The organism is Clostridium sp. D53t1_180928_C8 (assembly GCF_015667795.1).
Taxonomy (GTDB): Bacteria; Bacillota; Clostridia; order Clostridiales; family Clostridiaceae; genus Clostridium.
Window position 1 is genome coordinate 131,916 of sequence record NZ_JADPEL010000001.1, and the last position, 57,671, is coordinate 189,586.

Genomic DNA, 57,671 nt, shown 5'->3' on the forward strand with positions numbered 1-57,671 from the left:
ACCTCCTAGTGTTTTAGAAATTAATCCAGTTAATCCGGCAGCAACTACTACATAGACAGGAGATAAACCTAAGAATGCAGATATAATAAAAGTGATAATAGCAATTATTATTCCTAAGTAATCTTTAATAGATGATTTTAGAAGTTTAATTACCGTAGTAATTATTAAAGCAACTACAGCTACTCTTATTCCAGCAAAAGCACTTTGCACTATAGCCATATTAGCAAAATTTTGTAGAAAAGAAGCAATGATTAATATTATAATTAATGATGGAAAAACTACACCCAGAGTTGCAATTATTCCACCTATAATTCCTCTTATTTTAAAGCCAATAAAGGTTGCTGTATTAACTGCAATTACGCCAGGAGTACATTGGCCAACGGCATAATAATCTAAAATTTCCTTTTCTGTTGACCATTTTTTATTTTCAACTACTTCCCTTTGAATTATAGGAAGCATTGCATAACCACCACCAAATGTAAGAGCACCAATCTTACAAAAAGTCCAAAATAAATCAAATAATTCTTTCATTTATAAATAATCTCCTTTATTAAAAATAAGTTCCATGTGATATTATATACTGATTTGATAATAATATATAGTTAAAAATATACTAGGAAGAAAATACAAGAGTTAATGCTTTTAATTGTATAAAGTAAATATTAAATTAAAATAAAATGTTAAAAAAATATTAAAATAAGTACATTTTAAGTAAAAATAGGTACATTTAAGCTATTTTCAAAATTTTACATATAGATAAATGCATATATTAGTTGCAATTTCTCAGCATTTTAGTCATTACAAAAATAGATTTATTAGTGTATCATATAAGTATCTAGTTTTAAAAAAGATAAAAAATAAGAATAGAGGTGAGAATAATGAAACTAGAGAATAAAATATTAAAACTATCTGTAGTAGGTGCGTTATTCTTTGCACTATTTGGTATTGCATGGGGTTGAGCGATAGAGTCTGATATGATTATATTCGATGGATTATATTCATTTATCAGTGTAATATTATCAATGTTATCCCTTTATATTAATAAATATATGGCTAAGAGAGATTTTGAAAAATTTCCTTTTGGTAAACATATTTTAGAACCAATAGTTATTTCAATAAAATCATTAATGATAGCTATTATGTGTTTATATTCATTAATAGGAGCTGTAAAGACAATAGCAAGTGGTGGAAATAATTTAGAGTTTGGAATGGCATTAATTTATTCAGTTGTATCAGTTCTTGGATGTGGAGCTATAACATTTTATATGAAGGTTAAGGAAAAAGCTTTATCATCAGAACTTATTAAAGCAGAATACTCACAATGGTTTATGGATACAGCATTAAGTACAGCTGTATTGCTTGCTTTTATAGTAGCAATTATTTTATCAAAAACAAAATTAAATTTCTTAAATCCATATATAGATCCAGCTATGACAGTTATAGTGGCATTATTATGTATTAGAATACCTATAAAAAGCTTTATAAATAGCTTTAAGGAAGTAATTTGTGTAAAAGCAGATGATGAAATTAATGATGATATATATGTATTAGTTAAAGAAATTGAAGAAGAGTATAATTTTGAAGATTCGATAACAAGAGTATCTAAGGTTGGACGTGAGCTTAGAATTGAAATTGATTTTGTTTATAACAAAGATAGTAAGCTAAAAACATTAGATCAAATGGATAATGTAAGAGAAGAAATAAATGATGCAATTAAGCATATTGATTATAAAAAGTGGTTGAATGTATCTTTTACAGGAAACAAAAAATGGGCAATATAAAAGTCAGCGAAAGCTGACTCTTTTTTTATGGTTAAATTTTCTATATAATTTGATATAATACATATTAATTAATTTATATTAAAGTGTTAAGGAGAGAGGAAAATGAAAAGTCTATTAATATTTTTAAAAGGGTTAGTTATAGGTATATCTATGCTAGTACCAGGGGTAAGTGGTGGAACAATGGCTATAATTTTTGGAATATATGACGATTTAATACATGCAGTGAGTAGATTTTTTGATGATTGGAAAAGAAACTTTAAACTTTTATTTTATTTAGCATTAGGGGGTATATTTGGAGTTTTATTATTTAGTAAAATAATAGAGAGTCTTTTAAATAGGTCACCTATTATAATGGGATTCCTTTTTATTGGAATAGTTTGTGGTGGTTTACCAACGTTATATATAAAGGCTAAAGAAAAAAATAGTAAGAAGTCAGATATTATTTATTTAATTATAGGGCTTATCATTGCAATAGCTTTATCAAGAGATCCAGAAGCACTTTCTGTAATGGCTTCGGCTGGAGATGTTAAGGGGATTTTTCTTTTATTTATAGCGGGTATTGTAATATCAATTGCTTTAATATTACCAGGAATTAGTACATCTTTTATGTTACTTATGTTGGGATTATACAGTATAACCTTAAATGCTATAAATACTTTTAATATTAAGTTCTTAACGCCTATATTAATAGGAGTATTTGTTGGAACTGTAGCAACTAGTAAGGTATTAGAATATTTGCTTAATAAATATCCTAGTAGAACATATATGCTTATTCTGGGATTTGTTATAGGATCAATAATTCCAATATATCCTGGATTACCAAATGGAATTAATATTTTATATGCAATAATAGCATTTATTTGTGGATTTGCTATTATTTATTGTATAGGAAAGTCAAATAAAATTACTAATTAAATAATATATATTAAAGAGAAGCAAGTAATACAGGCTTCTTTTTCTATTTTGTAAGATAAATTTAATAATATATTAATAGTAAATTAAGGATTGAAATGTAAAATTTATATATACAATGTTTTAGTGACATGGAACTTTTTAAAAGAATAATATGTCTAATAATTTATATGATAATAATACTTACATTTTATTATTAATTAATTTATAGGTGAAAAGGATTTAATAAAAATAATAAGAGTTATGTGGAAAAAAATACTAATAAATGGTATTATGAAATAAAATGTAAATAAATTATAAATAATAAATATTATGGAGGTAAATATGGGGAGAAATTTTAAAAAAATGCTTTCAATACTTTTATCATTAACATTAATGTTAAGTATAGCTGGATGTTCAAAGGGGGAAGGAAAGTCTTCAATGGGAAGATATGTTGAGGAGAGATATGATGTTCCTGAAGGTGTTAATGTTCAAAGTGTATCATTATTAGAAAATGATAAAATAGGGATGATTGCATATTCAAACGAAAACTGGAAACCAGTTGCATTTATTTCTGAAGATGGTGGTAAAACATGGGCAGAGAATTCTATAGAATTACCTAAAGAAGAGGGAAAAGAAACATATACAAATAATATAGGTTATTTAAGTAATGGAAAAATACTATTATCTTACTATTTTCAAGAACCTATGCCAGATAATCCTCCAGTAGGTGAGGGGGAAAATGGAGCAATAGCTGAAGAGGGAGTAGTAAACGAAGAAGTTTATAAAGAACCAGAATTTAAGTATGCTGTTGTAGACACCGATGGAACTTTAACTGATATAGAGTTAGATCTTTCAGTGTATAATGATGATGATGAATCAATGGGGGCTGGATATAATAACTTTAAGTGTAGTACTAATGGAGATGTATTTTTCACAGTTGGTAGCAATTCAGAAAAAGTAGTTCAATTTGATGGAGAAACATTTAAAGAAAAAAATATTTATGAATCTAATGAATGGATAAATGACTTTTTCTTAGTTGGAGAATCTTTAATTATATATGAATTTGATTCAATAACAGAATATGATACAACTAATGGAAAAGAAAAAGGAAATTTAGAAGCTTTAGAAAAAGAAACTATAGCAGAAAATTCTAATTATTATCCAACTTTCCTTAACGCAGGAAGCAAAGATAAATTATATTATTATACTACTTTAGGATTATATGAGTATAATATGAAAACTGAAAAGGTAAAACAATTAGTAGATTCTGCAATTTCATCTTTTGGTGATAATGAGATGTCTATAACATCATTTGTTGAAAAGAGCAATGGAGAATTTTTAACTACATTTACTGATTGGTCTAATCCTGAAGCAGGAACTTCAATTATTAATTATGCTTATGATGAAAATATACCATCAGTTCCTGAAAATCAATTAGTTGTTTATTCTTTATTAGAGAATCATTCAATCAGACAAGCTATTTCTAGTTATGCAAAGGAACATCCAGATACTTATGTTAAGTATGAAATTGGATTAACTTATGGTGATGGAGTAACTCAATCAGATGCACTTAAAACTTTAAATACTGAAATAATGGCAGGAAATGGACCAGATGTAATAATATTAGACGGTTTATCTGCTGAATCATATATTGAAAAAGGATTATTAGAAGATATAAGCGATGTTATAAATCCATTAGTTGAAGATGGAAGTGTATTTAAAAATATAGCAGAAGCATACACTGTTGATGGAAAGATATATCAATTCCCAACAAGCTTTAAATTCCCAATGCTATTTGGTAATAAAGATGATATTAGCAATATAAAAGGTTTAGATTCTTTAGTTGAATTAACAAAAAAATTATCAACTCAAACTCAAAAAAGAGTATTTTCAAATTACTTTGATGCTAAAAGCTTAGTGTATTCATTATATTATTTATATGGAAACGACTGGCTTAATGATGATGATACTATAAATGAAGAAGCTTTAACTAACTTCTTTAATAGGGCGAAGGAAATGTATGCTGCACTTCAAGAAAATGAAGCGAGTTATGCAAAATTTATGGAAGATAAATATGCAAATTCAGAAAATATAGATAATAATTTTGGAGTAGATTCAGACGTAACTATAGATCAAGATGTTGAAGATAGTAGTGATGAAGAGTTTACTCAAGAAGATTATGAAGAAATGTATGGAATTTATGACTTACAATATTATTTAAATCCTTCTATTTATGCGGATATGTTCTTATTTGAAGATGCTTCAAGTTTAGCATATGGTGGAATAGATGGTGCTGATGGATATAGCTCACTAATTACAGCAATGATTAATAGAAGTGAAATGGACTATAAAATTTTAACTAGAGATGATAAATCTATATTTACAGGATCTAATATAATAGGTATTAATGCAAAAGGAAAAAATAAAGAAGAAGCAAAAGAAGTAGTGAAACAATTACTTTCTGATAAGATTCAAAAACAATTATACGGAAATGGATTACCTGTAAATAAGGAAACCTTAGTAAGTCAATTCTCTATGGAAAAACATGAAGGTTATGAACCAGAATTTGATGAAGCAACTAATCACTATGTAAGCTATACTTCAATGTGGGCAGATGAACTTGGAAATGAAAAAGAAATTAAAGTTTTACTTGCAAATGAAGAGGATGTTAATAAATTAATTGCTCAAATTGAGGGCTTAAATACAGCGACTACACTAAATACTGTATTATTAACAGAAGTTGCAAAACAATTTGCAGCATTTGCACAAGGCGAGATTTCATTAGATGATGCTATAAGTAAAGTTGTAGATAATTTAGATCTATACTTATCGGAGTAATATGGAAGAAGTAAAAGTAAAAAAAATAAAACAATTTAAGATAAAAAAATCTGAAAAGGTTGAAATAAAGAAAAAGACAAAAAAGACAGGATTATATTTTGTCTTACCAAGTTTATTAGGGGTAGCAGTATTTACACTGCTTCCCTTCTTAGATGTATTTATAAGATCTTTTCAAAGTGCAATTTCAAGAGAATTCATAGGTTTCCAAAATTATACTGAGGTTTTCAATAATTCTGCTTTTAAATTAGCAGCTAGTAATACAGGAAAGTTTGTTCTTGTATGTATACCGTTATTATTATCCTTATCATTAATAATTGCTGTATGGTTAAATAAATTTGTAGAATCATCAAAGGTGTTAAGAACAGCATTTTTAATACCTATGGCGGTACCTATTGCATCAGTAGTATTAATATGGAATATTGTGTTTCACGAACAAGGTACTTTAAGTGCTATATTAGATAAGTTTAATATAGCAGGGCAAGATTGGATGAGTACAGGATGGGCTTTTTGGATATTAGTGTTCAGTTACATATGGAAAAATTTAGGGTATAATATTATTTTATGGTTAGCTGGATTAAATTCTATATCTAAAGAGATATATGAATCTGCTAAGGTGGATGGAGCAAGTAATTTTCAATGTTTTACTAAGATAACAGTACCTTGTTTAAAGCCAACCTTATATACAGTTGCTGTTTTATCACTTCTTAATTCCTTTAAGGTATTTAGAGAAGCATATTTAGTCGCTGGAGATTATCCAGATAAAAGCATGTATTTACTTCAACATTTATTTAATAATTGGTTTAGAGAGTTAGATTTTAGTAAAATGGCAGCTGCATCTGTACTTATGGCAATAATAATATTTATATTAATTATGCTGTTACAAAGAGCGTGGGAAAAGCAAGATTAAGGTGAGGTGATTTATAGAATGAAGAAAAAAATAGTATTTATTATATTAGTTGCAGTATCTATATTTATGTGTTTCCCAGTTATATTTTTATTAGCTGGTTCATTTATGAGTGTTGATGAATTAACTACTTATCTTGGACCAGTATTATCAGAGAAGACTAAGGGGTATGTAACTTGGGGCCTATTACCAAGCTATCCAACTATAAGGGCTTATGTAGAATTATTATTTGATACACCAGAATTTTTTGTAATGTTTTGGAATTCTGTAAAAATAGTATTTTTTTCAGTAGCAGGGCAACTTGTATTTGGTATTCCAGCAGCATGGGGATTTGCAAGATACAACTTTAAGTTTAAAAAGTTTTTATTTACTATTTATATAGTATTAATGTTGATGCCATTTCAAGTTACAATGTTATCTAGTTATTTAGTATTAGATAAGCTTCATCTTCTTAATACACATGGAAGCTTAATACTACCAGCTATATTTTCAACATTTTCTGTATTTATAATGTATAGATTCTTTTGTAATATACCAGAATCTATAATTGAATCAGCAAGAATAGATGGTGCAAGTGAAATAAAAATTTTTATGAAAATAGGAATTCCACTAGGTATGCCAGGAATAATGTCAGCTGTAGTATTACAATTCTTAGAGTATTGGAATTTAATAGAGCAACCGTTAACTTTCTTAAAAGATAAGGCGTTATGGCCATTGTCTATTTATTTACCGAATATTACTTTAGAAAATGCAGATATAGCATTTACAGCATCAGCGGTTACATTAATAGCAGCTATAATAGTATTTTTTGCAGGTCAAAGTTATTTAGAGCAAGGTATTGCAGCATCAGCAGTAAAGGAATGATGATTTATGAATATAAAAGATAAGATAAAAAAGATTATAAATTATAAGTATGTTAAAAAAGGAAAAGATACACTACAAAAGAAAGCGGTAAAATGTTTATTTGCATTTTTATTTCTTATGGTAATGTGTACTATGTTATCAAGAGCAGCAGATTCTATGACTATTCCAAGAATTAAAGTTGATAAGCCAAAAACAAAAACTATTGTAGATGAAGTAAAGGCACAAGGAAGAGTTGTAAAAAATAGAGAAGAAAAAATATCTACTATCGAAGGGTTAAAGGTAGATTATGTTAATGTAAGCATAGGATCTAATATTAAGGTTGGAGATACATTAGTAGAACTTGATATTAATGATTTAGAAACAAAAGTAAATGAAATAAAAGAAAATATAGCTAAGGAGCAAAAGACTTTATCAAGAGCAACAGAAGATTATAATAGAGCAATAGCTACTAAGAATCAAAGTGCTCAAGCAGCATTAAATGAAATGAATACAGCAAAAAAAGCTTTAGATAACTATTTAAATTTAAGTCAAGAAGAAAAGGATCCATCAATGGAAGAAAGCTTATATGCTGATTATCAATCAAAGAAATCAATGTATGAGCAAGCTCTTAAGGAATCAAAGGATACTGTTGATTTAGATAGAGCGCTTCAAGATACTAAAGATTCACTTCAAATAGATAAATATAATAAAGAGTTAGCAAAGTTACAACCGTTGTTAGATGCAAGTGGAAAAATTATTTCTGATAAAGAGGGAATAGTTACTAGTGTATTTGTTGAAAATGGTGGAACTACAACAGAAGCTATAATGTCAATAGCAGATAAAAATTCAGGGTATAAGTTTGTTGGACAAGTTGAGAAAAATAGTAGAGCTTTAGTTAAGCAAGGACAAAGTGTTTCTTTAAAATTAGGAAGTACAGGAAACGTTGAAAATTTAACTGTTGAAGCAGTATCTAAAAATCAAGAAAGTGCGGATTACTTAGATGTTACAGTTTTACTACCAGTTGGAGTAGGAGAAATTGATGATTCAGGAGAAATAATAATTTCAAGTAAGGCAAAGAAATATGGGACATGTGTTCCGATAGCGGCACTAAGACAAGGCGATAATAACAACTACTATATTTTAGTTGTAAGTGAAAAGGAAACTGTATTAGGTGAAGAATTAATAGCTAAAAAAATTGATGTTAAAGTTGAGAAAAAAGACGGTGAGTTTGCAGCTATAAATGATGGAGCAATAGGAAGAAGTGAAAAAGTAATAGTAGATAGTAATAAAACAGTAGAAGATGGCGATAGAGTTCGCTTGGAGAATGAATGATAAGGCAATTAAAGCACATAATTAGAATTATTCTTATTTTTGCTTTAATTATGTGCTGGGGAATATCATTAGGTTATGCTAATAATATAGAGAGTAAAGATAAAATTATTAATTTCTATTTTGAAAATGATAACTATACTGTAGGGTTACTTAAAAATATTAGGGAAAGTAAAAATGAACTTTCATTTGTAGGATGGAGAGAAGAGTCGCTTCAAAGTGTTACTAATCCAGATTTAAATAGAACAGCTAATGAGTTAGATATATTATTAATTAATGGATCATCAAATTTATTAGTAAAGGGGTCTATGCTATTTAAGGATGATAAAGAAGGTTGCTTAATAGATGAGGAGACATCATTCAAATTATTTGGAAGTAGAAACTGTATAGGAAGAACTATAGTATATAATGATAAAAGTTTAATAGTAAGAGGAATTTTAAAGGGGACAAAAGCAAATATGATGCTTCAGTTACCAGAGGATTCAAATTTAGCATTAAAGGGATTAACTATTGATGGAACAGACTTTACTGTAAATAAGATAGAGGAGTTTAAATCAAAATTTGGTATTCAAGAAATGGCTATCAATGGTGGAATATATTTTATTATGGCAAAGACTATAGCAATGATTTTTCCAATTTTAGCTTTAGTATTAATATTAATAAAAATAATAGTTAATTCTGTAAAATCAAGAAATAAACCTGTATTAGTAATCTTATATTTAATTATGTTTATGGCTTCAGTATTTATTGTATTTAAGGTTACTAAAATTAATATATCTATTCCTTTAGATATGATTCCTAACAAATGGTCAGATTTTGATTTCTGGAGTAAAATGTGGAAAGAGTATTCCGAAAAGATTCAATATGTTATGTATATGAAAAAATTTGGTATTGATATTTATAATATAGAAAATTTATTGAAGTCGGTTTTATTCTCAATATTTACAATTGCATTATTTATAATTAATTTAAATGTAATTAATATTAAGGATATTAAGGGACTTATAATTAATAATGCTATTTCAATAATATGTACTTTTGTTGCAGTTTTGATTATATGGACAAAGTTTAATTTTGATGTAAACATAATGATGTTATGGTTAATTTATCCTTTGTATTTATGTGCAGATTATTTTATGAAATCACATTATAAACATTTAATTTATGATGAAGACCTAGAGAATAATAGTAAAATTGTTAATGAGATATGTTTATAAATGTATGTCCCCTAAAAAGAATTTATAAAATCCTTTTTAGGGGATAAATTATTTTATTTACATTGAATTTTATTAGAGTCTACATTAAAATATATAAATACTTATTAGTTTACGGAGGAAGATATTATGAGGGATATAACAAGTTCAAAAGGAAAGATATTTAGACATTTTAAGGGTGATTTATACTTAGTTGAAGATTTTGTAAAACATTCAGAAACTCAAGAAACTATGGTTTTATATAGAGCTTTATATGGCGATTGCGGGCTTTTTGTAAGACCTTATGATATGTTTGTTGAAGAGGTACCAGAAGGAAAAGTTAATCCAACAGGACAGAAGTTTAGATTTCAAGAGTTTGAAGTAAATAGTGTTAAATAGTTAAATTGCGAAGTAAATAAAAGTTAAGGGCATAATATCTCTTAACTTTTATTTTAATTCGCATATTTTTACTTAACTAGTATATTTTCTTTGGCTTGATAATTTTACAAAAATAAGGGTTGCTATTAATAATAAAATTGATAATCCTGTTAATAGTAATGTGCTAAAATTACTTGAGTTTGAATTTATAGGACTCATTGCAAAATTATTACTAATAAATTCCTTATTTGTATTAACTTTACCTCCAGGCATTGAGGTTTGTATAGATTCAAGTTTAGTAATATCATTATCGCTTAAACCTAAAGCTAATAGCTGTTCTTTAATTGAATCAGTTATATTTCCAGCTTCTGAAGTTTGAATAATTTGCATTGCTTGCATCATTAAATCTTTAGGGATAGAAGAATTACTACTGTTTTCAGGTGTATTATTATTTGGTGGAATCATAGTATTGTTAGTTAAATTGTTGGGATTTTCAGCATTATCTTTATTAAATGCCATATTCACACCACCTTTATCATTTCCACCACCTTGTTGCCCCATTGCAGTTAAGTTTACAGTAGTTTCAATAGTACCTGTGATTGTTGAAGGTTGAGAACCATCAAGTTGAGAAGCAATACTAGTTGATCTATCAAGACCAAAGTTTAATAAATTACTAACTGCTTCTTTATATTCATCAAAAGTATAAAATGCTGTAGCATCATTTTTAACATAAGGACTGATTAAAGCATCAGTTTTAGTTACTAACATTTCGTAAGTTCCATTGTTTACAAAATTATTTACTATTTCATTTAAATATTGATGATATAATTCTTTGTATTCATCTACATCTAAAAGATTAGCGATTAATGGACTATCTTCTAAAGTACCTGAAACAGGAGAATCAATAGGGAAGTTTATTGCACTTGAAGATGAGCCAGCTTGGAAGCCTCCAAATGATAAATTATAATCCCAAGGTAAAATACTAACTACACCATCATCCTCGTATAAATAGTAATTATGGTTCATGTTAGAAGCATAACTATCAAGATTAACTAAGAATGTGTTAACAGCAAAATATCTTAAAACTTCATCTACATTTAAATAAGACTCAATATCTTCCATAGTATCAAGATGTTTAATCATATCTAATATTTTAGTATAATCATCGCTATCTGTAGTTTTAAAGATAGCATTATCAAAAATAGCAGAGTAGTTAGAAATATCATCACCATTCCAAACTAAATCCGCACCATTAGAGTTTCCACCTATTCCTCCACCCATCATGCTACCACCTATATCAGAAGGTATTTGTTGATTAGAATTATCTTCGGAGTTCATATCAGGAGGAGCCATTATTTGGGGACTACTATTTTCAGTAGTTGTGTTATTTGAACCTTGAGTGATTTGTGTTGGATTAAAATGAGGCTTAATACTTGTAGAGTCTTTATCTTTATTTTCCTCAACAGCAACACTATCACTTTCAGGCTTATATAAATTACCATCAGTAGAGCCATAATTTCTTTCAATAAATTCTTCTTCAACTGGTTCAACAGCAAGATATAATCCCCATTCTTCCCCATTAACAGTAATATTGGCATAAGAACATGATGGAGTTGGAACGCCAAGGGAGTTAAGTAATTTGTATGAAAGATATTCTTTCATATAAGTAGCATCAGACATATTATTATTCAATACTAATTTACTAAGTCCATCCAGAGTTTGTCCATCAACATATTCATCGAACTTTACTTTAAAGCTATATCTTTCAGTGGTATCATCCATAACAAGTTGAGATAAACTAGAATTTCCTTTAGGTCTAATAGCAACATTGTTGTAAGTAACTCCATTAACGGTAATATTAGCAGCAGTATATTCTTCGGCTGAAGCATTATCAAGCATTTCTTGCCAAGCAGTTTCATCCATTTCTATATTTATATCCATAACCTTGTCATCATCAAAAATTGTTATTACGTAATCAGGTTGTTCAATATAAGTTGTAGTAGGTGAGCTTTTAGGTAATACTATAATTATCAATGAAAAGCTTACAGCTATGACCATTAATATAGCAACAAGCTTATTGAAGTGCTTATTTGAAATCATTTTTTCACCACCTATTTATTAACTCATATATTCGCCATTATAACTAACTAAAACAACGTTATTTACTCCTGATATATGACTAAGTTCATTTACAAATTTAGTTGACATTTCTTTTAATCTTATTTCTACAGTTAATTCAATTCCAGAACTAGCTGATACAGTTTTTGATTTAATAACATGTTTTTTTACTGAATTAGAAATAAATTTAATAGCAGAATTTTCACTGTTATCATTAGAACAATTTATAACTAGTATATAGGGATTGTCAGTACTCTTCTTATTAACAAAAATAAGCATTACAATTCCTATAAATACAGAACCTAAAATCCCTAAAGGAATAAGACCAGCTCCTAAAACTATACCAGCAGATATTGACCAGAATAAAAATGCAATATCAAGTGGTTCTTTAATAGCAGATCTAAATCTTACAATAGATAATGCACCAACCATACCAAGTGAAAGAATTACATTAGAAGTTATTGCTAAAATAATTAAAGTAGTTATTAATGTCATTGAAATTAAAGATATACCACAGCTTTCAGAATACATAACACCTTTAAAAGTTTTTTTATATATTAAAAAAATAAATAATCCTATAGCTAAAGCTAAACTTAAAGCTATCAAAGTATCTGTAACTGAAAAGCTAGTAGTTTTTTCTAAAAAACTCGATTTAAAAATATCTGAAAAATTAACTTGTGAATTCATTATATATTACCTCCCCAAAAATAAGTTTTTAATATTTATCCAAACATTCTACTATTAGCATACTTGGAAATTGAAGTTGCTTTTCTTGTATTAGTTTGTATTACATCTTTTATTATGTCAGGTAAAAATTCATCGAATTTCACCTCTAAAATTATGGTATCGTTAGCAGGAATCTTCATTGTGGGAAGATTTGTATTAAACATATCTCTTGAATAGATACCACTTCTAATATTGCTATCAATAGTGATTCTTACATTTCCAGGTTTATAAATATACGCCTCACGTGTATAATCAACTAATGTTTTGGGCTTTAACATTTGAGATTTCATTTTAAAATATAATTCTTGAATTAATGATTTATTAGAGTTAAGCATCCATTCAATATCATTATTTAATATTTTTTCACATTGCTCTTTGGTTAATGGGGCTGAAAACTTAGCACATAAACCATTGATTTTAATTTTCTTTTCTAACCTAATAAAATTAAAATTATCGTTATAATATCTAATTCTAAATTTTTCACGTTTACTATAACCATTAACTTTTTCAAGTAAGGCTTTATCATTAAAATTATCAAAATATAAACTGCGGATATGATAAGTTCCAGAATCTCCTGAATTTAAATCTAATGAAGCTATATGTTTAATTCTATTTTTTATTGCAAAATAATCAGCAACATTAATAAAGAATTTTAATTCATGTCTTGGTTTAGTTATAAAAATCACCTCCGATTTGACTAATGTTAAACTTAAGTTAACTTATAAGTTAAATGGTAATACTCCAACCTTAAAATAATCTTAAAAATGAACTAAATAATTTGTTTGTATGTTAGACTTTTAGTAAAGAATTAGTTATATAGAATGTTAGGAGAGTGAGGTTAATGAGATTATTACTTGTAGAAGATGAGATACAACTTTCTGAAGCTCTTAATCAAATATTAAGTAAAAATAAATATGGAGTTGATGCTGTATATAATGGTGAAGATGGATTGGATTATGGGTTAACAGATATATATGATGTAATAATATTAGATATTATGCTTCCTAAGCTTAATGGATTAGAAGTGCTTAGGAGATTAAGAAAGGATGGCATAAAAACACCTGTTATCTTACTAACAGCTAAGGGGGAAATTGAAGATAAGGTCAAAGGGTTAGATTGTGGAGCTGATGACTACTTACCTAAGCCTTTTGCAATAGAAGAGTTGTTAGCAAGGTTAAGGGCATTAACAAGAAGGCAAGGAGAAATTATTAATGATAATATTTTAGAGTTTGGGGATATTAAATTAAATATTTCTAGTTATGAATTAGAGGGAGCTTGTAACAGTATTAAGCTTTCATTAAAAGAATTTGAGATTATAAGATGTTTTATACAAAGACCAAAGACAATAGTTACTAAAGATGAGTTAATAAGTAAAATATGGGGATATGACTCCGATGCGGAGTATAATAATATAGAAGTTTATATTTCATTTTTAAGAAAGAAGCTAGGATATATTGATTCAGCTACTAGTATAACAACTGTAAGAGGTGTTGGTTATAAGCTGGAGGAAAATTAAATGTTTAGTAAGTTAAAAAGAAAGTTTGTATTAATTAATATGATGCTTTTAACAACTGTGTTTATAGGTATATTTGGAACTATATATTTAACTACTGCCTATAGTATGGAAAAGGATATGAAAATGCAGTTGTGGAGAAATATGATTGTTGTACCGCAACAAAAACCAATGCCAAAAGATGAAAGAATGGATATGACAATAAAAATAGACTTGGATAATACTAATGAGGTAGTTGGTGTTTCTTCTAGATTAAATACAGAGGGGCTAGATATAAATAGTATTGTTTCAAAGGTTATTAATAGTGATAAGTCAATGAGTAAAATAAATATTAATGGAGAAAGCTTTGCATATTTAAAACAAGATATTGGTACAGGAAAAAGGATAGTATTAATGAGTAGGACATTTCAACAAGATATGCTATGGAGTTTATTAAAAATATTTATTGGAGTAGGTTCAGTAAGTTTAATTTTATTGTTTTTTATAAGTATATATTTTACTAATAAAGCCATAAATCCATTGGAGGAAACATTTAAAAAGCAAAAGCAATTTATTGCGGATGCATCCCATGAACTTAGAACTCCACTAACTATTATTAAAACTAATATTTCATTATTACAGGAAAATGAAATGGAAACTATAAAGAGTCAAAAAAAGTGGATTAATTATATAGATTCTCAGACAGGAAGAATGTCAACTTTAATTAATGAAATGTTATCATTAGCTAATTTAGATGCTAATAAGAAAAAGGGAGATATTATTAATTTTAATTTAAGTAAAATTATAAGTGATTCATTATTAGTATTTGAGGTAGTAATATTTGAAAAAGGTCTTACATTAGAGGAGAATATATCAGATAGGCTTTTTATAAATGGAGAAAAGGATCAAATTAAAAAGCTTATAAGTATATTAATGGATAATGCCATTAAGTATACAAATAAAAATGGAAAAATAGCTATATCACTTAATACTGAGAAAAATAAAGCAAAATTAATAATTAAAAATACTGGTGAAGGAATAAAGGAAGAGCATTTAGAAAAAATATTTGAGAGATTTTATAGAGTTGATGATTCAAGGGATAGAGGTACAGGAGGTTATGGACTTGGACTTTCTATAGCAAAAGCTATAGTAGAGGAGCATAAAGGGAAAATATATGCAGAAAGTATAGTAAAAAAAGAAACATCATTTATTATAGAGCTTCCAATGAGTTAGTAAAAAAAGTTGAAATAATTATTTTTTTAGATTGTTGCAAAAGAATTTGTAATGGTCTTTTATCTTTTAGAATTAAATCTTAAGAATTTCTTTAGATTTAACATAAACTCTTCTTTATTTTTTTAATATAATATAAAATTATACTTAGGAATAAAAGGATAAATTTGGAGGAACAAATATGGATGCTAATAGTATTTTAAATTATCTGTCACAGTATGGTGTGATATTTATATTTATAATTGTATTTTTGGAATATTTAAACTTACCAGGACTTCCAGCAGGTATAATAATGCCACTGGCAGGATTATGGGTATCAAGAGGTGAAATGAACTTTCCATTTGTTTTAATGTTATCGGTAATAGCAGGAGTTATAGGAAGCTGGTGTTTATATTTTTTAGGATTCTATGGAGGCGGTTTTTTATTAGAAAAATATACGAAAAAATTTCCTAAACAAAAGGCTTATATAGATGATAAACTTGAATACTTAAGAAGTAAAGGTCATATAGGAGTATTTGTAAGTAGACTTATTCCTGTTGCAAGAACAATAATTGCAATACCAGCAGGAGTTTTAAAAATGAATTTTTTAAAATATACAATATATTCAGCTTGTGGAATATTTATATGGAATGGTGTCTTTATTTCAGCAGGTTATATTTTAGGTGAGGGAATTTTTAAATATATTGGATAATTTAAATTATTTAGTTAGAGGTTATATAGTATAACCTCTATTATTTTTGAGGAAACTACAACTCCATTTAGTCGTAGTAGTAAGTTCAGCTAACCAAATCTAAGATTTGGAGCTTCACTTAAGAAAATCTTTAGAATTATATAAAGTTGTTGTTTAGTTTTGGGTATTATTATTGATAATATAGTAAGTGAACATGTTCGTAAAATTAGAAAAGAGGGGTAAATAGAAATGAATAATATGAGCTCATATAATGTTTTAGTAGTAGAAGATGAAAATGATATAGCAATTGCAATAGAAGCATATTTAAATAATCAAGGATATAATGTTTTTATAGCTAATAATGGAATAGAAGGTTTAGAGGTGTTAAAGAAGGAAACTATTCATTTAGCGATAGTTGATGTAATGATGCCAAAGATGGACGGCATAACTTTTGTTATGAGACTTAGAGAAAATCATGATTTTCCTGTAATAATGCTATCTGCAAAATCAGAAGAGGTAGATAAAATAATGGGACTTAATATTGGGGCAGATGATTATGTAACGAAACCATTTAGACCACTTGAATTATTAGCTAGAGTCAATTCACAGCTTAGAAGATATTCCAAGTTTATGAATATGGTTAAGGAACCAGATGTTAAAGAAAATATTTATAGTGTAGGTGGATTAGAATTAAATTTTGACACTAAGGAAGTAACTGTAGATGAAAAAAATGTTAAGTTAACACCTATTGAATTTAAGATATTGGCATTACTTATGAAACATCCTGGTAGGGTATTTGCCGCTGACGAAATATATGAAAGAGTATGGAATGAGCAGGCGATAAATACTGATACAATAATGGTACATGTAAGAAAGATAAGAGAAAAAATTGAAATAAATCCGAAGAATCCAAAATATTTAAAGGTGGTGTGGGGAGTTGGATATAAAATTGAAAAGCAATAAGGAAAACCATAAAAGCAATGATAGCATTAATGATTTAAAAAAAGATAATTATAAAAGCAAAGGGATTATAACTACGTTAGTAATTATAACTATAATAATTTTAGCAGCTTTAGGAATGTGTAACTCTTATGGATTTGTAAATGAAGCAGCGAAAAGTAAAAATTCAAATTATTTTGATGAGTATGGATTTAGTCGGCTTATAGCAGAATCAAGTTATGCATTATATTATGACTCTATTAAAGATAATAATCCTCAGAAGTCAAGTGATATTTTATTAAGTATAGATAAAAATATATTAGGTAATGAAGAAGAGTATAATTATATTAGAGATGAATTTGATAGTAATATAAATGAGTTTAATAGTGAATTTTCTGGATGGAGAAATGGTGTTAGTTCAGGAAATTTAAAGTATTACTATCATAATAATTCTAATAATAAGGTTAGTAATACATTAGATGGAAGTATAAATTTTGAAAATAATAATGTAAACATGTCAGAATTAAATAAAGAAAATTATCAGTTTTATACTGTAATTACCTTTGATAATGAAGGGAATTTGACTATTGGAGATACTTTTGGAGCAGATAAAGAAGTTTTAAAATCAAATATTCAAAATCAATTAATGAATATAAGAAGTAATTATAATATTTCAAATGTTATAGATGGAGAAGGGTATTATAATCTAACTATGAATCCAATTAAGGATATGACAACTGTATATGCAGTTCCAAAAGTATTAAATAATTATGATAACATTAGATGGGGAATAGAAAATGCTGATATTAGTAGATATGAAGGTATAGGTTCAGGAATTGCGCTTATAATAGCTGGTATTATAGCATTAGTAGCCTTAATATTCCCGATAAGAAAAGCTAGAAATACAATATTATTTAATAAAATAGTTGAAATCCCATTTGAACTTTGGATAATTATTATTGGATTTGCAATAGCTGCTTTAGGTCCATTAGCAGGACAGCTTATAAGAGCTACTTTAAATGGAGATTTAAAAGCAATATTTACAGAAATGATACCAAATTTAATCATTCCAGAAAGAGTAATATGGATATTTAATTTTATAATATGGTTATTAAGCTATGCGGCAGTATTCTTCTTTATATTAGTTATTAAATATATATTTAATTTTGGAATTGTAGATTATATAAAGAGAAGAACTATATTTGGAATGGTAATAATGTTCTTCATTAGAATAATTAAAAGAACGTTAGATGAGGTAACTAAAATAGATTTAAGAGAAAAAAATAATAAGCTAATAATGAAATTATTAGTAATAAATGCAGTAATTTTATTACTAATAACTTCTATATGGTTCTTTGGAATTCCTGTAGTTATACTTTATTCAATAGTTTTATTCTTTATTATAAGAAAATATGTTGATAAGATAAGTGAAAAATATAGTAAGCTTAGGGAAGCAACAAGTAAAATTGCAAAGGGAAAATTAGATGTTAATATAGAAGAAGATTTAGGGCTTTTTGAACCATTTAAAGAAGATTTACAACAAATTCAAAAAGGATTTAAAAGTGCCGTTGATGAAGAAGTTAAGAGTCAAAAAATGAAAACAGATTTAATATCAAATGTTTCTCATGATTTAAAAACTCCTTTAACAGCAATAATTACTTATGCTGATCTTTTAAAAGATGAAAATTTATCAGAAGAAAAGCGTAAGCAATATATTGAAACTTTAGATAGAAAAGCTCAAAGATTACAAGTTTTAATCGAAGATTTATTTGAAATGAGTAAAGCAACAAGCGGAAATATAAACTTAAATATTGAAAATATTGATGTTGTATCGTTAATGAAGCAAACTTTACTTGAGCTTGAAGATAAGCTTGAAGAAGCAAATTTAGCAGTAAGAAAGAATTTGCCAGAAGGAAAAGTAGTAGTACCTTTAGATAGCCAACGTACTTTTAGAGTTTTTGAGAATTTAGTAATTAATATGACAAAATATGCTATGCCTAATACTAGAGTATATGTTGATATTGTTGAGAGTGAAGAAAAAGTTAAAATAACAATGAAAAATATGGCTGCTGAAGAAATAACATTTAATGTAGATACGATAGCAGAAAGATTTGTTCGTGGTGATGAATCAAGAAATACTGAGGGCTCAGGTTTAGGCCTTGCAATAGCAAAGAGCTTTGTTGAACTACAAGGTGGTAAGTTTAATATTAGTGTGGATGGGGATTTATTTAAAGTAACTATAGTTTTTTATAAAATAAAGTAAGCCTATAAAATTAAAATATATATTATGACGTAAAGATGGAGTATAGTTAAAATTTTTTAATTATACTTCATCTTTTATTTAATAAGAAAAGTAGATGATTAGTCTATATTGAACTAGAGTTATAAATTATAAAATTAATAAATATATATAAATATGAATATAACATAATACATTCAAATAAATAAATATGCTAAAAGGGGGACTATATTATGTCATATAAATATTTATTAGATATTGCATTAATATTGTTAAGTACAAAGCTTTTAGGATTAATAACAAGAAAGTTTAATCTACCTCAGGTAGTAGGAGCGTTGCTTGCAGGGGTAATATTGGGACCATCAGTTTTTAATATATTGCATGAAACAGACTTTATAAGTATGATGGCAGAACTTGGTGTAATAGTAATTATGTTTACAGCTGGATTGGAAAGTGATATAACACAGTTGAAAAATACAGGTAAAGATTCACTAATAATAGCGAGCTTTGGTGTTTTGATTCCATTAGTAGGAGGAACTATTGTTGCATATATATTTAATGATGGTAGCTTAACAACAGTAAGTAGTATATTACAAAATGTATTTATTGGGGCTATATTAACAGCTACATCAGTTAGTATAACTGTTGAAGCATTAAGAGAGATTGGAAAATTATCAGAAAAAACAGCGACGGCTATATTAGGAGCAGCTATTATAGATGATATATTAGGAATACTAGTATTAACTGTAATAACTAGTATAGCAGATAAATCCGTGAATGTTGGAATTGTATTCTTGAAAATTTTTAGTTTTTTTATATTTGCACTTATAGTAGGTTATTTAGTTTATATTCTTTTTGATAAATGGATAAGTAAGTATGATATTGATAAAAGACGATTTGTTATTGGAGCATTTGTAATTTGTTTAGTACTATCATTTTCGGCAGAGGAGTTCTTTGGAGTTGCAGATATAACAGGTTCATTTATTGCAGGTCTTGTTTTATCTAGAAATAGAGAAACTAAATATATAGCAAAGCGGTTTGATATAATTTCATATATGTTATTATCACCTATATTCTTTGCAAGTATAGGAATAAATATGGAATTACCTAAGATGAGCTTATCTATCATAGTTATGACTATTGTTTTAGTAGTAGTTGCTATGATAACTAAGGTTTTAGGGTGTGGATTAGGAGCGAAGTTATGTGGGTATTCAAAAAAGGAAGTTATTCAGATAGGAGTAGGCATGATGGCAAGGGGAGAGGTTGCACTTGTTATAGCTAATAAAGGAATAAAAATGGGGATTATGAATAGCTATTTTTTACCTTCAGTTATTATAATGATTATTATATGTGCAATTGGGACTCCTATATTACTTAAAAAATCATATTCATGCTAATTTGTATCAAATGTTACACCTTAAAAAATTTATATGGTGTATAATCAAAGCATAAATTATTAAAATAAAAATACGTGTGATAAATAAAGGAGAGAAATATATGATAAATAAAGATAATACAATAGGTGAAATATTAGAAATGAATCCAAAGGCTGCAGATATTTTAAGTGAATTTGGCATGGGATGTCTAGGGTGTCCTTCAGCAACAATGGAAACATTAGAGCAAGCGTGTTACATTCATGGTTTAGAGTTAGAAGAAGTAATGAATAAATTAAATGAAAAATAAATAGAATAAGCAAAAAGCACTATATCTAGTAAAAAGAAGATATAGTGCTTTTATTTTAATATTTTTATTATTTAGTGGAAATATATTAAAGTGTTAATAATTATTAGGAGGAATAATTATGGAAAATAATATGGCTATGGAATACCCTATGTTTTGTTACCAATGTGAACAAACAGCAGGAGGAAAAGGTTGTACTAAAATGGGTATATGTGGGAAAACACCTGAAATTGCTGCACTTCAAGACTTATTAATATATCAAATAAAGGGTATTAGCTGTTATGCAAAAGAAATAATTGAAAAAGGTGATAATGTAGATAAAAGCATTGTAAGTTTTGTAGAAAATTCATTATTTACTACTTTAACAAATGTAAATTTTGATGCAGATGTTCATATAGAAATGTTGAAGAAGTCTCAAAGAATAAAAGAAAAACTAAGAAAACAAGTAGGAAAAATTAAAAATGATACGGATCATACAATTTATAATCTAAGTGAAACTAAATCAGAAATGTTAGAAGATGCAAAAAGGGCAGGAATAATGTATGATAAGGACCTTGATGCAGATGTTCGTTCGTTAAGACAAACAATAGTATATGGATTAAAAGGAATAAGTGCTTATGGTCATCAAGCAAGAGAACTTGGATATTATGATGATCAGGTTGATAACTTTTATATAAGAGCATTAGAGGCTACAACTGATGATACATTATCAGTTGATGAATTAATAAGATGGACTATGAGAACCGGTGATATGAGTGTAGCTGTAATGAAAAAATTAGATGAAGCTAATACAACTGTATATGAAAACCCATCACCTCATAAGGTAAATGTACATATTAAAAAAGGCCCATTTATTATTGTATCAGGACATGATTTAAAAGATCTTGAGATGCTATTAGAACAAACGAAAGGCAAAGGAATAAATATTTATATTCATGGTGAAATGATACCAAGCCATGGTTATCCAGGATTAAAAAAATATCCTCACTTGGTTGGAAATTTCGGTGGAGCTTGGCAAGATCAACAAAAAGAATTTGATAATATACCTGGTTGTATATTAATGACTACCAATTGTCTTATGACACCAAGGGAAACGTATAAAGATAGAATATTTACAACTAGTGTTGTTGGATGGGATGGAGTTAAGCACATAGCTAAAGGTAAAGATGGTAAAAAGGATTTTAGTGAAATAATAAATAAAGCCTTAGAGTTAGGTGGATATGAAGAGGATCAAGAACCACATGAAATATTAGTTGGATTTGGACATCATGCAACGTTAAGTAATGCAGAAACTATAGTTAACGCAGTTAAGAATGGAAAGATACGACATTTCTTTTTAATTGGAGGCTGTGATGGAGCTAGACCAGGTAGGAATTATTATACACAGTTTGCAAAAATGGTTCCTAATGATTGTATAATTCTTACTTTAGCTTGTGGTAAATATAGATTTAATAAGTTGGAGTTTGGTGAAGTTGCAGGATTACCAAGACTTTTAGATGTTGGTCAATGTAATGATGCTTATTCAGCAGTAAGAATTGCAACAGCTCTTGCAGATGCATTCGGAACTGATGTTAATGGATTACCATTATCATTAATTATATCTTGGTATGAGCAAAAAGCTGTAGCAGATCTTTTAGCATTATTATCACTTGGAATAAAGGGAATTTTCTTAGGACCAACACTTCCAGCATTTTTAAGTCCAAATGTACTTCAATATTTAGTTGATACATTTAATTTAAGAACTATAAGTACGGCAGAGGATGATTTAAAAACGTGCTTACAACAAGGTATTTAAATTAATATATAAATTAGGTAATTTCATTATTTTAATTACTGTATTTAAGGTGCTTAAGTGAATTTCGCTTAAGCACCTTTTTATAAATAAAATTATATTTAATTAAAATGTAACATATGTTACTTAATATAGTAAGAATTTAATGTATAGTAAAAATATAATTTAAATAAAAAATATATTAAGGGATGGAGGAGAATAAATATGAGTTTATTTTTAGGAAAGATACATTATTGGTTATTTAATAAAGTATTATGGTTTGAAGGTTTAGAAGATGAAATAATACAATTTGCTAATGATAAGGGAATAGATATAGAGAAATTAAAAGATGAAATAAATTTTAAATATGGACAAAAGTTACCGGGAAAAAATCTTGAAGAAATGATAGATACAAGTAATATTCATGGATGGTTACAAGATAAAATTAATAGTGCTGAGGGAAGAATGGCTGCATGGATAAATATTATATTAAATAATAATAATGATTATATTTTTGAGCTTAAAAAAATATATGAAAATCAAGGAGTTAATGCAGCAAATGAAGCAAAAGGGAAGATAGATATTGTAACTGCAGAATCTATATTTAATAGTATGAATGATTATATTTTAGATGGAATGCCATGTGATAGAGTAAATGAAATAATTACATCAAGTGAACAAAGTATAATGTGGAGAAAAAGAATATGTGTACATAAGGATATTTGGGAAGTTGAAGGTATATCAGTAGATATATTTTATGAACTGAGGGAACAATGGATAAATGTTTTTGTAAATGAAATTGATAATAGTTATGAGTATATTAAATCAGAAGAAAATATAAAAGCTATAAGAAAAAGGATATAGAGGGGTATGAATAATGAAAGCTATTGAAATAATGAATGAAGAACATAAATATATTCTTAGAATGTTAACTGTAGTTAGAAAGGCATGCTTAAGTATTTTAGATGGAAAAGAAATAATTTATGAAGATTTCAACAATATAATTGAGTTTATACAACTTTATGCTGATAGACATCATCATAAGAAAGAAGAAAAAATACTTTTTATAAAGATGGTAGAAAATATTGGAGAGACAGCAGAAAAAGTAGTTAATCAAGGTATGCTTGTAGAACATGATTTAGGAAGATTATATGTCAGAAATCTAATTGAAGCATTAGATAAGGTAAAGAAGGGAGACTTAGAATCTAAATTAGATATTATATCTAATGCTATTTCATATACACATCTATTAGCTAGACATATAGATAAAGAGGATAGGGTTATATATAAATTTGCCGAACGTGAGTTAGATGAAGAAGTGTTAGGGTTTATTAATATAGAATGTGAGAATTTTGAAAATAATAATAAAGATATAAAGGATAAGTATTTATATATTTTAGGAGAGTTAGAAAAGAAGTATAAAGTAAGCGAATAATATTAAAAGTGTAAATAAGAAAAATAATAAAATCACTCTGATAACATTTTATTAGAGTGATTTTATTGTTTAAAAATATTATTTTCTAGATTCGTATATTTCTTTTTCAACATCTATGAAAATTTTAGCAATAACACCATAAGCGTTCCCCCAAGCTTCAATAACTTCATCAGTTGCAGCATCACCTAAAACTTCTTTAATAGAAGCTAAAAGATTTGAACCAACGATTGGATAATGATCTGCAGTTATTTGACGGTCACAGTGTATTTCACCAATTCTTTTTACTACTGGTAAAATTGCTGGAAGGTTGTCTATGTTTTGAGCGGCAGCTAAAATAGTCATAGCTAATGCTTTAGGTTGTTCTCCAGAATTTTGTTTATCCATATTGAATAATGGTTGAACTTCAGGGTTATTAGCAAACATATTTTTATAGAAAGTTGTTGTTATTTCTAATCCATGTTCCTTTAAAACTGGAACTGTACTTTTTATTATATCTATTGTTTTTTGATCTAACATATTAATTCTCCTTTGTTTAATTACTATTAAATGATAATTATTATTTGTAACTTATGAAATTAATATAACATATAAAAATAAAATGTGCAAGTAAAATACACATTTTATTTTTATGATATAATTGCTTTACGTTATATGAAAGGAAGAGGTATTTATGCAATTATCAAAGTTTACCGATTACGCATTTAGATCGTTAATATATTTAGCAAAAAATTCTAAAGAAAATGCAACTGTAGATATATTAGCTGAAGAGTTAAAAATATCAACACATCATTTAAAGAAAGTAGTAAATAAACTTGCAAAAACAGAATATATAATTTCTATAAAGGGAAGAAATGGTGGATTAAGACTAGGAGTGGTTCCAGAAGAAATTAATTTAGGTAAGGTTTTGTTATTAACAGAGGAAAACTTAAATATAGTTGAATGTATGAATGAATTAGGAACTTGCCCATTAATAAATGATAGATGTAAACTTAAGGGGATAATTTCAAATTCTTTAAGTGCATTCGTAGATGAGATGTCTAAATATACATTAAAGGATATAATTTAAATAGATCATAAACTGAAAATTAGAGTAACTTATCTAAGTATAAAATAACTCGATATTATTGTACGTATAATAATATTGAGTTATTTTTTGTAAAGCAGAAATAAAAATGAGTGGACAATAATGAATAGGAAATATGTTTGACAATATATTTTATAATTATTTTAACTATAATATATAAATGTAAATTCAATTATATCTATAAAAAATACAGTTGAAACAATTAAAAGAAAAAAATATAAAAATTTACAAAAATAACTTGTACATACATAGTGAATATAATATAATAAAAATGTACTTACAATATGAAAAGGTTTAAATAGTAAGGAGGTATATGTATGAATGAAAAGTATATTACAATAAGTAATAAAATTTTATATTATTTAGTTGCGCCAAGTTTATTATTATATTTCATATTAATAGATATGGGAATTATTCAATGTACAATTACAGGATTAGCAATGTTTTCAATAGCAATAATATGTGGGGTAGCTGTTAATGTGCTATATAAAAAGAAAAATGAAGCTTATAGATTTGAAGTAAATGCATCTTATGGGAAGGTTATGATGATATTAGTATTTTTTGAGTTAGCATTTAACATGGTGAAGTTCTAAATAGGAAGTGGATATATAACTACATCTTTTTGAAAACGTTTAAAATGGTGGTTATAATATAAATTTTTAAACTATGGTATTTATTGGGAGGAGATTTTATGAAGAAAAAATTTATGGCAATGTTATTATCTATGAGTTTATTAGGAACATTAGGAGGTTGTGGTATTACAACTGATATCAATGAAGCAACTGGTGGTGGAAAATCAGAAAGTGTTGAAACTGGGACAGAGGTTACAGGCAATATAGTTGATGGAAAAACAATAGGTATATTAATGCCTACAAAATCATCAGAACGTTGGATTAATGATGGCAACGATATGGTAGAAGAACTTAAAAAATTAGGATATAAAACAGATTTACAATATGCTGAAGACGTAGTAGAAACTCAAGTTTCACAAGCGGAAAATTTAATAACAAAGGGTGTTGATTGTTTAGTAATAGCTAATATAGATGGAGAAGCTTTAACTGATGTTTGTCAAAAGGCTCATGATGCAGGAATTCCTGTTGTTGCATATGACAGATTAATTAAGAATACAGAATATGTTGATTATTATATATCTTTTGATAATACATTAGTTGGTGTCCAAATAGGAGAATATATTGAGGAAGCTTTAGACCTAAAAAATGCTAATGGAAAATCATATAATATAGAATTATTTGCAGGATCTCCTGATGATAATAATGCACATATGTTATACGATGGTGCAATGAGTGTATTACAACAATATATTGATAATGGAAGTTTAGTTGTAGTTTCAGGACAAACCACTTTTGATACAGTATGTACATTAAGATGGGATGGTGCCTTAGCTCAATCAAGAATGGAAAATATATTAACTGCAAATTATTCAGCGGGTAAAAAGGTAGATGCAGTATTTTCATCATATGATGGGTTAAGTCGTGGAATAGTAGAAGCTTTAAGAAGTGTTGGGTATGGCACAGCAGATCTTCCATGGCCAGTAATAACTGGGCAAGATGCTGAAACAGCAACTATTAAATCCATTATTTTAGGAGAACAAACTCAAACAATATTTAAAGATACTAGGGAGTTAGCAAGTAGAGCAGTGAAAACAGTTGATGCAATTCTTAAGGGTGAAGAAGTAGAGGTAAATGATACAGAAACTTATGATAATGGCATAAAGGTTGTCCCTTCATATCTTTGTACTCCAATTTCTGTAGATATAAATAATTATAAAAAAGTTTTAATTGATTCAGGATATATAGAAGAATCAGAACTTAGGTAGTATTGAGAAAGGTAATTATCAGGAGAATTTTAAAATTCTCCAGACAATTAAAAAGGGAGGTTGAAATCACATGGTCAGTGGTAAAAATGATATTATACTTGAAATGAAAAATATAACTAAAACTTTCCCAGGAGTTAAAGCATTAGATAATGTAAATTTAAAGGTTAAAAAAGGTGAAATTCATTCTCTTTGTGGTGAAAATGGTGCAGGAAAATCCACACTAATGAAAGTTTTAAGTGGTATTTATCCATATGGAGATTATGAAGGTGAAATACTTTATAATGATAAAACTTGCAAATACAAAGGGGTAAAAGATAGTGAACATGATGGAATAGTTATAATCCATCAAGAATTAGCATTAAGCCCTTATTTAAGTATAGGGGAAAATATTTTCATTGGAAATGAACTTGCAAAGTATGGTGTAATAGATTGGCATGAAGTTAGAACTAAAACAAAAGAATTGCTTGCAAAGGTAGGATTAGATGAGGATCCTGACACGATTGTTAATACACTTGGAGTTGGAAAACAACAATTAATTGAAATAGCAAAAGCATTATCAAAGGATGTAAAATTATTGATTTTAGATGAACCGACAGCTTCATTAAATGAAGATGATAGTGAAAATTTATTAAATTTAATGTTAGAACTAAAATCACATGGTATAACATCAATTTTGATATCACATAAGTTAAATGAAGTATCAAAGGTATGTGACTCTATTACTGTTTTACGTGATGGATCTACAATTGAAACTTTAGATGCAACTGGTGGAAAGATATCAGAGGATAGAATAGTAAAGGGAATGGTTGGACGAGAAATTACTGAACGTTACCCAAAGAGAGTATCTAAAATCGGAGATGTATTATTTGAGGTTAATAATTGGAATGTTTATCATCCGGATTACTCTGATAGAAAGATGGTGAATAATGTAAACATTAAAGTGAGAAAAGGTGAAGTTTTAGGAATTGCAGGGCTTATGGGTGCAGGAAGAACTGAACTTGCAATGAGTATATTTGGAAGAAGTTATGGACAAAAAATATCAGGTTCTATTAAAAAGCAAGGGAAAGAAATTCATATAAAAAGTGTCCAAGATGCAATTGATAATGGAATAGCATATGTTACTGAAGATAGAAAAGAAGCTGGATTAAATCTTATTGATGATATAAGGCATAATATTTCTATTTCATCATTAGATAAAATATCTAAATATGGAGTAATTAACGATCAAGTAGAAATATTAGCAGCTGAAGATTTTAGAAAGTCTATGAAAATTAAAACACCAAGTATAACTCAACTAACAGGAAATCTAAGTGGAGGTAATCAGCAAAAGGTAGTACTTTCTAGGTGGGTTTATGCAGAACCAGATTTATTAATATTGGATGAACCAACAAGAGGTATAGACGTTGGCGCAAAGTATGAGATTTATACTATAATTAATGATCTTGTTAATCAAGGTAAATCTGTTATTGTAATTTCATCAGAATTACCGGAAGTACTAGGATTAAGTGATAGAATTTATGTAATGAATGAAGGAAAAATTATAGGGGAGTTAGATGCAAAGGAAGCAAATCAAGAAGTAATAATGAGTATGATTGTAGCATCTAAATAGGAGGGAAATATAATGAGTGAAGTAAAATTACCAGTTAATAAAAACTTGAATAATGGAAAAAATGGAAGTGGAATTTCAATAAGTAAAGTAATAAAAGAAAATGGTATGTTAATAGCATTAGTAGCAGTTGTAGTTATATTTCAAATTTTAACTAAAGGGATAATGTTAAAACCTCTTAATATAACAAATCTTATACAACAAAATGGATATATTCTTATTCTTGCTGTAGGTATGTTATTGGTAGTTATAATAGGAACAGTAGACCTTGCAGTAGGTTCTGTAAGTGCATTTATTGGAGCTGTTGCAGGGGTAGCTATGGTTAATAAGGGGTTACACCCAGTACTTGCTATTATTATTGCTTTAGCAATTGGTATGCTTGTTGGAGCTATACAAGGATATTGGATAGCATATAAGGAAATCCCAGGCTTTGTTGTTACATTAGCAGGTCAATTAGTTTTTAGAGGATTAACAATGATACTTTTAAATGGTACAACAATTGCACCATTCCCAACATCATTTGCAAATTTAGGATCAGGATTTATTCCTCCACTTTTCTATTTCATGGTTGGTGATGGATATTTAGTAGGTTCATCAGTATTAGTAGGAATCGCATTATCATTAGCTTTCATTTGGGCAGATATTAATAAGAGAAAGAAACTTAAAAAATATAATTTTAATGTTGAGTCAAAAAATATGCTTTTAATGAAAGTAATAGTTAAAGTTGTTGTTATAAATGTTGCAACTCTTGTTTTAGCATCATATAAAGGAATTCCTAATATATTAGTAATTTCAGGAGTGATAATAGCTATATATACATTTATAACTAATAAAACTGTATTTGGTAGACAAGTATATGCTGTTGGAGGAAATAAAAAGGCTGCTGCATTATCAGGTGTAAAGGTTGCCAAAGTTCAATTCTTAGTATTCTTAAATATGGGATTAATGGCAGCTGTAGCTGGTTTAGCTTATGCAGCTCGTGTTAATTCAGCACAACCAAAGGCAGGTGTTAACTTTGAACTTGATGCCTTAGCAGCTTGCTATATAGGTGGAGCATCAACAAGTGGTGGTGTAGGTAGAGTTATGGGAGCTGTTGTAGGTGGACTTGTAATGGGAGTACTTAATAATGGTATGTCGTTACTAGGTGTTGATAGTAACTGGCAATATGTAATTAAAGGTTTAGTATTATTATTTGCAGTTGTATTTGACTTATATTCTAAGAAGAAAAAGGCATAATAATTTGAAAGAGTTGTATCAAAATGTCAATGATACAACTCTTTTTTATAGTTAATTTATTATATTATGCAACTTGAGCTTGATGAAGTTTATTTAATGATTTAAATTCCCTAAATATTAGAACTAATGTTATAACAACTGATAAGAAATCAGCACAAGCACCTGCAGCCCAAACACCATCTAATCCAATAAATAACGGTAATATTAAAGTAAATGGAATTAATAAGATAACTTGTCTAAGTAAACTAACAAACATAGACATTTTAGCCTTACCAACAGATTGGAAGTAACTAGTTGCAACAATATTAACTCCAACTATAGGCATCATTAATAAATAAATTCTAACTCCTTTTACAGCAACAGCAGTAAGTTCAGGGTCATTATTAAATAAGCTAATTGCAAATTGAGGAAAGGCTTGTATTAAAATTCCACCCAATATACAAATAACAGTTGCTGCAATAGTTGCAATTATAAATGTTCTTTTTGATCTATCATATTTTTTTGCTCCATAATTAAATCCTATGATTGGTTGACATCCTTGATTAATGCCAAAGATAGGCATCATAAATACCATGTTAATTGATCCAATTATAGTCATTGCACCGATAGATAAATCATTACCATAAGCTTTTAAAGAATTATTAGCAACAACTTGTACTAAACTATTAGCAATTTGAGTTGCAAAAGGTGCTATACCAATTGCAAAAGTCATTAATACTAAATTCTTTTTTAGCTTCATATTTTCGATTTTTAATTTTAAGTTAGATTTTCCCTTAGTATAGTAATAAAGAATTATAAAGAATGTAAGTGCTTGAGAAATAACAGTAGCAAAAGCAGCACCTTTAATTCCCATATTTAATATAAAAACAAATACATAGTCTAATACAACATTAGTTAAACAACCAACAATCATAGTAAATGAAGCCATTTTAGGACTTCCATCAGCTCTCACGGTGCTGTTTAGAGCAAATGAAAGAATATTAAATGTACATCCAAATAATATTATAGTAATATATTGCTTTGCATAAATTAAGGTATTAGAGCTTGCACCAAATAAATTAAGAATTGGATTTATGAAAATAAGTCCAATAACAGTGAGTGATATACCTACGATTAAGCTTAAAGTAATAGCACTACCTATTAATCTTTCAGCATCATCTCTTTTACCTCTGCCAAGATTTAAAGATATATTAGCTGTTGAACCAATCCCTATAAGCATACCAAATGCTAGTAAAATAGACATAATTGGCATAGTAATTCCAACGCCTGTTAAAGCTAAAGATCCAACTTCTGGGATACGCCCTATAAACATTCTATCTACAATATTATATAAAGCATTAACCAGCATTCCTATTATTGCAGGAATAGAGTATTTTAATAATAATTTTCCAATAGATTCTTCACCTAAGTGATTTTGATGTCCCATATTTTATCCTCCAAATTATTTAATTACGTTATTAGAAAGTTTATTAAGTATTTCTAAACCAGATTTGATTTCATCTTCAGTCAAATTATTAGTAAGAGATTTTTCCCAATTAGTTAAAACTGAAAAGAAATCATCCTTTATGTTTAAGGCCTTTTCGGTTAAGAAAATTCTATTAACTCTTTTATCATTAGTGTCCTTGATTCTAATTATAAAATTTAATTCCTCTAATTTTTTTATAGCTTTAGCTGTGGTACCTTTATCAATATTGACTAACTCAGAAAGTTTTTCTTGACTAATGCCATCATTTTTATATAAATGAATTAAGAACATATACTGTCCACAGCCAAAACCATATTTATTAAATTCTTTGCTAAAAAAAACATTAGCTTGTCTGTGAATAAGAGAAATATACCTACCGAAATATTCATTATTACAATTCATATTAATAAATCCTTTCCTAAATATAAGTAGTATTAATTTTTAAGTAGTTCATAGATATAATCTAAATTGACTAATATATTATAATGCTAAAATGGTTGCAAATGCAACTAAAAAGTTGGCGATGCAACTATTTTTTATAATAAATAAACTAATTATGATTAATATATATAATATAGAATGATGGAGGTTTATGAATGGTAATGAATGAAAATGAAAGTTTATGAATGAAAATGATTGACTTCTTATAAAAATAAGAGTATTATGAAATCAAGGAAGTGGTGTAAATGTTATCAGAAGAGAGACATAAACTGATTCTAGAAAAATTAGAAAAGGAATCAGTAGTTTATTTAAATGATTTAGTTAAATATTTAAATACTTCAGAATCAACTATTAGAAGAGATTTAACTGCACTAGATAAAGCAGGTTTATTAAATAAGGTTCATGGAGGAGCTACGTCATTAAATAGTGTAAATATAAATACAACTGATGATATTGTTGAGAATAGACAAACTTTGAATATAGATGAAAAATCTAAAATTGCAGAATATGCAGCAGCTTTAATAGAGGATAATGATTTTGTTTATATAGATGCAGGTACTACTACAGAGCTTATGATTAATTTTATTAATAATACAAAAGCAATTTTTGTGACTAATGGAATTGTTCATGCAAGAAAACTAATTAAAAAGAAATGTACGACTTATATTTTAGGTGGGGAATTAAAGCTTGCAACCGAAGCAATAGTAGGTGCTGAAACTGTAAATAGTTTAAGAAAATACAATTTTACAAAAGGATTTTTTGGAGCAAATGGAGTAGATGTTGAGAGAGGTTTTACTACACCTGATGTTAAAGAAGCTATGGTAAAGGAAGAAGCATTACAGAGGTGTAGAAAAAGATTTGTTTTATGCGATAAATCAAAATTTGGTGAAATTAGTTCAATAACTTTTGCAAATATTGAAGAAGCTAAAATAATAACAACCAATTTAGAGAATAATAAATATAGGCATGAAACAGAAATTTTGGAGGTAGAAGTTTAATGATATATACAATTACATTTAATCCAGCTTTAGATTATATTGTTAAGATGGACGAATTTAATTTAGGGCATGTAAATAGAAGTAATAATGAATTTGTTTATGCTGGCGGAAAAGGAATTAATGTATCAATCGTATTAAATAATCTAGAAGTAAAAAGTAAAGCGTTAGGATTTATAGCTGGTTTTACGGGAGATGAAATAGAAAGAAGAGTTAGAGAATTTGGATGCGATACAGACTTTATAAAGCTAAGTAGTGGAATGTCTAGAATAAATGTAAAAATAAAGGCTGATGTAGAAAGCGAAATAAATGGTGGTGGACCTGATATTTCATCAGAAGCATTAAATAATCTTTATAATCAGTTAGATAAATTAACTGAAGGAGATATATTAGTTTTAGCTGGAAGTGTTCCAAAAACAATGCCAACAGATGTTTATGAAAGAATAATGGAAAGACTTCAAGAAAAAAATGTTAAGTTTATAGTTGATACAACTGGTGAATCATTGCTTAAGGTATTAAAATATAATCCATTTTTAATAAAGCCAAATCATCATGAACTTGGAGAGCTATTTGGAGTAAAACTTAATAACAAGGAAGAAGTTATAGATTATGCTAAAAAGCTTAAAGAAATGGGAGCTCAAAATGTAATTATATCTATGGCCGGAGATGGAGCAGTATTAATAGACTCTAATGGAGATGTTATAACAAGTAATGTGCCTAAGGGGATAGTGAAAAATTCTGTTGGAGCAGGTGATTCAATGGTTGCTGGATTTATAGCAGGATATTTAAATTCAGAAAATGTTGAAGAGGGATTTAAGTTAGGAGTAGCAACAGGAAGTGCATCTGCATTTTCAGAGGGATTAGCTACAAAAGATTATGTTTATAAATTATTAGAACAAGTAAAATAGAAGGTTTTTAAGGAGGAAATAAAAGTGAAAATTACTGATTTATTAAAAAAGAATGGTATAGCACTTAATCCTACGGTAAATTCAAAGGAAGAAGCAATAAATAAATTAGTTGACTTAATGGATGCTACAGGAAGATTAAGAGATAAAGAGGCTTATAAGAAAGCAGTTTTAGATAGAGAAAGTTTAAGTACAACAGGGATTGGTGATAATATAGCAATTCCTCATGCTAAGACAAGTGCAGTAAAAGAAGCTGGACTTAGTGCAATGATACTTACAAATGGAATTGATTATGATTCACTTGATGGGCAACCAGCAAAGCTTTTCTTTATGATAGCAGCTCCAGAGGGAGAAAATAATCTTCATTTAGACGTATTAGCAAGATTATCAATGATGTTAATGGATCCTGATTTTAAGGAGCAATTAATAAATGCTAAAAGTGTTGATGAGTTCTTATCACTTATTGATTCTAAAGAAAATGATAAGTTAAAGGCTGAAAGTGATAAAGAGGAGGCACAAAAAGCACAAGCTAATGTATATAGAGTATTAGCTGTTACAGCATGCCCAACAGGTATAGCTCATACATTTATGGCAGCTGAAGCTTTAGAAAATAAAGCTAATGATATGGGAATTTCAATAAAGGTTGAAACAAATGGTTCTGGTGGAGCAAAAAATGTTTTAACTGATGAAGAAATAGCTAATGCTGAATGTATAATAGTTGCAGCGGATAAAAAAGTTGAAATGGCTAGATTTGAAGGAAAGAAAGTTATTCAAACTAAAGTTGCAAACGGAATTCATAAAACAGAAGAATTATTAAATAGAGCAACAAGTGGAAATGCTTCAGTTTATCATCATGCAGGTGGAAGTGATGGCGAAGGTATATCATCAGATGAAAAAGAGAGCATTGGAAGACAAATATATAAACATTTAATGAATGGTGTTTCTCATATGTTACCATTTGTTATAGGTGGAGGTATATTAATAGCTTTAGCATTCTTATTTGATAACTATAGTATTAATCCAGCTAACTTTGGTAAAAATACACCTTTTGCAGCATTTTTAAAGACTATAGGTGAAACTGCATTTGGATTTATGTTACCTGTACTTGCAGGATATATTTCAATGAGTATTGCAGATAGACCAGGTCTTGCAGTTGGTTTCGTTGGTGGTATGTTAGCTAACTTAGGTACAACATATGCAAGTGCATTTGATTCTTCAGTTTCAGTTGTAAGTGGAGGATTCTTAGGGGCATTATTTGCTGGTTTCTTAGGTGGTTACTTAGTATTAGGATTAAAGAAGATATTTGATAAATTACCACAATCTTTAGAAGGTTTAAAACCAACATTACTTTACCCTGTTATCGGTATTGGATTAATAGGTGCCATAATGATATTTGTAAATCCATTCTTTGGAGGAATAAATGAAATAATAACTAATTTCCTTAACTCAATGGGTAGTACAAGTAGAATATTATTAGGTATAGTTGTTGCAGGTATGATGGCTATTGATATGGGTGGTCCTTTCAACAAAGCAGCATATGTATTTGGTACAGCATCACTTGCATCAGGTAATTTTGAAGTAATGGCAGCCGTAATGGCTGGTGGTATGGTTCCACCACTTGCAATTGCTTTAGCATCAACATTCTTTAAGAGTAAGTTTACTAAGAGAGAAAGACAATCAGCTCTTACAAATTACATTATGGGATTATCATTTATAACAGAAGGAGCAATTCCTTTTGCAGCAGCAGATCCATTAAGAGTTATACCTTCATGTGTGGTAGGTTCTGCAACTGCTGGAGCACTTACAATGTTATTCAAATGTCAATTAAGAGCTCCTCATGGTGGAATATTCGTATCACCTGTAATAGGAAACCCATTTGGATTCTTAGGTGCAGTTGTTGTAGGTTCTTTAGTAGGAATGGTAATGTTAGCATTATTAAAGAAAAAAGTAGTAGAATAAAATAAAAAAATAAAAGTCTAAGACATACTAACTAGGTTAGATAATGTCTTAGACCTTTTTTTATTTATACTATAAATTAATAAAGTAATATATTCATCTTAGGCTTGATATTGTATAAAGGATAAAAAGAATAGAACTGTACAAAATATAAGCGTAAAGAAAAATAAGTATGCAGTAGGAGAATTATTATGGGAAAGAATAAAGAAAATAAAAAAAGTATAGTAAATTCAGAAGCCTTTCCAGGAATATTATTATTAGCAACTACAATATTAGCTTTAATTTTAGCGAATACGCAATTGGATAAATTTTATAATTATATTTTATATGATTTAAAATTGGGCGAAGAATTTAATTTGCATCTTATTATTAATGATTTTTTTATGGCAATATTTTTTTTAGTAGTAGGATGTGAAATTAAAAGAGAGCTTGTATATGGTAAATTATCAAGTGTAAAGCAAGCTTCATTTCCTGTAATAGCTGCAGTTGGAGGAATGATTGTTCCAGCATTAATATTTACAATTTTTAATTATAGTAGTGGATTTGAAATTGGTGCAGGAATTCCACTATCTACTGATATAGCCTTTGCAATAGGCATTTTTTCAATATTAGAAAGTAGACTTAACTTTTCATTAAAATTATTTTTACTTACTTTAGCTGTTGTAGATGATTTATTATCTATAATAATAATAGGTGTTTTTTATTCATCGCATATAAGAATTTCAGGAATAATTGCTTCTTTGATTATAATAGCAGTTTTATTTTCTGTTAAGTTCTTCAATAAAAGAAATAAGTTGTATCCATATTTAATATTAGGATTTGCATTATGGGTAACAGTATTTTATAGTGGAATTCACTCTACATTAAGTGGAGTAATTTTAGCTTTTAGTATACCAGTGTTACATGAGAAAGATAAAGAGAAGGATTTAAGTTATAAGGTTCAACATAAATTAGAGCCATTTTCTAATTATGTAATATTACCTTTATTTGCATTTGCAAATACAGGAATAAATTTAGGTGGAAACTTGAACTTAGCAAAGGATTATCCCTTAATGATAGGTATAATACTAGGTTTAGTTATTGGAAAGCCATTAGGAATAATGTTGTTTGGATATATAGGAAGCTTAATTGGAGTAACTAAAAAACCACAAGATACATCATGGTATGATGTATTAGAAGTATCTATTTTAGCTGGTATAGGATTTACCATGTCTTTATTTGTATCGGAAATTGCATTTGCAGGTGAAGAAGTTGAACTTAGTGTATCGAAAATATCAGTATTAATTGCAGCAGTTATTTCAATTATAATAGCAAGTGTATTAACTTCCATAGGAGAAAAGGTACAACATAAAAATAAATAAGTAATATGTGTGTATTTCTAATTTAATCTAATCAAGAAATACACACATATTTTTTTATAACATATAATATTTGTGACAAAAATATATAGGAAGTGCCTTAAAACGAGCATAATAAGTAAAGCGGTATATGGTAGTATGATTATAGCAGGAGGAGTGCTAGAAAAATATTTTAATCAATATACTTTAAATTCAAAAAAAATAAATGAAAGAGTTCTATTTAAAATATTAAATAAAAGTAAAGACTGTAAATATGGTAAAGAATATAATTTTAAATCTATAAAATCAATAGAAGAGTATAAAGAAAAAGTTCCAATTACTAATTATTCATCTTATGAAAAATATATAGATGAGATGCTTAGGGGAGAAAAAAATATTTTAGTTGGAGAAGATGTTGAGTATTTTGGACATACTTCAGGAACTACAGGTAAACAAAAACTAATACCAGTAACTAAAAAGTCTAGAGAAGTTGGTAGTAAGTATATGGCATTGTTACTTGAACGGTTTGCTTATAACAACTTTAAAGATAAGTGGTGTTATGAAAGAGGGCTAATGATAGCTGATACTGTTACCACAAATTGTTCAGAGGGGGGGGTGCCTATATGTTCTGCAACATCAGGTGGAATGGAGGCTATAAAAAATATACTTCCTAAGATGTATACTTCACCTTATGAGGTAATGAAAATAAAGGATAAAAATTCAGCTTTATATTTACATCTATTGTTTGGTCTTGAAGACAAAAATTTATTTTATATAAGTGGTGTATTTATATCAAATGTTTTAGATTTGCTAAGGGTTCTAGAGGAAGAAAGCAATATGCTTGTAAGAGATATTAGAAGAGGAAGCATTAATAGAAGCTTAAATATAGATGAAGCTAAAAGAAAAATTTTAAGCAAATATTTGAAGCCTAATGCAAGTAGGGCAGATGAGTTAGAGAAAGAATTTGCTAAAGGATTTGAAGGGATTTGCCAAAGAATATGGCCTAAATTAACGTATATTGCATCAGTAACTGGAGCTAATTTTTCAATATATGATGATAAAGTAAATTATTATACAGGTTCATTACCTATTTATTCACCAGCATATGCGGCAACTGAAGCTATGATAGGAATTAATCCATATGCTAGTAAAATAAGATATGTAGTAATTCCTGATACTGTATTTTATGAATTTATTCCAATAGAAGAAAGTGATAAAAATAATCCTAAAACTTATTGTATAGATGAGTTAAATATAGGTGAAAAATATGAAATTATAGTTACAAATTACGCAGGTTTTTATAGGTATAGGTTAGGAGATGTAATTAAGGTAGTAGATTATTGTAATAATTCTCCAGAGATAGAATTTTTATATAGAAAAAATCAGGTTTTAAATATGGTTTCTGAAAAAACAACAGAAGATCATTTGAAATCAGCTATAAATACAACTATTAATAAGTTCAATTTGTCATTAGTTGATTATACAACTTTAGAGGACAATACAATAACACCAGGAAGATATATTTTTTATTTTGAATTTAATGAAGAGCTACCTAAGAATAAGAAAAAAATGTTAGAGAAAACCTTAGATATAGAGTTACAAAAAGCTAATTTAGCTTATGGAAGATTTAGAAAAAATAATAGGTTGGCATGTACAAAAATTATTATTGTTAGAAAAAATACTTTTGATAATATAAAGAAATTTTTAATAGCAAAAGGTGTTTCAAAGAGCCAAATAAAAATTCCACGAGTAATAACAAATAAAAGAGATATTTTAAATATATTAAATGATAATAATTTTAAGTAATTATAAGAAGTGTATAGGGATTAACGCTCTATGACACTTCTTTTTATATTAAATAAATTATTTATAAAATGTTATAATATAACTATATAGTAAAATTAGGGAGAAAATATATGTTTATATGGATAGTTTATGCGTTAGGATCTGCATTTTTTTCAGGAGTTACATCAATTTTAGCAAAGATAGGAATTAAAGATGTTGACTCCCATGTGGCTACAGCCATAAGAACTATTGTAGTTTTAATTTTTTCTTGGTTAATGGTATTTATAGTAGGTTCACAAAGTACAATAGCAACTATTGATGGAAAAACTTTTTTATTCTTAATTTTATCAGGGTTAGCAACAGGGGCATCTTGGTTATGTTATTTTAAGGCATTACAATTAGGCGATGTTAATAAGGTAGTACCTATTGATAAAAGTAGTACAATTTTAACTATGATTTTGGCTTTTATTTTCTTAGGTGAGAATATAACTATAAATATGATAATTGGAATGATAGGAATTGCTATAGGTACTTATTTAATGATTCAGAAAAAAGAAATGGTAGAAAAACAAACTAAAGGTAGGGCATGGTTGATATATGCGTTATTATCGGCTTTATTTGCTTCATTAACATCTATATTAGGAAAAGTAGGTATAGAAAATGTTGAATCAAATTTAGGAACTGCAATAAGAACAATAGTAGTGCTTATTATGGCATGGGGGATTGTTTTTGTTACTAAAAAGCAAGAACATATTAAGAAGATAGATAAAAAAAGTTTAATATTTATAGTTTTATCAGGAATAGCAACAGGTGCTTCATGGATTTGCTATTATAGAGCATTACAAGATGGAGTAGCTTCTATAGTAGCTCCGATAGACAAGCTTAGTATTTTACTTACTATTATATTTGCTTATGTATTTTTAAAAGAAAAATTATCGAAAAAATCACTTATAGGTTTAGGGTTAATAGTTATTGGAACCCTATTATTGTTAATAAGGGTTTAATATATAAATAAAAATTACTTCGGAAAAAGCTAGTTTAAAAAATAGCAGTATTGTATTATAAAAAGCCTTTATTTTGCAAGTAATATATTAATATTATTATGTATAATCACATTATAAATTAGTAGATTAAAAGAAAATTAATGAAATTTAAAAGAAAAAATTGAGTTTTTATAATATGGAGGTAACAAATATGGAAAGACAATGGTGGCATAGTTCAGTAGTATATCAAATATATCCAAGAAGTTTTAATGATAGCAATGGTGATGGAATAGGTGATATTAATGGTATTAGAGAAAAATTAGATTATCTAAAAAAGCTTGGTATAGATGTAATTTGGCTTAGCCCAGTTTATAAATCTCCAAATGATGATAATGGATATGATATAAGTGATTACTGTGATATTATGGATGAGTTTGGAACTATGGAAGATATGGATAATCTTCTAAAGGAAGCTAATGAAAAAGGAATAAAAATTCTTATGGATTTAGTTGTTAATCATACATCAGATGAACATAAATGGTTTATTGAAGCTAAAAAATCTAAGGATAATGAATATAGAGATTATTATATATGGAGAGATTCAGTTGATGGACATGAACCAAATGATTTAGGGTCTTGTTTTAGTGGAAGTGCATGGCAATATGATGAAACAACAAGCCAATATTATTTACACTTATTTAGTAAGAAGCAGCCTGATTTAAATTGGGAAAATGAAAAGGTTAGAGATGAAGTTTATAAAATGATGAATTTCTGGGTTGATAAAGGAATTGGTGGATTTAGAATGGATGTTATTGATCTTATTGGAAAGGTTCCAGATAAGATGATAACAGGGAATGGCCCAAAACTTCATGAGTACTTACAAGAAATGAATAAGGCCGCATTAGAAGGAAATGACCTATTAACAGTAGGTGAAACATGGGGGGCTACTCCAGAGGTTGCTAAACTTTATTCAAATCCTAAAAGAAAAGAATTAAGTATGGTATTCCAATTTGAACATATTGGATTAGATCAAATTGAAGGAAAAGAAAAGTGGGATGTAAAGCAATTAGATTTACTTGATTTAAAGAAAGTTTTATCTAAATGGCAAACAGAGCTTGAAGGGCAAGGATGGAATAGCTTATTTTGGAATAATCATGATTTACCAAGAATAGTTTCAAGATGGGGAAATGATAAAGAATATAGGGTTGAAAGTGCAAAAATGCTGGCAACACTTCTTCATGGTATGAAAGGAACACCTTATATTTATCAAGGTGAAGAACTTGGAATGACTAATGTAAGATTTGAGGATATTAATGAGTATAATGATATTGAATCTTTAAATATGTACAAAGATAGACTTTCTAAAGGATATTCTCATGATGAAATAATGGCTTCTATATATGCAAAGGGAAGAGATAATGCTAGAACACCAATGCAATGGGATAATTCAAAAAATGCAGGATTTACTACTGGAAAACCTTGGCTTGCTGTTAATAAAAACTATGAATATATAAATGCAAAACAATGCGTAGAAGATGAGAATTCAATTTTTAATCATTATAGAAATCTTATAGATATAAGAAAGAAGAATGACACTATAATTTATGGTGATTACAAGTTATTATGTGAAGAAGATAAAAATATTTTTGCATATACTAGATCTTTAAAAGAAGATACGATATTAGTAATTTGTAATTTCTATGATAAAGAGGTTAACTTTAAATTTAATAATGACTTTAATTACGCGGAAGTATTACTAAGTAATTATAAGGATTCAAGCACTTTAATTGAAAACTTAAACTTAAGACCATACGAAGCTATAATGTTTAGAGTAAAATAATGAGACAACCTGCGGGAGCAATCTAATATATGGATTGACCACGCAGGTAATTTTAATTATTCATTTAATGAAAAATTAGGTATATAATTAAATAGATACTTATTTTAAATAATGGGGGCTAAAAGTGATGAATAAATTAGAAAAAAAATTAGAAGAATTTTCAGCATATTTGAAAATTATTGAGCATTATAGAAATGTAGGAAGTCTTATGTATTGGGATATGAGTACTGGAATGCCAGAAAATGCAGCAGAAGGAAGAGCAGAAACTATGTCTTTTATGCAAATGCAAGCACATAATTTATCTGTTGCAAAAGAAGTACATGATTTTATTAAGTTTTTTGAAAAGAATGAAGAAAAGTTAGATTTTGTTCAAAAAAGAATGTTGCATGAACTTAAAAAGAATTATGAAAAAGAGAAGATATTTCCAGAAGAATTTATAAGGGAGTTTTCATTAGCTGCATCTAGAGGACAATTAGCTTGGGAAAAGGCTAAGAATGAAGATAACTTTGAAATATTTAAACCAGAATTAGAAAAAATAGTTGAACTTACTAAAAAGTCAATAGAATACAAGGGTTATAAGGGAAATAAGTATAATGCTTTACTTGATGATTATGAACCTGGATTAACAGTTGAAAAACTAGATAAGGTTTTTGATGAATTAAGAGATGGGATAGTTAGCATATTAAATAAGATAAATAGTAGTGAAACAAAAATTTGCAATGCATTTGATGGAAAAGAATTTCCTAAAGAAAATCAAAAAAGATTTTGTATAGAAATTTTAAAGGCGATGGGATTTAACTTTAAGTCGGGAAGAATGGATGAAACAGAGCATCCATATACCTTAGATATGAGTAATAAGGATGTTAGAATAACAAATCATTATTATTTAAATGATTTTACATCAGCAATGTTTTCTGCAATACATGAAGGTGGACATGGAATATATGAACAGAACTTGCCTGACTCTTTAGAAGGAACAGGATTAAATACTGCTGCTTCTATGGCTATTCATGAATCCCAATCAAGATTTTATGAGAATATAATAGGAAGAAGTAGAGCTTTCTGTGAATATTTATATAAAGAAGCAAAGAAAGAGTTTAAAGAACAATTTGAGGGTGTTAGTGAAGAAGAGTTTTATAATACAATAAATAAAGTTAAACCTTCATTAATAAGAACTGAAGCAGATGAGTTAACTTATAGTATTCATGTAATTATAAGATATGAAATAGAAAAATTACTTATTAATGATAAGATTCAGGTTAGTGATTTACCAAGAGTATGGAATGAAAAGTATAAGGAATACCTAGGGGTAGAACCTACAAGTGATAAGGTGGGAGTGCTTCAAGATATGCATTGGTCAGATGGATCATTTGGATATTTTCCAAGTTATGCTTTAGGAAATCTTTATGGAGCTCAAATGTTAAATGAAATGGTTAAGGATGTTCCTGATATATATGATGAAATTGCAGAAGGAGATTTAGGATCGGTAGATGAATGGTTAAAAGAAAATGTTCATGACTGTGCTAATCTTTATGATCCAAGTGATTTAATAAAAAGAATTACAGGAGAAGAGCTTCAAGCAAAATATTTCATTGAATATTTAGATAATAAATATAGAGAAATATATAAGTATTAATTATGATATGTATAGCCTCAGAGGTAAAATTATTATTTTGCCTCTGAGGCATTTTTTTAATAAATATAGAAATATGTTAATAGTATATAAAGTAACTATTTATAATATGGGGGATATATTATGCATTTATATACTATACATCAATGGCTCCTTTTATTTTACTTTTATTGTTTTATAGGATGGATATGGGAATCTGTTTATGTATCTTTAGGAAAGCATAAATGGGTAAATAGAGGATTTTTAAAGGGACCTTTTTTACCTATATATGGATATGGAGCTGTAGTAGTATTACTTTCTACATTAACAGTAGAGAAGAATCTTATATTAGTATTTATTATAGGAATGATAGCAGCAACTATATTAGAATATATAACTGGAGCAGTGATGGAAAAAATATTTCATATTAGATATTGGGATTATACAGATAAACCTTTTAATGTAAATGGTCATATTTGCTTATTATCAACATTGGCTTGGGGATTATTTTCTATACTTTTAGTAAGATTTGTTAATCCACCTATAGAGAATTGGATTATAGGTATTCCAGAAGAAATATCAGAAATAAGTGCATATATTATAACTGTTTTTATTACAATTGATGGGGTTCAATCATTTAATGAGGCTATTAATTTAAAGAGTATTCTAATTAAGATAACTGAAAGAAATGAAACAGTAAATATTATTAAGAGTAGATTAGAAGTTGTTGAAGCGATAATTAGTGAAGATGTTAAGGACCTTCAAGAGAAATTAACTTATAGGAGTGAAACAAAGCAGGAAAATAAAATTATTAAGAGGCAAAATAAATCACAATATATTGAATCTGTTATACGAAAAAAATTAGGGTTAACTGAAGCTAAAATTAGAAGTCTATCTGAAAAATTATCATTGTATATGGATAAACTTGAGAATATATCATATAGAGGTATAGGCGATAGTGAGAGTTTAAGAGCTGAATTTAAAGAATATATTAATAAATTAAAAAGTCATGAGAGTAGAATCCATAATACTGAAAGTAGAATTTATATAAGTTCAATAAATATATTACGTAGAAATCCGAATGCTAAAACTAAAAAGTATGAAGAGGCAATGAATGAGGTAAAGGAGTTAGAAAAGGATTTAAAGAAAAAATAAACATCTAATATCAAAAAAATACTATTGTTATAAAAATAGAGCATAATGTGATATATAATAGAAAAAATATACATTATTATTATAAATATGAATAACTAAAAAGGTATGAGAAGGGGAATATAATTTATATGAATAAAAAAATCGATTTACATATGCATAGTTTTTATAGTGATGATGGTGAGTTTTCACCAAGTGAATTAGTAATAAAATGTAAGAAAAGTGGTATTAAAATTATGTCTGTTACTGATCATAACTGTGTACGAGCTAATGAAGAAGCAGCTAAGGTTGCATGGGAAAATAATATTATATATATACCAGGAATAGAGATTGATTGTACATTTGAAGGTATTAATCTTCATGTATTAGGTTATGGAATTAATTATAAAAATAAAAGTTTTATTGATATTGAAAGAAATATTGATAAACAGTGTATTAAGGCATCTTTTAAGAGTCTAGAGTATACACAAAAATTAGGATTTTCCATAACAAAAAATGAAATGGTAAAATTAGAAAAACACAGTTATTGGAAGGGACATTGGACAGGAGAGATGTTTGCAGAAATCTTATTAAATAAAAAAGAATATATGGATCACCCATTATTAAAACCATATAGAGATGGGGGAGATAGAGGTGATAATCCATATGTTAATTTTTATTGGGATTACTATTCTCAAGGAAAGCCGTGTTATGTAAAAATGGATTATCCATCCTTAGAAGAGGTAGTAGATATTATTCAAAAAAATGGGGGAAAAGCTATTTTAGCACACCCAGGGGTTAATTTGAAAAATAATAACAATATGTTTGAAAAAATTATTAAAACAAAAATAGATGGAATAGAAGCATTTAGTAGTTATCATAATTATGATCAAAGTTTATCATTCTTAAATGAAGCAAAAAAGAGAGGAAAGCTTTTTACTTGTGGAAGTGATTATCATGGAAAAATAAAGCCAAATGTAAAACTTGGACAAATCGGATCTTTAATAAATGAAGAAGAAATACTAAAAGGTATAAATAGTTTGATATATAGCAAATAGAAAGGTGATTATTCTACTATAGTACCAACCTATATATTAGGTTGACCTTAGATAGGAAGTTGTTTAAAATTGAATTATATGGTATTAAAAAGAGGAATGATTTTATTCCCCAATATATAGAAGGCGAATATATTTATATTCCCCAAAAGCGTATATTAGGCATCAATTGGTAAGAAAGACTAATATGTTAAAGAAAATAAGTATAAGAAATTCTAAGACTTATAATGAGTATATAGAATGTAAAAATGAAAATGAGCTTGCAAATAAGCATTATCTATCTAGAAAAGGTATAGATAGAATAATACTAGAGCAATCTAAGAAAAAATAGATAGAATAGAAGTTTGAGCCATAATTAAGTTTATGGCTCAATTTTTTTACAATAAAAATTTATTTTATAGTGAACCTTTTTAGATGATAGAGTATCTAATTAATAATTACACTATGGGGGGCAATGAATGTTTAGGATAAAGAAGAGTAATATTAGTAAGGCTAAAGGGGGCAACAAAGAAGCGTTTATAGAGTTAATAGAAGAAAACCTTAATAGTATTTATAGAGTAGCAAAGGGAATTCTTAATGCTGAAGAGGATATAGAAGATGCCATTCAAAATACTATATTATTAGCATTTAAGAATATAAAGACATTAAAAAAAGACGAGTACTTTAAAACTTGGTTAATAAAAATTCTTATTAATGAAAGTAATAAAATTTATAATTTTAATAAAAAGTTTGTTAAGTTTGAAAAAATGAAAGAGCATTATGTAAATGATAATTATCAAAATATAGATTTAAAGAGAGCTATAGATAGTTTAAATGAAGAATTAAGATTAACTATAATATTATTTTATTTTGAAGATCTAACAATATCTGAAATTGCAAATATGTTAAATATACCAGAAGGAACAGTAAAGTCACGATTATCGAGAGCTAAGGGTAAAATAGCATATTCTCTTAATGAGAAGGAGGTATTGTAATGAGGAATATAGAAAAAGAGTTAGAAGATTTAAGAATGAATAAAGAAATATGTATTCCAGATTCATTGCGTAAAAAAGTTGATGAAACATATGAGCAATTAGAAGAAAATAAAATATCTAAAAATATAATAAAAAATACAGTTAAAGTAGCCTCTATAGCGATAATAATTTTGGTTAGTACAAATTTTATAGCACCTACAATTGCCGAAGAAATCCCATTAGTAGGACCAGTCATAAAAATGCTTAACAATGAAATGGGAATGAATGTAGGATATACAGATAATGGGTTAGTTGTAAAAGAAACATTTAATACTGAATGCTATAGTGTGAATATTGAAACAGTAGATTTTGATGGGGAAAAAATCCTAATAGTATATAAGGTTATTGGAATAAAGAAGAATACACCTTGGCCATGTGTATTAGATATAGATATAAAATCAGATTCTTTAATAATTAATAAAGAAGCTTCGATGGCAACTGGAGGTATTGAAGAAGGGGCGTATTATGGATATCAACAATATGATATTAATTTTAATAATGAGAATTTAAAACAAAAGGAGATTCAATTAAATATAACACCTAAAGTTTTAATAGTAGGTGATGATAAAGAAGAGTTTATAAATGAAGATGAGATTAATTTAAATGTTAAGAATAAAAATTATAGATAAAAAATATTATATGTGAGGTATATGAGAATGAGAAAAACAATTAAATATTTATTATTATGTATTGTAGCAATAGGACTATTAGTAGGATGTAGTAATTCATCAAAAGAAGAAAATGTAGAAAGTTTTATTAAAAAGTTAGTATCATATGATACTTATAATAATATGGAAAGTATTGAAGAGGAAGGTCAACTTATTGAAGATTACAAATCAAGATTTGGTGAATATCTTACAGAGGATGCTTTTGATTTATTGATGGCTAATAGGATATTTAGTAAATATAGTGCTGTTATATCAGATGCAAGTGGTGTTACAGATATTAATATTACCAAAACTAGTGAAACACAAAATGATGGATATATTCATTTTGAGTATGAGGTTTCATATAAGCTAGAACGTGATGGTGAAGCTGTTGATATGAATGATTATATGGCTTTTAATGTACTTGATGAAAGGGGATATAAGATTGAAAAGGTATCAATATTAGATAAGACAAGTAGTATTTTTAAAGAGTTCAAAAAGTAATATATTTATAAAAAATTATAATTATTTTATTAACTAAAAAATATCAATAGATTAGAGGTGTAATATGAGCGAGAAGGTGTTAATTAATAATAAGGAATATACTTATGTAAATAATTATAAAGATAATGAAGAATTAAGAGAAGGTCTTAATAAGTTAACAGAAAAAACTTATGGATTTAACTTTAAAAGTTGGTATGAAGCAGGATATTGGGGAGAAGAATATATTCCATATTCATTATTAGATGGTGAAAAGTTAGTAGCAAATGCATCTGTAAGTATTATGAAAATGAATGTTTTAGGTAAAAAGAAAAATTATATTCAAATAGGGACAGTAATGACTGATTATGAATATAGAAATAAAGGTTTATCGAGATATTTAATTGAAAAAATAATTGATGAATATAAAGAAAAATATGATTGTATTTATTTATCAGCAAATGATACTGTATTAAACTTTTATCCTAAGTTTGGATTTGAAAAAGTTAATGAATATCAGTATTCAATAAATAAAGCTAAGAATGTTACTAATATTAAGACTAGAAAATTAAATATTAATAATGTTGAAGATAAAGAACTTTTAGAGAGTATTATTAATAATAACATAGTAAATTCTAAACTTTATGTATATGATAATAAAAATTTAATTATGTTTTATTGTTTAGGATTTTTAAAAAAATGTATTTATTATATTAAAGAATATAATGTAATTGTTATTTGTGAATATGAAGATGATGTATTAAATATTAAGGATATACTATCTGATAGAAAGTATGATTTAGATAAAGTTATTAATGTTTTAATAGATAATAAAACTAAAATAGTAAATTTAGAATTTACACCTAATGATACAGATGGATATGAAAAGAATATATTAACTGGTGATAATGATACTTTATTTGTTTTGAAGGATAAAGAAAATATTTTTAAAAGTAATTATTTGATGTTTCCTATATTATCTCATGCATAAATAAATTAAGGGATAGGGGTAAATAAAATATGAGAATAGAGAGTAATAAAATAATAATTAGAGATTTTGAGAGAAAAGATGCAGTAAATCTTTATAGAATAGTTAGAGAAAAAAATATTTATAGATTTATGCATGATTGGGCAGATAATGGTGACTGTCCAGAAGCGTATTTTGGATATATTGATTGGCATCAAACCAAAAAGAATTCAATAGATATTTATGAAAATAAAAGATATGTAATTGCATTGCCACATACAGATGAAATGATTGGAATGGTAGGAATGGGGCTTGAAGAAACTTTAAATGAAGTTGAAGTAGCTTATTTTATGTCAGAGAAGTATCAAAGAAGAGGATATACTATTGAAGCAGTAAATGCATTAGTAGATTGGTGTTTTGAGGTATCAGATATAAAATATCTTATTTTGACTATTGACTCTGTAAATATACCTTCAAGAAATCTTGCAGAAAAATGTGGATTTGAGTTATTTGAAAAAAGAATTCCTATTGGGCATAAACAACCGAACATGGAAAGTGATAGATATTTTTATTATAGAAAATATAGATAAGAGAGTGATTGACTTAAAGATTATTTATAGATAGTCTTTAAGTCATTATTATTTTAAAAACAGAACTATATATGATTATTAAAAAATGATACAATTTATGTAAATAATTATAGATAGAGTAAAAGTATTTGGGAGATTTATTATGAAAATTTTAGTTGCAGATGATGATGAAAGAATACTTAGGTTATTAAGTGACTATTTGAGTTTTAACAATTATGAAGTTATTAAGGCTACTGATGGAAAAGAAGCATTAGAGATTTTTAATTCAAACAATATAGATTTAATTATATTAGATGTTATGATGCCTATATATGATGGGTGGATAGTTTGTAAGGAGATAAGAAAAAAATCAAATGTACCTATTATAATGTTAACAGCCAAAGATAGTGATTTAGATCAACTTTTTGGATTTGATATTGGAGCAGATGACTATGTTTCAAAACCTTTTAATATTGATTTGTTATTAGCAAGGGTAAAAAGATTATTAAAAACTAATAGCATATCAGAAATAGAAAGTAAAAACTTATTTTTTAAAGGAATAAAAATAGATGAAGAGAAACATTTAGTTAATATTGATGATAAAAATATAGATTTAAGTCCAAAAGAATATGATTTAATTTTGTACTTTATGAAAAATTTAAATAAAGCAATTCATAGAGAAACTCTTCTTAATGTTATTTGGGGAAATGAATATTTTGGAGATACAAGAACAGTAGATACACATATTAATAGATTAAGAAATAAGCTTGGAAGCTATGCAATTTACTTAAAAACTGTAAGAAGTTTTGGGTATAAGTTAGGGGAAGAATAATGAAGTCTATCAAAAATAAATTATTTGTGGGAATATTATTTATTTTAAGTATTTTTATGATAGGAATAATAATTTATGGGTTTTCATTTAAAGAATATTTTCAAAAAGAAAAATTAAAGGAAATGAAAGAAATAATTTTAGAAGTTGAAGAAAATTTTGATGAACATTCAATAGAATTTATGGAAAAGTTTATAAGTAATCTTTCAGATAAATATAATGTTCAAATAGATATACAAAATAGAAATAATGGTAAAGTAGTATGTGCTACTCATTCATCGGGGAAAAATACTATGAATGGATGGGGAGGACAACATAGGTTTGAGGTAACTGAAAACCTAGGAATAAAAGACGATATTATTAAAGAAATAATTCATGATAATTCAACAGGTACAAATTTTTTAACTTCTATAAAGTATATAGATAATGAAAAGTATCAAATATTAATTAGAACTCCAATAAATATTATGGAAGATGCTGTAGTAAAATCAATAAGTCTTCTAATGATAATTTTTATACCAATTACTATTATTATATTAGTTTTGACTAGTTTATTTTCAAAGAAGTTTACTAATCCAATAATAAAAATAACAGAAAAGACTTCAAAGATAGAAAAGTTAGATTTTAGTGATGATTTGAATATAAAGAGTAGTGATGAGATAGCAATACTTGCAAAAAGTGTAAATAACCTTTCAAGTACAATAGAAAGTACATTAGAAGAATTAAATGACAAAAACTTAAGTCTTAAGAATTTTATAGATAAAGAAAAGGAAAATGAAGTTTTAAGAAGAGAGTTTGTATCGTCTGTGTCTCATGAATTAAAAAGTCCTATTGCAGTTATATCTGGATATGCACAAGCATTAGAAGCTGGTATTATCTCAAATGATGAGGATAAGAACTATTATATTGGAGTAATTAATGAGGAAGCTGAAAGAATGCAGATTATAGTAAATGACTTGCTAGATTTATATAAGCTTGAATCAAATACATTTAAATTAGATGTTAAAGAATTTTCATTAGATATATTAATGAAAAGAATAATGAAGAAAAATGATTTAAGATTTGCAGAAAATAATATTAAATTGATTATTAATATAGAACCAGTAAATATAATTGGAGATGAAATTAGAATTGAACAGGCTATACAAAATTATATTAATAATGCAATAAGTCATGTAGATGATAAAAAAGTATTAGAAATTAATTTAGTAAATACAGATAATACAGCAATTATTTCAGTATATAATAGCGGAAAAAATATAGAAGAAGAAAATGTTAATAGGATATGGCAAGGTTTTGTTAGAATTGATAAGGTAAGAAATTATAAGGAGAAGCGAGTAGGTTTAGGGCTAGCAATAGTAAAACAAATAGTAAGACTTCATAATGGAACTTATGGGATTATTAATAAAGAAGATGGAGTAGAGTTTTATATAAAATTAAATGATTTGTTAAATAAATATTAGAGAGCTGTGACATAACTGTGACATAAAATAGTTAATATTTAGTTAGTAAGATAACTAATACAAAACTTTAGTGAAAATATTGAAAGGGGAAATTAAAATGAAAAAATCAGTATTAACTTTATTATTAGCTGGTGTATTAACAATAGGAGGAACAGTAATTGCTTTTGCAGATGATATAGCTCCAATGCTAAATTGTAACCAAAATAGAATTACAGGAGTTCAAGGTTTAATGAATGATGGATTAAGTTTTGAAGAGGCAAAGGAAGAAATGCTTAATGTAAAGTTAGAAAGAGTAGATACTGCTGTTGAAAATGGAGTAATAACAAGTGAAAGAGCAGAAGAAATAAAAAGCGAAATGGAAGTTAGTTCAGAATCTTGTACTACTCCAGGAGAAAATAGGGGGACTCATGAAGGCTATGGTTTAAACCAAGGAACAAAGGGAAATGGAAAATGTTATGGTACTGGAAACGGAAATAGAAGAGGAAATGGAAGACTTAACTGTAATTAATATTAAATAGCTTCCAAATGGGAAATACTACTATATTTAAAAATATAGTAGTATTTTTAGGTTTTATTTTTCAATTCCGTATTTCCAATCTATTATGCCACCAAAATCATATATATTATTATAACTAAGAGATTTTATAATTTTTGAGGCTTCAGCACTTCTTCGCCCACTTCTGCAATATACTAAAATCTGTGAGTCCTTATTTTTAACGATATCTTCTATAGTATTTTCTAAAGTATCCAAAGGAATCAATATACTATCTTTTATATGACCATCTTCGTATTCGTCTTTTCATCGCACATCTATTATTATTTCATCATTAGAAGTATCAATAATATTTTTTGCTTCTTCAGAAGAAATCTTTTTTACGTTAATAATAGTACTATTAGTATTATTAGAGCATCCATATAATAAAAAAGCACTTAGTGTAGTAGTAGCGACTAATATTAAAAGTTTTTTCATTAAGCTTTACATCCTTTCCGATATATATAAATTATTTAGAAAGTTTATTAAATATTATTTGTAGAGTTAATAACAATATATTTTTAAATTTTATAAGCTATATTGATATTTTATACTTTAAATTAATTATAACAGTTTTACAGTATAAGATTACAAATACTTAGGTGATTTTGTTACATAAAAAATGTAAGATTTGTTTTATATTAATAATGTAATAAATAATGTTTTAGCAAAAAGGAGCTATTAATTATGAGTAAAAAAGTTCTAATTGTTGGTGGTGTTGCCGGTGGGGCTTCTACTGCAGCAAGATTAAGAAGAATAGATGAAAATTGCAAAATAGTAATGTTTGAAAAAGGTGAATATATTTCATTTGCTAATTGTGGACTTCCTTATTATATAGGTGGAACAATTACAGATAGAAGTAAGCTTGTTGTTCAAACAGTTGAGGATATGGAAAATAAATTTAATATGGATATTAGAAATTTTAGTGAAGTTACTAAAATAAATAGAGATAATAAAACTGTAGAAGTTAAAAATCATAAAACAGGTGAAACTTACGAAGAAAGTTACGATGTACTAGTTTTATCTCCAGGTGCAAATCCAATTAAGCCTCCAATTCCAGGAATAAATGAATGTGATAATTTATTTACCCTTAGAAATATTCCTGATACAGATAAAATAAAATCATATGTTGATGATAAAAAACCAAGAAATGCTGTTGTAGTTGGTGGTGGATTTATAGGTCTTGAAATGGCTGAAAATCTAGTTGAACGTGGAGTAAGTGTTACTTTAGTTGAAATGGCTAATCAAGTAATGGCTCCAATTGATTTTGAAATGGCAGCTGCAGTTCATGAGCATTTAAGAGATAAAGGTGTTAATTTAATTTTAGAAGATGGAGTTAATTCATTCTTAGATAATGGTAAAAAAATTAAATTAAATAGTGGAAAAGAAATTAATTCAGATTTAATAATTCTTTCTATAGGAGTTGCACCTGAAAGTAAAATAGCTAAAGATGCAGGAATTAAAGTTAACAAAAGAAATGCAATAATAGTTGATGATCACATGAAAACTTCAGATGAAAGTATTTATGCATTAGGTGATGCTGTAGAAATTAAAGATTATGTTACAGGAGACCCTACAATGATTCCTCTTGCTTGGCCTGCAAATAGACAAGGTAGAATAGTGGCTGACAATATAGCTGGTAGAGATGCTAAATATAAAGGAACACTAGGTTCATCAGTTGCTAAAGTATTTGATTTAACAGTTGCAGCTACTGGGATTAATGAGAAAATATTAAAAGCTAAAAATATTGAATATAAAGCAATTCATATTCACCCAGGTTCACATGCAGGATATTATCCAGGAGCTTTCCCTATACATTTAAAATTAATATTCTCTCCTAAGGATGGAAAAATATTAGGTGCTCAAGCAGTTGGACTTGATGGAGTTGAAAAGCGTATAGATGTTTTAGCAACTGCTATAAAAGGAAATTTAACTATTTTTGATTTAACAGATGTAGAAGCTTGCTATGCTCCTCCATATTCATCTGCTAAAGATCCTGTAAATATGATTGGATATTATGCAACTAATATACTTGATGGATTAGTTGATATAGTACAATGGAATGAAATTGATAGCTTAGTTAATAAGGAAGAATTCATTTTAGATGTAAGAGAATCATTTGAAATTTCTCTTGGAACTATTGAAAATTCAGTAAATATTCCTCTTGGACAAATAAGAAAAAGAATTAATGAAATTCCAAAGGATAAAACAATTTATGTTTATTGTCAAGTTGGTCAAAGAGGATACGTTGCTTGTAGAGTATTAAGTCAACTTGGATATAAAACTATAAATATTGATGGTGGTTATAAGACTTATTCATTAACTAAATCTATTAATGGAGATAAAGGTGATTCTGTAATTAAAGAAAAAGAAACTACAAATAATAATGAATTGGTGAAAGATATGAATACTGATTTAACAAAGGTTGCTGTTACTTTAGATGCTTGTGGACTTCAATGTCCAGGCCCAATAAGAAGAGTATTTGAAGAAATGCAAAACTTAAATGATGGAGATATTATAGAAGTAAGAGCTACAGATCCAGGCTTTTCAAAGGATATTACTTCTTGGAGTAAGAATACAGGAAACACTATGCTAAAAAGTGAGTTTGATAAATCTAAAAGGGCATTTGTAGCATATGTTCAAAAAGGGAAAGTAGAGGCAGTTGATCAAGGTACTATAGCTGAAGCTACAATGCAAATTGAAAATAAAAATGGTTCTACTATGGTTGTATTTAGTGGTGATTTAGATAAAGCAATTGCTTCATTTATAATTGCAACAGGGGCTGCTTCTATGGGAAAAGAAGTTACAATGTTTTTTACATTCTGGGGATTAAATGTTCTTAAGAAGAAGGATAGACCTAAAGTTAAAAAGAATATAGTTGAAAAAATGTTTGATTTTATGCTTCCAAGTAATCCAGGAAAGTTACCACTTTCTAAAATGAATATGGGTGGAATGGGACCTAAGATGATTAAGTATATTATGAAGAAAAATAACGTTGATACTTTAGAGCAATTAATTGAAAATGCCATAAAGATGAATGTTAAGGTTGTTGCTTGTGCAATGTCTATGGACTTAATGGGAATTAAAAAAGAAGAGTTAATTGATGGAGTTGAAGTTGCAGGAGTTGCTTCTTATTTAGGTGCAGCTGACGAATCAGGATTAAATCTATTTATATAAAAAAAGTGTAAGTATTATTGAAAGAGAAAGAATTTATAATTTAATAATGTAAAATTTTATTGAAGTAAAAATGCCTATCAATGAAAATGAAATAGCAATTCAAGATAGCAATTGGTGAAACTAAAAAGCAAATTTGTATTATTCAAAAATTTAGGAGCATCATATGAAGTTTATAGTTATCTACTAGTACAAACTGTAATAATGAGAGTGGCTTTTATGGTAGCTCAAATTTTATTGACCTTCTACCTTGTGGAAGGTGTAAATTTAGGTTAAAGAATAAGTTTTTTAATACAAATAATAAAATTTGGGAGGGTATTATGAAATTACAAAAGTATCAATACTATTTTGAGCCAAAAAATCCAATTACCAATGAAAGAGAATTTACAGAGGAATTAATTAAATATTGTGATTCAAATAAAAATAATCTAACAATTATTCATGAAGGAATGGAACCAATAGTAATAATTGATGGAATAAAATATATAGCAATGTTAGAAATGCCTAAAGTTATAAATATACCGTTTTTACCAACTTTTTATGTTAGTTCTTATGGGTTTAAGTGGGTTTATTTATATAAATATGAAAATTAAAAATAGTAAGATTAAAAGGAGATTATGGTGTTCATAATCTCTTTTTATAGCTATTATATATAAGATTTATGGTAAAATTTATATATTGAAAAGATATGGTATGAGAATAATTATGAAAGGGGTAATATAGTAATTATGAGAATAAAAGAAGTTGAAGAGTTAACAGGTATAACAAGTAAAAACATTAGATTTTACGAAAAGGAAGGATTAATCTCGCCTAAAAGAAGTGAAAATGGATATAGAGATTATTCTGATGAAGATATAGAAATATTAAAAAGTATAAAGTTGTATCGTAAATTAGATATATCTTTAGAAGATATAAAATTAATGCAGCAAGACATTTTATCTGTTGATAAATGCATGGACAAGTATTACAAATTTATGAAGGAAAAAATTAAAGAGTTAAATGATGCAAGAAAAGTATGTGAACAGATAAAGGTAGAGTATGAAAGTGGATATGATATTGATGTTGAAAAATATTTAGATAACATTAATAATAGTGAGAAAAAAGGATGTAAATTTGTTAATATTGCTTATGACTTTATTACAAAAGCAAAAGGATGTATTCCTAGTGCTACTATTTATTTTGAACCAATTAATCCAATTGCAAATGAGAGAGAGTTTACAGAAGAGTTGTTTAAATATGCAGATAAGGAAAAGTTGAATCTGGTTATATTAAAAGAGAGCATGAGGCCATTAGTAACAATTAATGGAATAAAACATATAGCTACTTTAGAAATTCCAAGAATGATAAATATATCGGTATTACCTATTTTTTGTCCACAATCATATGGATTTAAGTTGGTATATTTATATAAATATGAATAAGCTTATAGAATGAGAGGAAAAAAAACAAAAAAATACTATTAGTAGAACATGATTTATCATTAAGTAGAGGAATTAGTTTTAAGCTTAAAAAAGAAGAGTATGAAGCTTTTACATTATCAAGAGTAGATGATGCTTTAGGTATATTTAGTAATAATAAGATAGATTTAGTTATAAGTGATATAGGACTTGAAGATTGAGATGGATTTGAACTTTGTCATGAAATAAGAAGAAAGAGTAATGTACTTTTAATATTTTTAATAGCATTAGATCAAGAAGTTGATATAGTTACAGGTTATGATTTAGGAGCAGATGATTATATAACTAAGCCATTTAGTCTTATACATAATACTTAAATAAAATCTTATCAAAGGGTAATGGGAAGTTTAGTAAATAAGTATGGATATAATCTAGATATTAGAATAAGTGAAGGTCCCACATTTGCTTCATATAAAAACTCATATCTGTTAAATCAGTAGAAAATGAAGGAAGTATTTTTACTTTATTGTTACCTAAAAATTAGTTATGCTATAATCAACTTAGCAAAAATAAGTTTAAGTAATACTATAGATATCAAGATAAGCAAGGTGAAGAAATGGCGAAGAAGATAAAAAAAGTATATCCATCATACTTTGAAGAATTTAAATGTATAGGTGGAAGTTGCAGCGATAGTTGTTGTATTGGTTGGAATATAGATATAGATAAAATAACATTTAAGAAATACTTCAAGGTTCAAGATCAAGAAATGAAGAAAATGTTTCAAAAGAATGTTCAAAATAATGAAAGATGTATCAGTGATGATGTTGATTATGGAGTAGTTAAATTAAAAAAGGATAAAAGATGCCCGTTCT

Annotated in this window: 54 protein-coding genes and 2 pseudogenes (2 of these 56 cut by a window edge); 47 read left to right on the forward strand and 9 right to left on the reverse strand. The window is 27.4% G+C overall.

Annotated elements, in window-relative coordinates:
• Positions 1-531, reverse strand: partial view of a chromate transporter gene (locus I4V51_RS00595; RefSeq protein WP_195986389.1) — the 5' portion only. Its footprint begins 9 nt before the window's first position; the window shows 531 of its 540 coding nt (coding positions 1-531); the start codon lies at positions 529-531; its stop codon lies beyond the left edge, outside the window.
• Between the two features lie 443 nt (positions 532-974).
• Between I4V51_RS00595 and I4V51_RS00600 the strand changes: the two genes are divergently transcribed.
• The 8 genes from I4V51_RS00600 (at position 975) to I4V51_RS00635 (ending at position 10,181) form a co-directional block, all read left to right on the forward strand.
• Positions 975-1,781 (forward strand): cation transporter, encoded by an 807-nt coding sequence (locus tag I4V51_RS00600; RefSeq protein WP_195986390.1) that lies wholly within the window; start codon positions 975-977, stop codon positions 1,779-1,781.
• Positions 1,782-1,883: 102 nt separating this feature from the next.
• Positions 1,884-2,696, forward strand: a complete 813-nt coding sequence (locus tag I4V51_RS00605) for a DUF368 domain-containing protein (protein ID WP_195986391.1) — start codon at positions 1,884-1,886, stop codon at positions 2,694-2,696.
• Between the two features lie 321 nt (positions 2,697-3,017).
• Entirely contained in the window at positions 3,018-5,513 is a 2,496-nt protein-coding gene (locus I4V51_RS00610) for an extracellular solute-binding protein (RefSeq protein WP_195986392.1), read from the forward strand.
• 1 nt (position 5,514) lies between these two features.
• Positions 5,515-6,420, forward strand: a complete 906-nt coding sequence (locus tag I4V51_RS00615; RefSeq protein ID WP_195986393.1) for a sugar ABC transporter permease — start codon at positions 5,515-5,517, stop codon at positions 6,418-6,420.
• 18 nt (positions 6,421-6,438) lie between these two features.
• Complete coding sequence (locus tag I4V51_RS00620) at positions 6,439-7,281, forward strand: carbohydrate ABC transporter permease (RefSeq protein WP_195986394.1); 843 nt, start codon at positions 6,439-6,441, stop codon at positions 7,279-7,281.
• A gap of 6 nt (positions 7,282-7,287) precedes the next feature.
• Entirely contained in the window at positions 7,288-8,592 is a 1,305-nt protein-coding gene (locus tag I4V51_RS00625) for a hypothetical protein (protein WP_195986395.1), read from the forward strand.
• Positions 8,589-9,806, forward strand: a complete 1,218-nt coding sequence (locus I4V51_RS00630) for an ABC transporter permease (protein ID WP_195986396.1) — start codon at positions 8,589-8,591, stop codon at positions 9,804-9,806. Before I4V51_RS00625 ends, I4V51_RS00630 begins: the two co-directional genes overlap by 4 nt.
• A 123-nt stretch (positions 9,807-9,929) precedes the next feature.
• Positions 9,930-10,181: a DUF1653 domain-containing protein gene (locus I4V51_RS00635; RefSeq protein WP_195986564.1), complete on the forward strand. Its 252-nt coding sequence runs from the start codon at positions 9,930-9,932 to the stop codon at positions 10,179-10,181.
• Positions 10,182-10,253: 72 nt separating this feature from the next.
• Here I4V51_RS00635 and I4V51_RS00640 read toward each other — a convergent pair whose 3' ends face one another.
• From I4V51_RS00640 to I4V51_RS00650, 3 genes are read right to left on the reverse strand one after another with little or no spacing between them, the layout of a single operon-like run.
• A complete protein-coding gene (locus tag I4V51_RS00640; protein ID WP_195986397.1) occupies positions 10,254-12,260 on the reverse strand; it encodes a CotH kinase family protein in 2,007 nt (668 codons plus the stop codon).
• Positions 12,261-12,278: 18 nt separating this feature from the next.
• Positions 12,279-12,965 carry a DUF4956 domain-containing protein gene (locus I4V51_RS00645; protein WP_195986398.1) on the reverse strand — a complete coding sequence of 229 codons (687 nt, stop codon included), beginning with the start codon at positions 12,963-12,965 and terminating at the stop codon, positions 12,279-12,281.
• A gap of 35 nt (positions 12,966-13,000) precedes the next feature.
• Complete coding sequence (locus tag I4V51_RS00650; protein ID WP_195986565.1) at positions 13,001-13,687, reverse strand: polyphosphate polymerase domain-containing protein; 687 nt, start codon at positions 13,685-13,687, stop codon at positions 13,001-13,003.
• A gap of 158 nt (positions 13,688-13,845) precedes the next feature.
• Here I4V51_RS00650 and I4V51_RS00655 point away from each other — a divergent pair, with 158 nt between their 5' ends.
• The 10 genes from I4V51_RS00655 (at position 13,846) to I4V51_RS00700 (ending at position 24,460) form a co-directional block, all read left to right on the forward strand.
• Positions 13,846-14,520 (forward strand): response regulator transcription factor, encoded by a 675-nt coding sequence (locus I4V51_RS00655; RefSeq protein WP_195986399.1) that lies wholly within the window; start codon positions 13,846-13,848, stop codon positions 14,518-14,520.
• Positions 14,521-15,729 (forward strand): ATP-binding protein, encoded by a 1,209-nt coding sequence (locus tag I4V51_RS00660; RefSeq protein WP_195986400.1) that lies wholly within the window; start codon positions 14,521-14,523, stop codon positions 15,727-15,729. It abuts the gene before it with no gap.
• A 178-nt stretch (positions 15,730-15,907) separates the two neighbouring features.
• Positions 15,908-16,417, forward strand: a complete 510-nt coding sequence (locus I4V51_RS00665; protein ID WP_195986401.1) for a DedA family protein — start codon at positions 15,908-15,910, stop codon at positions 16,415-16,417.
• Between the two features lie 237 nt (positions 16,418-16,654).
• On the forward strand, positions 16,655-17,359 hold the full coding sequence (locus I4V51_RS00670; protein ID WP_195986566.1) for a response regulator transcription factor: 705 nt from the start codon (positions 16,655-16,657) through the stop codon (positions 17,357-17,359).
• Positions 17,346-19,598: a sensor histidine kinase gene (locus tag I4V51_RS00675; protein ID WP_195986402.1), complete on the forward strand. Its 2,253-nt coding sequence runs from the start codon at positions 17,346-17,348 to the stop codon at positions 19,596-19,598. Before I4V51_RS00670 ends, I4V51_RS00675 begins: the two co-directional genes overlap by 14 nt.
• 206 nt (positions 19,599-19,804) lie before the next feature.
• A complete protein-coding gene (locus I4V51_RS00680; RefSeq protein ID WP_195986567.1) occupies positions 19,805-20,971 on the forward strand; it encodes a cation:proton antiporter in 1,167 nt (388 codons plus the stop codon).
• A gap of 100 nt (positions 20,972-21,071) precedes the next feature.
• Complete coding sequence (locus I4V51_RS00685) at positions 21,072-21,257, forward strand: DUF1858 domain-containing protein (RefSeq protein ID WP_195986403.1); 186 nt, start codon at positions 21,072-21,074, stop codon at positions 21,255-21,257.
• Positions 21,258-21,375: 118 nt separating this feature from the next.
• Positions 21,376-23,049 carry a hydroxylamine reductase gene (hcp, locus tag I4V51_RS00690; protein WP_195986404.1) on the forward strand — a complete coding sequence of 558 codons (1,674 nt, stop codon included), beginning with the start codon at positions 21,376-21,378 and terminating at the stop codon, positions 23,047-23,049.
• A gap of 201 nt (positions 23,050-23,250) precedes the next feature.
• A complete protein-coding gene (locus I4V51_RS00695; RefSeq protein ID WP_195986405.1) occupies positions 23,251-23,889 on the forward strand; it encodes a hypothetical protein in 639 nt (212 codons plus the stop codon).
• Between the two features lie 13 nt (positions 23,890-23,902).
• Positions 23,903-24,460: a hemerythrin domain-containing protein gene (locus I4V51_RS00700; RefSeq protein ID WP_195986406.1), complete on the forward strand. Its 558-nt coding sequence runs from the start codon at positions 23,903-23,905 to the stop codon at positions 24,458-24,460.
• Between the two features lie 78 nt (positions 24,461-24,538).
• Here the strand turns inward: I4V51_RS00700 and I4V51_RS00705 are convergent, their stop codons facing one another.
• Positions 24,539-24,976 (reverse strand): globin domain-containing protein, encoded by a 438-nt coding sequence (locus tag I4V51_RS00705; RefSeq protein ID WP_195986407.1) that lies wholly within the window; start codon positions 24,974-24,976, stop codon positions 24,539-24,541.
• A gap of 154 nt (positions 24,977-25,130) precedes the next feature.
• On the opposite strand from I4V51_RS00705, the gene I4V51_RS00710 reads away from it, so the two are divergent.
• The 5 genes from I4V51_RS00710 (at position 25,131) to mmsB (ending at position 30,223) form a co-directional block, all read left to right on the forward strand.
• Entirely contained in the window at positions 25,131-25,526 is a 396-nt protein-coding gene (locus tag I4V51_RS00710) for an Rrf2 family transcriptional regulator (protein ID WP_195986408.1), read from the forward strand.
• A 335-nt stretch (positions 25,527-25,861) separates the two neighbouring features.
• A complete protein-coding gene (locus I4V51_RS00715; protein WP_195986409.1) occupies positions 25,862-26,137 on the forward strand; it encodes a hypothetical protein in 276 nt (91 codons plus the stop codon).
• Positions 26,138-26,235: 98 nt separating this feature from the next.
• Positions 26,236-27,381 (forward strand): multiple monosaccharide ABC transporter substrate-binding protein, encoded by a 1,146-nt coding sequence (gene chvE / locus I4V51_RS00720; RefSeq protein WP_195986410.1) that lies wholly within the window; start codon positions 26,236-26,238, stop codon positions 27,379-27,381.
• A 70-nt stretch (positions 27,382-27,451) separates the two neighbouring features.
• Entirely contained in the window at positions 27,452-28,990 is a 1,539-nt protein-coding gene (mmsA, locus tag I4V51_RS00725) for a multiple monosaccharide ABC transporter ATP-binding protein (protein ID WP_195986411.1), read from the forward strand.
• A gap of 12 nt (positions 28,991-29,002) precedes the next feature.
• A complete protein-coding gene (gene mmsB, locus I4V51_RS00730; protein ID WP_195986412.1) occupies positions 29,003-30,223 on the forward strand; it encodes a multiple monosaccharide ABC transporter permease in 1,221 nt (406 codons plus the stop codon).
• A 64-nt stretch (positions 30,224-30,287) separates the two neighbouring features.
• Here mmsB and I4V51_RS00735 read toward each other — a convergent pair whose 3' ends face one another.
• Both I4V51_RS00735 and I4V51_RS00740 read right to left on the reverse strand, forming a co-directional pair.
• On the reverse strand, positions 30,288-31,649 hold the full coding sequence (locus I4V51_RS00735) for an MATE family efflux transporter (RefSeq protein ID WP_195986413.1): 1,362 nt from the start codon (positions 31,647-31,649) through the stop codon (positions 30,288-30,290).
• A 15-nt stretch (positions 31,650-31,664) separates the two neighbouring features.
• On the reverse strand, positions 31,665-32,090 hold the full coding sequence (locus I4V51_RS00740) for a MarR family winged helix-turn-helix transcriptional regulator (RefSeq protein ID WP_195986414.1): 426 nt from the start codon (positions 32,088-32,090) through the stop codon (positions 31,665-31,667).
• Between the two features lie 284 nt (positions 32,091-32,374).
• On the opposite strand from I4V51_RS00740, the gene I4V51_RS00745 reads away from it, so the two are divergent.
• The 19 genes from I4V51_RS00745 (at position 32,375) to I4V51_RS00835 (ending at position 52,204) form a co-directional block, all read left to right on the forward strand.
• Complete coding sequence (locus I4V51_RS00745) at positions 32,375-33,127, forward strand: DeoR/GlpR family DNA-binding transcription regulator (protein WP_195986415.1); 753 nt, start codon at positions 32,375-32,377, stop codon at positions 33,125-33,127.
• Entirely contained in the window at positions 33,127-34,032 is a 906-nt protein-coding gene (pfkB, locus tag I4V51_RS00750; protein WP_195986416.1) for a 1-phosphofructokinase, read from the forward strand. Before I4V51_RS00745 ends, pfkB begins: the two co-directional genes overlap by 1 nt.
• Positions 34,033-34,056: 24 nt before the next feature.
• Entirely contained in the window at positions 34,057-35,988 is a 1,932-nt protein-coding gene (locus tag I4V51_RS00755; RefSeq protein ID WP_195986417.1) for a PTS fructose transporter subunit IIABC, read from the forward strand.
• 188 nt (positions 35,989-36,176) lie between these two features.
• Positions 36,177-37,346 carry a Na+/H+ antiporter NhaA gene (nhaA, locus tag I4V51_RS00760; protein ID WP_195986418.1) on the forward strand — a complete coding sequence of 390 codons (1,170 nt, stop codon included), beginning with the start codon at positions 36,177-36,179 and terminating at the stop codon, positions 37,344-37,346.
• A 135-nt stretch (positions 37,347-37,481) separates the two neighbouring features.
• Positions 37,482-39,128: a GH3 auxin-responsive promoter family protein gene (locus I4V51_RS00765; RefSeq protein WP_195986419.1), complete on the forward strand. Its 1,647-nt coding sequence runs from the start codon at positions 37,482-37,484 to the stop codon at positions 39,126-39,128.
• Between the two features lie 116 nt (positions 39,129-39,244).
• Complete coding sequence (locus I4V51_RS00770; protein WP_195986568.1) at positions 39,245-40,111, forward strand: EamA family transporter; 867 nt, start codon at positions 39,245-39,247, stop codon at positions 40,109-40,111.
• A 190-nt stretch (positions 40,112-40,301) separates the two neighbouring features.
• Positions 40,302-41,930, forward strand: coding sequence for an alpha-glucosidase (locus I4V51_RS00775; RefSeq protein WP_195986420.1), 1,629 nt, complete (start codon positions 40,302-40,304; stop codon positions 41,928-41,930).
• Positions 41,931-42,057: 127 nt separating this feature from the next.
• Positions 42,058-43,566: a carboxypeptidase M32 gene (locus I4V51_RS00780; protein WP_195986421.1), complete on the forward strand. Its 1,509-nt coding sequence runs from the start codon at positions 42,058-42,060 to the stop codon at positions 43,564-43,566.
• A 120-nt stretch (positions 43,567-43,686) separates the two neighbouring features.
• Complete coding sequence (locus I4V51_RS00785; protein ID WP_195986422.1) at positions 43,687-44,697, forward strand: putative ABC transporter permease; 1,011 nt, start codon at positions 43,687-43,689, stop codon at positions 44,695-44,697.
• A 128-nt stretch (positions 44,698-44,825) separates the two neighbouring features.
• Entirely contained in the window at positions 44,826-45,731 is a 906-nt protein-coding gene (locus tag I4V51_RS00790) for a PHP domain-containing protein (protein ID WP_195986423.1), read from the forward strand.
• Positions 45,732-45,915: 184 nt separating this feature from the next.
• Positions 45,916-46,059, forward strand: a complete 144-nt coding sequence (locus I4V51_RS00795; protein ID WP_195986424.1) for a hypothetical protein — start codon at positions 45,916-45,918, stop codon at positions 46,057-46,059.
• A gap of 127 nt (positions 46,060-46,186) precedes the next feature.
• Positions 46,187-46,702: a sigma-70 family RNA polymerase sigma factor gene (locus I4V51_RS00800; protein WP_195986425.1), complete on the forward strand. Its 516-nt coding sequence runs from the start codon at positions 46,187-46,189 to the stop codon at positions 46,700-46,702.
• The gene (locus tag I4V51_RS00805; RefSeq protein ID WP_195986426.1) at positions 46,702-47,370 is read left to right on the forward strand and encodes a DUF4179 domain-containing protein; all 669 of its coding nucleotides are present in this window, start codon (positions 46,702-46,704) and stop codon (positions 47,368-47,370) included. The genes I4V51_RS00800 and I4V51_RS00805 overlap by 1 nt, the downstream gene beginning before the upstream one ends.
• 27 nt (positions 47,371-47,397) lie before the next feature.
• Positions 47,398-47,892 (forward strand): hypothetical protein, encoded by a 495-nt coding sequence (locus I4V51_RS00810; RefSeq protein ID WP_195986427.1) that lies wholly within the window; start codon positions 47,398-47,400, stop codon positions 47,890-47,892.
• A gap of 64 nt (positions 47,893-47,956) precedes the next feature.
• The gene (locus I4V51_RS00815; RefSeq protein WP_195986428.1) at positions 47,957-48,859 is read left to right on the forward strand and encodes a GNAT family N-acetyltransferase; all 903 of its coding nucleotides are present in this window, start codon (positions 47,957-47,959) and stop codon (positions 48,857-48,859) included.
• Positions 48,860-48,888: 29 nt separating this feature from the next.
• Positions 48,889-49,425, forward strand: coding sequence for a GNAT family protein (locus I4V51_RS00820; RefSeq protein ID WP_195986429.1), 537 nt, complete (start codon positions 48,889-48,891; stop codon positions 49,423-49,425).
• Between the two features lie 142 nt (positions 49,426-49,567).
• Positions 49,568-50,236 (forward strand): response regulator transcription factor, encoded by a 669-nt coding sequence (locus I4V51_RS00825; protein ID WP_195986430.1) that lies wholly within the window; start codon positions 49,568-49,570, stop codon positions 50,234-50,236.
• The gene (locus I4V51_RS00830) at positions 50,236-51,696 is read left to right on the forward strand and encodes a HAMP domain-containing sensor histidine kinase (RefSeq protein WP_195986431.1); all 1,461 of its coding nucleotides are present in this window, start codon (positions 50,236-50,238) and stop codon (positions 51,694-51,696) included. Before I4V51_RS00825 ends, I4V51_RS00830 begins: the two co-directional genes overlap by 1 nt.
• 97 nt (positions 51,697-51,793) lie before the next feature.
• Entirely contained in the window at positions 51,794-52,204 is a 411-nt protein-coding gene (locus I4V51_RS00835) for a hypothetical protein (RefSeq protein ID WP_195986432.1), read from the forward strand.
• A gap of 63 nt (positions 52,205-52,267) precedes the next feature.
• On the opposite strand, the pseudogene I4V51_RS20985 reads toward I4V51_RS00835, so the two are convergent.
• A pseudogene (locus I4V51_RS20985) lies at positions 52,268-52,480 on the reverse strand (rhodanese-like domain-containing protein); the annotation flags it as partial.
• Positions 52,481-52,495: 15 nt separating this feature from the next.
• Positions 52,496-52,666, reverse strand: coding sequence for a hypothetical protein (locus I4V51_RS20990; RefSeq protein WP_243281345.1), 171 nt, complete (start codon positions 52,664-52,666; stop codon positions 52,496-52,498).
• 249 nt (positions 52,667-52,915) lie between these two features.
• Here I4V51_RS20990 and I4V51_RS00845 point away from each other — a divergent pair, with 249 nt between their 5' ends.
• The 5 genes and pseudogenes from I4V51_RS00845 to fliB all read left to right on the forward strand — a co-directional run.
• Positions 52,916-55,405, forward strand: a complete 2,490-nt coding sequence (locus I4V51_RS00845) for a CoA-disulfide reductase (protein WP_195986433.1) — start codon at positions 52,916-52,918, stop codon at positions 55,403-55,405.
• 317 nt (positions 55,406-55,722) lie between these two features.
• Complete coding sequence (locus tag I4V51_RS00850; RefSeq protein WP_195986434.1) at positions 55,723-55,995, forward strand: hypothetical protein; 273 nt, start codon at positions 55,723-55,725, stop codon at positions 55,993-55,995.
• A gap of 135 nt (positions 55,996-56,130) precedes the next feature.
• A complete protein-coding gene (locus I4V51_RS00855; protein ID WP_195986435.1) occupies positions 56,131-56,823 on the forward strand; it encodes a MerR family transcriptional regulator in 693 nt (230 codons plus the stop codon).
• A 209-nt stretch (positions 56,824-57,032) separates the two neighbouring features.
• A pseudogene (locus I4V51_RS21455) lies at positions 57,033-57,176 on the forward strand (DNA-binding response regulator); the annotation flags it as partial.
• A gap of 239 nt (positions 57,177-57,415) precedes the next feature.
• A protein-coding gene (fliB, locus tag I4V51_RS00860) for a flagellin lysine-N-methylase (RefSeq protein ID WP_195986436.1) crosses the window boundary here: on the forward strand, positions 57,416-57,671 show its start. Its footprint extends 992 nt past the window's final position; only the first 256 of its 1,248 coding nucleotides appear in the window; the start codon lies at positions 57,416-57,418; its stop codon lies beyond the right edge, outside the window.

Coding starts and splice junctions, on each gene's coding strand:
- I4V51_RS00775 (WP_195986420.1), top strand. CDS start 40,302: ATGGAAAGACAATGGTGGCATAGTTCAGTAGTATATCAAATATATCCA.
- I4V51_RS00830 (WP_195986431.1), top strand. CDS start 50,236: ATGAAGTCTATCAAAAATAAATTATTTGTGGGAATATTATTTATTTTA.
- I4V51_RS00740 (WP_195986414.1), bottom strand. CDS start 32,090: ATGAATTGTAATAATGAATATTTCGGTAGGTATATTTCTCTTATTCAC.
- I4V51_RS00855 (WP_195986435.1), top strand. CDS start 56,131: ATGAGAATAAAAGAAGTTGAAGAGTTAACAGGTATAACAAGTAAAAAC.
- I4V51_RS00620 (WP_195986394.1), top strand. CDS start 6,439: ATGAAGAAAAAAATAGTATTTATTATATTAGTTGCAGTATCTATATTT.
- I4V51_RS00700 (WP_195986406.1), top strand. CDS start 23,903: ATGAAAGCTATTGAAATAATGAATGAAGAACATAAATATATTCTTAGA.
- I4V51_RS00655 (WP_195986399.1), top strand. CDS start 13,846: ATGAGATTATTACTTGTAGAAGATGAGATACAACTTTCTGAAGCTCTT.
- I4V51_RS20990 (WP_243281345.1), bottom strand. CDS start 52,666: ATGAAAAAACTTTTAATATTAGTCGCTACTACTACACTAAGTGCTTTT.
- I4V51_RS00795 (WP_195986424.1), top strand. CDS start 45,916: ATGTTAAAGAAAATAAGTATAAGAAATTCTAAGACTTATAATGAGTAT.
- mmsB (WP_195986412.1), top strand. CDS start 29,003: ATGAGTGAAGTAAAATTACCAGTTAATAAAAACTTGAATAATGGAAAA.
- I4V51_RS00715 (WP_195986409.1), top strand. CDS start 25,862: ATGAATGAAAAGTATATTACAATAAGTAATAAAATTTTATATTATTTA.
- I4V51_RS00645 (WP_195986398.1), bottom strand. CDS start 12,965: ATGAATTCACAAGTTAATTTTTCAGATATTTTTAAATCGAGTTTTTTA.
- I4V51_RS00605 (WP_195986391.1), top strand. CDS start 1,884: ATGAAAAGTCTATTAATATTTTTAAAAGGGTTAGTTATAGGTATATCT.
- nhaA (WP_195986418.1), top strand. CDS start 36,177: ATGGGAAAGAATAAAGAAAATAAAAAAAGTATAGTAAATTCAGAAGCC.
- I4V51_RS00790 (WP_195986423.1), top strand. CDS start 44,826: ATGAATAAAAAAATCGATTTACATATGCATAGTTTTTATAGTGATGAT.
- I4V51_RS00805 (WP_195986426.1), top strand. CDS start 46,702: ATGAGGAATATAGAAAAAGAGTTAGAAGATTTAAGAATGAATAAAGAA.
- I4V51_RS00810 (WP_195986427.1), top strand. CDS start 47,398: ATGAGAAAAACAATTAAATATTTATTATTATGTATTGTAGCAATAGGA.
- I4V51_RS00710 (WP_195986408.1), top strand. CDS start 25,131: ATGCAATTATCAAAGTTTACCGATTACGCATTTAGATCGTTAATATAT.
- I4V51_RS00850 (WP_195986434.1), top strand. CDS start 55,723: ATGAAATTACAAAAGTATCAATACTATTTTGAGCCAAAAAATCCAATT.
- I4V51_RS00640 (WP_195986397.1), bottom strand. CDS start 12,260: ATGATTTCAAATAAGCACTTCAATAAGCTTGTTGCTATATTAATGGTC.
- I4V51_RS00660 (WP_195986400.1), top strand. CDS start 14,521: ATGTTTAGTAAGTTAAAAAGAAAGTTTGTATTAATTAATATGATGCTT.
- I4V51_RS00695 (WP_195986405.1), top strand. CDS start 23,251: ATGAGTTTATTTTTAGGAAAGATACATTATTGGTTATTTAATAAAGTA.
- I4V51_RS00765 (WP_195986419.1), top strand. CDS start 37,482: ATGATTATAGCAGGAGGAGTGCTAGAAAAATATTTTAATCAATATACT.
- I4V51_RS00800 (WP_195986425.1), top strand. CDS start 46,187: ATGTTTAGGATAAAGAAGAGTAATATTAGTAAGGCTAAAGGGGGCAAC.
- I4V51_RS00705 (WP_195986407.1), bottom strand. CDS start 24,976: ATGTTAGATCAAAAAACAATAGATATAATAAAAAGTACAGTTCCAGTT.
- I4V51_RS00745 (WP_195986415.1), top strand. CDS start 32,375: ATGTTATCAGAAGAGAGACATAAACTGATTCTAGAAAAATTAGAAAAG.
- I4V51_RS00785 (WP_195986422.1), top strand. CDS start 43,687: ATGCATTTATATACTATACATCAATGGCTCCTTTTATTTTACTTTTAT.
- I4V51_RS00825 (WP_195986430.1), top strand. CDS start 49,568: ATGAAAATTTTAGTTGCAGATGATGATGAAAGAATACTTAGGTTATTA.
- mmsA (WP_195986411.1), top strand. CDS start 27,452: ATGGTCAGTGGTAAAAATGATATTATACTTGAAATGAAAAATATAACT.
- I4V51_RS00625 (WP_195986395.1), top strand. CDS start 7,288: ATGAATATAAAAGATAAGATAAAAAAGATTATAAATTATAAGTATGTT.
- I4V51_RS00615 (WP_195986393.1), top strand. CDS start 5,515: ATGGAAGAAGTAAAAGTAAAAAAAATAAAACAATTTAAGATAAAAAAA.
- I4V51_RS00845 (WP_195986433.1), top strand. CDS start 52,916: ATGAGTAAAAAAGTTCTAATTGTTGGTGGTGTTGCCGGTGGGGCTTCT.
- hcp (WP_195986404.1), top strand. CDS start 21,376: ATGGAAAATAATATGGCTATGGAATACCCTATGTTTTGTTACCAATGT.
- pfkB (WP_195986416.1), top strand. CDS start 33,127: ATGATATATACAATTACATTTAATCCAGCTTTAGATTATATTGTTAAG.
- I4V51_RS00665 (WP_195986401.1), top strand. CDS start 15,908: ATGGATGCTAATAGTATTTTAAATTATCTGTCACAGTATGGTGTGATA.
- I4V51_RS00820 (WP_195986429.1), top strand. CDS start 48,889: ATGAGAATAGAGAGTAATAAAATAATAATTAGAGATTTTGAGAGAAAA.
- I4V51_RS00780 (WP_195986421.1), top strand. CDS start 42,058: ATGAATAAATTAGAAAAAAAATTAGAAGAATTTTCAGCATATTTGAAA.
- I4V51_RS00670 (WP_195986566.1), top strand. CDS start 16,655: ATGAGCTCATATAATGTTTTAGTAGTAGAAGATGAAAATGATATAGCA.
- I4V51_RS00815 (WP_195986428.1), top strand. CDS start 47,957: ATGAGCGAGAAGGTGTTAATTAATAATAAGGAATATACTTATGTAAAT.
- I4V51_RS00685 (WP_195986403.1), top strand. CDS start 21,072: ATGATAAATAAAGATAATACAATAGGTGAAATATTAGAAATGAATCCA.
- I4V51_RS00735 (WP_195986413.1), bottom strand. CDS start 31,649: ATGGGACATCAAAATCACTTAGGTGAAGAATCTATTGGAAAATTATTA.
- chvE (WP_195986410.1), top strand. CDS start 26,236: ATGAAGAAAAAATTTATGGCAATGTTATTATCTATGAGTTTATTAGGA.
- I4V51_RS00600 (WP_195986390.1), top strand. CDS start 975: ATGATTATATTCGATGGATTATATTCATTTATCAGTGTAATATTATCA.
- I4V51_RS00610 (WP_195986392.1), top strand. CDS start 3,018: ATGGGGAGAAATTTTAAAAAAATGCTTTCAATACTTTTATCATTAACA.
- I4V51_RS00835 (WP_195986432.1), top strand. CDS start 51,794: ATGAAAAAATCAGTATTAACTTTATTATTAGCTGGTGTATTAACAATA.
- I4V51_RS00630 (WP_195986396.1), top strand. CDS start 8,589: ATGATAAGGCAATTAAAGCACATAATTAGAATTATTCTTATTTTTGCT.